Below are 57,305 nucleotides of genomic sequence, written 5' to 3'. Positions count from 1 at the left end.
ACATTGGGCAGGATGTGCCGCCAGAGAATGACCGGCGTCGAGCACCCGGCCACGCGGGCGAGCTTCACGAAGTCGCGTTCCCTGAGGCTCAGCACCTCGCCGCGGACGATGCGTGCGTACCAGGTCCAGTAGGACAAGACGATCACGATAATGACGGTCGTCATGCCGCCACTGAGTACCGCGGCGAGGACCATGGCCAGCGCCAGTGGCGGGATCGACATCTGGATATCGACCAGCCGCATGATCACCGCGTCCACGACACCGCCGAGATAGGCCGAGATCATGCCCATCATGGCGCCAAGTCCGCCCGAGAGGATGATGGCGTAGATCCCGACTTCCACCGTGACGCGCGCGCCCTCGATGATCCGGCTGAGGATGTCGCGGCCCAGATTGTCCGTGCCCAGCAGATGACCGGCGACGCTGCCGTCCTGCCAGATCGGCGGCTTCAGCGCCTTGCCGAGGTTGAGCGCCGTCGGGTCCCAGGGCGTGATGACGTCGGCGAAGACGGCGCAGAACACCAGCACCACCAGGGTGCCGCCGGCGATCCAGGGCATGCGGCTCGACCGGATCAGCCGGAAGCGGCGCATCAGGCTGGCAACCCCCGACGGGGCCAGCGGCTCGACCGTTTGACCGGAGGCGTTCGTGTTGTGGGCGCTCGGTGTCTCAGTCATGGCGTATCCTCGGATCGAGGACGCCGTAGCTGAGATCGACCAGCAGGTTCACGACGACGAAGAGGATGGCGGAGAAGAGGACACCGACCTGCACCAGCGGGAAGTCGCGGGCGAACAGGGCCTCGACCACCATCCGGCCCATACCGGGCCAGGCGAAGATGACCTCCACCACGAAGGCGCCGGAGAGCATGTTGGCGAAGTAGATGCCCATCATGGTCACCAGCGGTACGGCGGCATTCCGTAGCGCGTATCTCCATACCACGACGCGGTTCGGCACGCCGATGGCGCGGGCCATGCGGACATGATCGGAATCCAGCACGTCCAGCATGGTCGAGCGCAGCATTCGGGTCATCGCGGCGACCGGATACCAGCCGAGGGCGATGGCCGGCATGATCAGGCTGTCGAAGCCTTCGCGGCCGAAGGCGGGCAGCCAGCCGAGCTGGACGGAGACGAAGAGGATCAGCAGCAGGCCGACCCAGAAATTCGGCATCGCCTGTCCGAGCATCGCGAACAGCTTGGCGAAATTGTCGAACCAGGAGTCCCGGTAGACGGCCGACAGCACGCCGAAGGGAATGGAGAGCGCCAGGGCGAAGACGAGCCCGGCGATGGCCAGCTCAAGCGTCGCCGGCAGGCGGTCGAGGATCAGCGGCAGCGCGGGCTGTTCCCAGCGGTAGGAATTCCCGAAGTCCCCCTGCACCGCATTGCCGATGAAGATCAGGTATTGCTGCAGCAGGGGCAGATCGAGACCGAGCCTTTTCCTGAGATGCTCGACCATCTCGGGCGTGGCGTCGATCGGCAGGAGCAGCAGGGTCGGATCGTCCATCCGCGAGATGACGAAGATGATCGCGGAAGCGCCGACGATCGAGACGATACCCTGCAACAGACGCTTGATGACGTAGTTCAGCATGATGCCGACACTGACTCCCCGGAAGTCGGGTTTCGGTCCGCCGGCGCTGTGCTGCCGGCGGGCTCCGTCAGGAAAGGCGGCCGGGCCGGCCCCTTGTCGGACCGGCCCGGCCTGCGCAAACCGGTTACTGCTTCAGACCGATTTCCTGCAGCTTCCGCCAGAAGCCCATCCAGGGCCACGGATTGTAGGCAACCTTGGTTTCGCGCCAGGCGAAGGTGACCAGCGGCACATACGTCGTGATGCCGCCGGCGACTTCCTCGTACTTCTTCCGGCCGATCTTCTTCAGCAGCGCGATCCGCTCGGTCGGATCCATGATGGTCGCCTGTTCCTCGATCAGCTTGTCCATCTCGGGATCGCAATAGTGCGAATAGCTGCCCCAGCCCTTGCCTTCCTCGTAGCAGTGCATGTGGCCCGACCACGGCGTGCCCGGATCGGCGACGACGCCATGACCCCACATGTGGGTCAGGATGCCGTCGTTCTGCGGTTCGCGGCTGCGGCTGTTACGGGCCAGCCAGGGCGCGTACTCCTCGCCCACGACCTTGCAGCGGATGCCGATCTGGCCGAGATAGGCGTAGAAGGCCTCGCCATATTCCTTGATGTTCGGCTCGCGCGGCGTGATCAGGTTGTAGCAGTTGACGTCGAAGCCATCGGCATAGCCGGCCTCCACCATCAGTTCCTTCGCCTTCGCGGGATCGTACGGATACGGCTCCAGATCGGCGTCATAGGCGGATGAACCCGGCGTCGTCGTGGTGTAGCGCTGGGCCTGACCGAACAGCACGTTCTCGATGATGCCTTCCATGTCGACCGCCAGAGCTGCTGCCCGGCGGACGCGCACGTCCTTGAACGGGTTGTCGTTCCGGCCGGGCAGCTTGTCCATGTACTGCGGCAGGGTCATGAACAGGTTGTTGCCGGACGGCCGGGAGGCCGTGGCGATGCCGTCCATGTTCTTGACATCCTCGATCATCGCCGGCGGCACCGCATCGATCCAGTCCACGGCGCCGGTCTGCAGCGCCGCGACGCGGGTGATGTCTTCGGGAATGATCTTGATGGTCAGGTTCTTGACCCCGGGACGATGCTCCTGGTTCCAGTAGTCGTCATGCGCCTCGAGGACGAACTCCTCCTTCACCTTCCGGTCCACCAGCTTCCACGGGCCGGTACCGTCGGGACGCTTCTGGATCTCTTCCTCGGTGTGGCTGTTGTAGTAGGCCTCGGAGATGCCGTAGAGCCGCATCAGTCCGGCGCCGGGAATGAAGGTGCCGTCCGGCTCCTTGAAGATGATCTTGAAGTGATGGTCGTCGATCACGTCGATCCGGTCGACCTTGGCCTGATAGTGCGGCCACTTGCTGACATCCGGATTGGCCAGGCGCTTGTGGGCGAAGACCATGTCGCTGGCCTTCAACTCGCCGCCATGGTGAAACTTGACGCCCTTGCGCAGCCAGACCTCGATGACCGGCAGGCCGTCGACCTCGGTAAGCTCCCATTTTTCGGCCAGCCAGTTCTTCACCTCCAGGGTGGGATCGGGCTGCAGAAGCTGCTCGTTGATGTTGCCCAGAATGTACCAGTCGACGCCCGCTGCGGCGCGCGTGACATCCAGCATGGTGGATTCCGCGGCCTGGGCGATGGTGAGCGATCCTGTGGCCGGCTCCGCCGCCTGGGCCGTCGCACAGAAGGCCAGAGCCGCTGCACCGGCGATCGCGCCTGCACAATACTTCATGATGTCTTCTCCCCTTGCGCGGCCTACCTTCGGCGTCTTGGGGCGTCGATTGAAGTAGTGCCGCAAAAAATCGAGGCTCCTCCACCTCGCTACTCAAATGATGACGCTCTGTTCGGCGCTGTCAAACCCAAACTGCCGTCGGGTAAGGTATCTGATTTTTGCATGTTTCATATACGGCGGCATGGTCTAATCATTGCTGCGGGGAGGAAATTGACGTTTTGGACAAGCTGCTTGTAGCGAACCGCGGCGAGATCGCGGTGCGGGTGATTCGTGCCGCCACTGATCTTGGATTTCAGACGGTCGGCATCTTCCCGGAGGACGACCGGGACAGTCTGCATGTGACGATGGCGGAAGAGGCGGTGCAACTTCCCGGTGCAGGCGCTGCGGCCTATCTGGACATCGATGCAGTGATCAAGGCGGCCGCCGATACCGGCTGCGACGCCATCCATCCCGGCTACGGTTTCCTGTCCGAACGTCCAGATTTCGCCAAGGCCTGTGCAGCAGCCGGCCTGACCTTCGTCGGTCCGACGCCCGAACTGCTATCGCTCTTCGGCGACAAGGCGCGAGCCCGTGCGGCGGCGGTCGCGGCCGGCGTTCCGGTGCTGCGCGGTCTCGACCATTCGATTTCACTCGATGAAGCGCGGGAATTCCTCGTGTCGCTGGGCGAAGGCGGTGCGGTGATGCTGAAGGCTGTGGCCGGCGGTGGCGGCCGTGGATCGCGCGCTGTCACGTCGGCCGACCAGCTGGACGCCGCTTTCCGCAACTGCCAGTCCGAGGCCCGTTCGGCTTTCGGTGTCGAGGACCTCTATGTCGAGGAGTTCCTGCCCCGCGCCCGGCACGTCGAGGTGCAGATCCTGGGCGACAGCACCGGCACGGTCGCCCATCTGGGCGAGCGCGAATGCAGCGTGCAGCGGCGGTTCCAGAAGGTCGTCGAGGTTGCGCCGGCGCCGGGGCTGGACGCCGGGCTTCGCGGGAAGATCATCGAGGCCGCCGTCCGCTTCGCGACGGAGACCGGCTATGTCAGCCTGGGCACCTTCGAGTTTCTCGTGGACGCCCGCGCCGAACCGGCCGGTCAGCCCTTCGTCTTCATCGAGGCCAATGCCCGGCTGCAGGTCGAGCACACGGTGACCGAAGCCGTCACCGGCGTCGATCTGGTTCAGACCCAGCTACGGCTTGCCGGCGGGGCCAGTCTCGGCGAACTGGGGCTCGACGATCCAGCCGTGGCCGTGCCGCGTGGCCATGCAATCCAGGCGCGCGTCAACATGGAAACGCTGGAGGCAGATGGTTCTGTGCGTCCCGGCGGCGGCATCATTGCGGCCTACGAACCACCGGGCGGACCGGGCGTGCGCGTCGACGGCTTCGGCTATGCCGGCTACGAGACAAGCGGGCTCTACGATTCGTTGCTCGCCAAGGTGATCTGCCATGCGCCGGGTCCGCGGTTCGCGGATGCGGTGACCCGGGCCGGCCGCGCGCTGGACGAGTTCCGGCTGGAAGGTGTCGAAACCAATATCCCCTTCCTCAAGGCCGTGATCGAGCACGGGGATTTCGCCGCCGGTGCAGTGCACACGCGCTGGGTAGACGAGAACCTGCCTGCACTGGTCGAGACCGCTTCTGGTTTCCGTTCGCGCTTCCAGCGGGATGGCGCCGCAGCCGAAGCGGAAGACGATGCCGGCGGCTATGCCGGCGCACGCGTCGATGCCCGCGATCCGCTGGCGCTGTTCGCCCATGATGCCCGGACCAGGGCGGAGAAGGGTAACGCGCCGGCCGGTGGACCTGCGGCGCCCGCTGCGCCGGACGGCGCCGACGGCCTGAGGGCGCCGATCCAGGGCACCATCGTTTCCGTCGACGTCGCGGTCGGCGATACGGTCCGCAAGGGCCAGCAGGTCGCCGTGGTCGAGGCCATGAAGATGGAGCACGTGATCCGCGCCGAGCAGGGCGGACTGGTGCGCAAGGTCACCATGAAGGCCGGCGACGTCGTCCGTCAGGGCTATCCTGTCGTCTTCGTCGAGGCCGGGGCGGGCGACGACACCGGAGAGGTCGCCGCGGCCGAGGCAGTCGATCCGGATCACATCCGCGCCGACCTGCAGGAAGCCATCGACCGGCACGCGCTCACCCTGGACGAGAACCGGCCCGACGTGGTCGCCAAGCGCCACGGGCTGGGCTTCCGCATGCCGCGCGAGAACATCGCGCGCCTGTCCGACGCCGGATCGTTCCAGGAATACTGGCCGCTGGTCGTCGCTTTCCAACATCACCGCCACGACATGGACACGCTGCGCAAGCGCACGCCAGCCGATGGTGTCGTCGCCGGCACCTGTTCGATCAATGGCGACCTGTTCCCCGATGACCGCTCCCGCGCCGTCATCGTCTCCTATGATTACACCGTGCTCGCCGGCACCCAGGGGCGGCGCAACCACTACAAGCAGGACCGGATGTACGAACTGGCGGACCGCTTCCGCCTGCCGCTGATCCTGTTCTCCGAAGGCGGCGGCGGCCGGCCCGGCGACGACAACACCGGCCCGCGGGTCGCCATCGACACCACGACCTTCACCACCTTCTCCAAGCTGAGCGGGCTGGTTCCGATGGTGGGCATCAACAATGGCCGCTGCTTCGCCGGCAACACGGCGCTGCTGGCCTGCTGCGATGTCCTGATCGCCACCGAGGCGTCGACCATCGCGATGGGCGGTCCGGCGATGATCGAGGGTGGCGGGCTCGGCGTCTACACGCCCGAGGAAGTAGGACCGATGTCGTTCCAGGTGCCGAACGGCGTCGTCGACATCCTGGTCAAGGACGAGGACGAGGCGGTCGACACCGCCAAGAAATATCTCTCCTATTTCCAGGGCGCGGTGGACGAATGGGAAGCCCCCGACCAGCGCCCGCTGCGGCATGTCATTCCGGAGAACCGCGTCCGGCTCTACGACATGCGCGACGTGCTGCATGGTCTTGCGGACAAGGATTCTGTGCTGGAGATCCGCGAGAAGTTCGGCATCGGCGTCATCACCGCCTTCATCCGCATCGAAGGCCGGCCGATGGGCGTCATCGCCAACAACCCGCATCATCTGGCCGGCGCGATCGATTCCGACGGCGCGGACAAGGCGACACGCTTCATGCAGCTCTGCGACGCCTTCGACATCCCCGTTCTCAGCCTGGTCGACTGCCCCGGCATCATGGTCGGTCCGGATGTCGAGCGGGAGGCGCTGGTCCGCCACTCGGCGCGCATGTTCAATGTCGGCGCCAACATGACGACCCCGCTGTTCACCGTGATCGTCCGCAAGTGCTACGGCCTGGGCGCGCAGGCCATGTGCGGCGGCGGCACGCTTGTCGGGTTCATGACCGTCGCATGGCCCACCGCCGAGTTCGCCGGCATGAACATCGAAGGCTCGGTCAAGCTCGGCTACCGCAACGAACTGATGGCGATCGAGGACCCGGACGAACGCCTGCAGATGTTCCAGGAGCGCGTGGACAAGGCCTACGAGACCGCGCGCGCGGTCAATGCCGGGACGGGCGGCGGCATTGACGACGTGATCGATCCGGCGGAGACCCGGACCTGGATCGGCAACAGCCTGAGACGCCTGCCGCCGGTGCCGCCGCGGACGGGCAAGAAGTACCCCTATATCGATACCTGGTGAACGCCGGCCCCGAGCCGCACACCGGAGGGAGGAGCAGAGACATGGCCGATGGATCCAACGCCGACGGGAATGTGGGCAGCGTTACCGGCGCCTTCAGGGAGCGGCGCGAGAAGATCCGCACCGAGATGGGCGGCCTCGACAAGATCGACCGCTTGCACAACCGCGGTTCCTACACGGTCCGGGAGCGGATCGACCGCTTTCTCGATCCGGACAGTTTCGTCGAACTCGGCACCTTCGCGCGCTCGGAACGGCCGGAGGACGCGGGCCGCTCGCCGGGCGACGGCAAGATCGGCGGCTATGGCACCGTCGGCGGGCGCACCGTCTGGGTGGGTGGCGACGACCTGACCGTGCTGCGCGGTTCCAGTTCCGTCGTCGGCGGCAAGAAGAAGTCGCGCATGCTTCATCAGGCCATCGACCACGGCCACCCCTTCGTCTTCTTCGGCGAGACGGGCGGCGCGCGCATCCCGGACACGCTGGGATCGGAAGGCTTCCTGAAGGTGACGCCGAGTGTCGACGTGCACCGTCGGCACCGCGCGATCCCGATGGCCACGGCCATTCTGGGCAACTGCTTCGGCGGGGCGTCGTTCCACGGCGCGTTCTCGGATTTCGTGGTGCAGTTGCAGGGTTCCTGCATGGCCGTGACCAGCCCGCGCGTGGTCGAGATCGCCACATCCGAGAAGGTGAGCTTCGAGGATCTGGGCGGTGTGAAGGTGCACGAGAAGATCACCGGCATGATCGACGCCGCGGCCGAGACCGAGGACGAGGCGTTCGAGCTGATCCGGAAGTTCCTGTCCTACATGCCGTCGAACGCCTGGGAGCTGCCGCCGGAGACGGAATTCCAGGGTCTCGCCGAGATCGACGAGAGCATCTACGACCTGATCCCGATGCGCCGGACCCGCGCCTACGACATGCGCAAGGTGCTGCGTTACCTGTCCGATGACGACGACTTCCTGGAGCTGAAGCCGCGGTTCGCCGGCAGCATCCTTACCGCGCTGAGCCGGATGGGCGGGCGCACCGTCGGTTTCATCGCCTCGCAGCCGATGCACTATGCCGGTGCGCTGTCGCCGGCCGCCTGCGACAAGATCACGGCGTTCATCTGCCTCTGCGACGCCTTCAACATCCCGATCGTCTTCCTGCAGGACGTGCCGGGCTTCATGGTCGGCACCAAGGTCGAGCACGACAAGCTGCTCAGCCGGGCGATCATGCTGATCGAGGCGCTGTCGCTCTGCCGCGTGCCACGCATATCGCTGGTCTTCCGCAAGGCCTTCGGCCTGGCCTATTTCGCCCTCGGCGGCACCAACATGGGCTCCGACGTGGTCGCGGCCTGGCCCAGCGCGGAACTCTCCTTCATGGATCCCGATGTCGGCGTGAACGTCGTGCATGGCGGCCGCCTGGCTGAGGCCGAGGACACGGAAGCCGAACGCAAGGCCCTGATCGAGCAGTGGACGAAGGACACCGATCCCTATGGCGGCGCCGGCATCTTCGAACTCGACGAGATCATCGATCCGGCCGAGACGAAGCGGTGGCTGCAGTCGCAGATCCGGCGTCTGCGCGTGCAGCCGAAGCCCTGGGGCCAGCCGAACCCGCTCGCCTACTGGCCGACCTGCTACTGACAGAAGCGATTCAGTCTCGCCCGCTCCCGGCAGGTGACGGCGGTGGTCGGCGGGCGCCATCCAGGCGCCTTGTCGGCATCGAGTAGTGTGTGATTACCCGGAATCCGGCGACTGCAATCGAATTGTGTGTCGGTTGTCACACCGCCCGTCAGGCCCTTGATCCGGCAAGTATTTTCTAGCCCTGCGCGCTGGCTGTTTCCGCCTTGCCCGTATAGGATGCAGAGGCGGATCGGGCGTGAGTTGAGGCGTGACGGATCAGACCGAAAAGAAGGCAGGAACCGGCACCCCGGCCCCGCTGAGCGCGGGCCCGACCCCGATGTATGTCCCGACGGACCCGCTGTTCGGGGATCAGTGGCATCTGAATGGCACGTTCCCTACAAGCCGGTTCGTTGATATCCGGATTACCGATGTGTGGGACGAGTACCGCGGCAATGGTGTCGTGGTTGGTATCGTTGATGACGGGGTACAGTGGCGGCACCCAGACTTGATCGCCAATTATGACCAGTCTCTCGACTACAATTCCTACAGCGGCGATGAGGACGCAACGCCGAACGCAGGAGACGGCCACGGAACCGCCGTTGCGGGCATTATCGCAGCGGATGACAACAATATTGGCGGCACCGGGGTTGCGCCGGACGCTACCATTGCAGGGTTCCGGATCGACCTGGAGAACGGTCTGATCCATGAACGGATTCTGGATAGCCTCAACCTTCAGCACCTAGTCGATGTTTCCAACAATAGTTGGGGATATCTGTATCCATTTCTCGACAATCTCAACACTGATGAATTCGCTCCCTACAAAGAAGCGCTAGAAAATGGTATTGAAAATGGTCGCGATGGACTTGGTACAGTATGGGTGTTTGCCGCCGGAAACAGTGGTGAAATCAACGACAAGACGAGTAATCATGGACTGCAGGATTCTCGGTATACGATAGCGGTTGGCGCGGTTGAGGAGGATGGCAAAGCCAACAGTTATTCTACCCCTGGCAGTTCAGTCATCGTTAGTGTTCCGGTTAATGACAAAGAAAACGGTCTGCTTACCACGACCGATCTTTTAGGTTCAGACGGGTACAGTACCGGCGATTACATGAGCGATTTTGGGTTTACATCCGGTGCCGCAGCCGTTGTCAGTGGTGTTGTGGCGCTAATGCTGGAGGCCAACCCTGAGCTGGGCTACCGCGATGTTCAGCAGATTCTTGCCTATAGTGCTGATCCGACCTATCGCAATAATTTCGAGTACTCGGTCGCCCTTACCGGTAGCAATACTTGGAATGGCGGCAGGACCGCGCGGGGTAACGAGGTCGGTTTCGGTGTAGTCGATGCCCATGCTGCAGTGCGTCTGGCCGAGTCTTGGCGATTGCAGTCGACTTCGGCGAATGAAGGCGTCATTGAGCTGTTTTCAAGCGATGATTTCGCCGACATTCCATTGAAGAGCTGGGGAGATGTGACTCTTGCTGAAGCCAGCATCGACGTTGCGGACTTCCGAATTGAGTGGATTGAGCTGGAGCTGCAAGTCACACATTCTCGACCGTCTGAACTTCTTTTCTGGATAGAAAGAGATGGTCGGACTGCTGCGCTGTGGAATCAGGATTCCGATATCGAGGACTACTTTCCCACACTAAGGTTCAACGGCGACAAGTATACATTTAATAGTCTGGCTGGATTCGGCGATCTCGCGGCTGGCGAATGGTCTTTTCGCATTGAGGACAATCGCCAGGGGACGCTGGGTGATGTCGGGGATTGGAGCGTCAGGCTTTATGGCCGGCACACTGGCGGCGCGGACAACTATATCTATACGGATCGATTTGCTGAAATCGCGGCCATCGAACAAGAGGCAGACCGGACAACTCTTTTTGACAGCCATGGGCACGACCGAATCAACCTTGCCGCGACCAGCATCGCGTCAAACATAACGCTGATCAGCGATGTTGCCGGCCAGATCGCCGGCGGCGACTTCAGCGTAGCCTCTGGTACCGTGATTGAGGATGTGACGGGCGGCGATGGTGACGACACAATTCAGGGCAATCGTTCCGCCAATCTGATTGAAGGCGCACGTGGCTCAGACTTTTTGAGTGGGGGCGGAGGCGATGACAGCCTCTTCGGCGGTTCGGGTGCGGATACCCTTGTTGGTGGCAGCGATGCGGACTATCTCTCGGGTGGTGACGGATCGGACCGTTTTGTCTTTTCACAAGTGTCGGGTCGCGGGAATGTCATCGTTGATTTCGAAGCTGGTGACCGGCTGGATCTGTCTGGCCTGACCGCACACTTCACCGATGTAATCCAAACGAGCGCCACAGACGGGCTGGTCGTGTCTGTGGGTCATCATTTCAATGTGCTCCTTGCCGGGTACGTTGGCGGACAACTTCTTGAAGATGATCTCGATCTAGTCGCGGCTGCCGTGGTGATGCCAGACGCGGGAGAATTGCCCGACGACGGTGCGCCGTTGCCAGGCAGTACCGTTTCCGGACGATCCTCTTCCCTCGAGACAATTGCGGGCACCGACGGCGACGATGTGTTCCTGCCTGGAGAGGGTGACGATGTGATGTTCGGCGGTGATGGCGACGACCTGTTCCGCCATAGCCCATCTTCGAACTACCAAAATGGCAACGACACAATTTTTGGCGGCAATGGGGATGACATATTCGAGGGAGCCTACCGGGGATATACCGAGTTCCACGGTGACGCCGGAGACGACGAGACGTTCTTCGAGGCGCCCGCGGACGGCCCGAACTACATCATTATCGATGAGCAGTTTGGTGGAAGCGGATCAGACACGCTGCGAACCGGTGACATAGGCGTCACCGGTTCGCTTTTCGGCGGCGAAGGACATGATTGGCTGATCGGCGTCCCTGTTACCAGAGTTGTCGATGGCGGCGATGGCGATGACATCATTTTTGCCGACTTTGAACGTGACCGCACCCGGGGCCAGCTATCGCTGCAGGGCGGGGCCGGCGACGACGTGATTCTTGTCTCCCAGAACAGCGATACAGGGGATCGGATGATCCCGGTTTTGCTGTTGGGCGATGACGGCGATGACCTGTTGGTCGGCGGAGATGAAATCGGAAATATTGTGGGCGGAGATGGGAATGACACCATAATTGGTGGTGGCTCCAAAGATCTCGTTTCCGGTGGCGAAGGCGCAGACGTATTTTCCATGCGCGGCGCGGGAACCTTTACCTATGAGGAACGCCACAACGCTTTTGTAACTGAGGCAACGGTTGTTCGGGGATTCGATCCCGACGCTGATCGGATAGAAATAGGTGTGGCCGGCGCAACCTTCGAGCAGCTTCAGATTGATGCCGCATACGGAGGCTATGGGCCACTCGGGACGCTTGTTTACTTCGATGACACTCACATGATTGTGCTCGAAGGTGTCACGCCGGACGAAATTTCCGAAGATTTCTTCATCGATTTCCTTGAAATTCCAGGCGCGCCAGTTCAGGGCACGAGCGGCGACGATGTCTTTGGCGGCTCGGCAAGCTCCGATTTCGTTAGCGCTGGCGCGGGCGACGACCTCTTTTCTGGCGACCTCGGCGGCGATGACCGTCTGTTCGGCGGTCGTGGAAACGACACGCTCCTGGCTTCGGACGATGATGACAGGATCTATGGCGGTAGTGGCGATGACTCTCTTGATGGTGGAGACGGTTTCGATCTTCTGGAGGGTGGTTCCGGGAACGATATCTTGGTCGGAAGCGCTGGCGCTGATCGCCTCGATGGCGGTTCTGGCAATGACTCCTTGTTTGGCGGTGACGATAACGACACCCTGGTCAGCGGGGGCGGCGCGGATAGCTTGTTTGGGGGTGACGGCGCGGACTTTTTCATCGCTGGTGCCCACACGCGAACGATTGATGGTGGAGCAGGATACGACACTGCTGATTTTTCCTTCGCCAACACTGTTGTGGTGGACCGTGCTTCTCAAACGGTGATCGCGGACGGTCACATTGTTCAAATACGGGGTGTCGAGCAGCTTGCTGGCGTGACTGACGGCAGCACCGAAGCGACTTCAATCTTGTATGGCTTGGGTAACGGAACGCCTTTGGTCGGCGATACCACCTCCGAGTTGATTATCGGATCTGATGCAGCCGAGCGTCTAGACGGTGGAGGAGGCGACGATTCCATCTTCGGGGGCGACGGGACCGACTCGCTGTTTGGCGGATCGGGAGACGATTTGATATCCGGCGGCGCAGGCGGCGGCTTGCTCGACGGTGGCGACGGCCTCGACATGGCCGATTTCTCCTTTGCAACCGAAGCGGTGTTGTCCGACGACGGGCTGACGGTGATCGCCGACGGCGAGGTCTACCAGCTTGTTTCCATCGAGAACGTGATCGGTGTGACGCCGCCGATCAGCGACGCCGCCGACACGATCGCCGGCACCGCCGCCGCCGACACCATCGACGCGCTTGGCGGCGACGACTCGGTCGATGGTCTCGCCGGCGACGACAGCCTGCTGGGCAATGACGGCAACGACACGCTGAACGGCGGGGCAGGCGCGGACAGCCTGTATGGCGGGGCCGGCGACGATCTGCTGGATCCGGGCGCGGGCGGCGGGCTGGTCGACGGCGGCGAAGGCGTCGACACGGCCGATTTCTCCTTCGCCACCGATGCGGTCTTCCATGCCGACAGCAACACGGTCATCGCCGATGGCGCGACCTACCAGCTTGCCGGCATCGAAAGCCTCACCGGCGTGAGCTACGCGCCCAGCGCCCAGGACGATCCCCTCACCGGCACCGACGGCGCCGACACCATCTCCGCCCTAGCCGGCAACGACACCGTGGACGGCGGGGCCGGTACGGACCGGATCTATGGCGGCGCCGGCAACGATGTCATCGATGGCGGCTTCGGCTACGACACGCTCTACGGCGGCGCTGGCGACGACGCGCTCTCCGGCGGCGAGGGCGATGATGTGCTGGCTGGCGTGGCGGGCGACAACACGCTCGACGGCGGCGGCGGGAACGATCTGCTCGAAGGCAGCGAGGGCCGCGACAGCCTGCTCGGCGACGAGGGCGACGACACGCTATACGGCGGCCGCGGCGACGACACGCTGGATGGCGGCGCCGGCATCGACCTTGCGGATTATTCCTACGCCAGCCAGGGGATGACCGTCGCACTGGCGTCGCAGCATGCCGAGGCGGACGGGGACAATGACGTTCTCCTCGGCATCGAGCATGTCGTCGGCTCCCGCCATGACGACGACCTGTCCGGCGACGCGAACGCCAACCTGCTGTCCGGCGGCGACGGCAACGATCTGCTGCGCGGCTGGTCCGAAGCCCAGCCCGGGTCCAGTGGCGACGACACGCTGGACGGCGGCGCGGGCAGCGACACGGTCTCCTATGCCGGCTCGGACAGCGCGATCAGCCTGGACATGGCCACCGGCACGGTCGTCAACGGCCATGGCGACACGGATGTCCTGACCGGGGTCGAGGCCGTGTTCGGCTCCGGCTTCCGGGACACGATGGCGGGCAGCGCCGGGGCCGACAGCCTGGACGGCCGCTCCGGCGACGATCTGATTGCCGGACTCGCGGGCGCCGACACGCTGGATGGCGGCGACGCGGACGACACTGTCGACGGCGGGACCGGCAGTGACAGCCTCCTTGGCGGCGATGGCGAGGATTCCGTGCTGGGCGGCGCCGGCGACGACACGCTGGATGGCGGCGAGGGCGACGACACGCTGTCCGGCGGCGACGGCAATGACCTGCTGTCCGGCGGCTTCCTTTCCGCGGGCCGCAATGATGACGAACTCTTTGGCGGCGCGGGCGATGACACGCTGGCCGGCCACGGGGACGACGACACGCTGAGCGGCGGTTCGGGCAATGACCTGCTGTTCGGCGGCGCGGGCATCGATACGGCGGTGTTTGACGGGGCTGTGGGGAACTACGTCATCGCGGCGAATGGCGACGGCTCGCTGACGGTGACCGACACAGTGGGCGGCGAGGGCAGCGACACGGTCTCCGCCGATGTCGAGACCATCCGCTTCGGGGCCTGGACCGCCCGGGTCGACGGGCAGGCCGGCGGCGGCAATCATCTGCGCATCGGCGGCGATGGCGCCGAGACGCTGATCGGCGAGGCCGGCAATGACAGCCTGGCCGGCGGCGCGGGCGACGACTGGCTGGCCGGCGGCGACGGGCCGGACACGCTGGACGGCGGCGACGGCATCGACACGGCGGACTATTCGGGCGCGGCCGGGTCGGTCTTCATCAACATGTTCGGCGGCGACGGCGCCGACGGCGACAGGCTGATCGGCATCGAGAATGTCGACGGCTCGAACGCGGCCGACACGGTCTATGGCGGCCATGACGGCAACCGCCTGCGCGGCAATGACGGCTGGGACTTCATCCTGGGCCGTGGCGGGGCGGACGAGCTGCATGGCGATGGCGGGCGGGACTCGCTCTACGGCCAGGACGACAATGACGTGATCTATGGCGGCGCGGATGCCGACTACCTCCGCGGCGACGGCGGCGACGACCGCATCTGGGGCGGCGCGGTCGTCGACTTCATCTATGGCGGCGACGGCGCGGACGAACTGTTCGGCGGCGACGGCAACGACCGCATGCAGGGCGGCGAGGGCGCCGACACGCTGGATGGCGGCGTCCACAATGACATCATGGCCGGCGAGGGCGGCGCGGACACGCTGTTTGGCGGCTCGGGCAGCGACCGGATGGATGGCGGGGCTGGCAATGACCTGATCGACGGCGGCGACGACGGCGACATCATCCAGGGCCGCGACGGCGACGACACGGTCTCGGGCGGCGCGGGGCAGGACCAGATCTTCGGCGGCGCGGGCCACGACCTGCTGCAGGCGGGGACGGGCAACGACTATGTGCGCGGCGGCGCGGGCAACGATACGCTGCTGGGCGAGGCCGGCGGCAATGTCCTTAAGGGCGAGGACGGCGACGACGTCCTGACCGGCGCCGAGGGCATCGACATCCTGGAGGGAGGGACCGGGGCGGACAGCCTGTCGGCCTTGGCCGGGAACGACCGCCTGTATGGCCAGGACGGCAACGACACGCTGCTGGGCGGCGAGGGCATCGACCGGCTCGATGGCGGCGCGGATGCGGACAGCCTCGACGGCGGCGGCGGCCGCGACGATCTGCTGGGCGGCCTGGGCAACGACACGCTGACCGGCGGCGACGGCGCCGACCGTCTCTACGGGCAGGAAGACGACGACCGGCTGTTCGGCGGGCTCGGCGTCGACCGGTTGGACGGCGGCGAGGGCGACAACCTGCTCGACGGCGGCGCCGACAATGACGTGCTGATCGGGCGGTCGGGGGCCGACACGCTGTCGGGCGATGCGGGCGACGACCGGCTTTATGCCGATGCCGGCGCCGACAGCCTCTCGGGCGGGGACGGCCAGGACCTGCTGATGGCCGGCGCGGACAATGACAACGCCGATGGCGGCGCCGGCGCGGACAGCGTCTACGGCGATGCCGGCGACGACACGCTGGACGGCGGTTCCGGCAATGACCGGGTCGATGGCGGTTCCGGCAACGACCTGATCGCCGGCGGGGCGGACAACGACACGCTGATCGGCCGCGACGGCCTGGACACGATCGACGGCGGCGACGGCGATGACCGGGTCTATGCCGGCGAGGGCGCAGACAGCGCCTCGGGCGGTGCGGGCAACGACTGGATGGTCGGCGAGGCCGGTGACGACACGCTGGACGGTGGGGATGGCAATGACGGGCTGGAAGGACGCGCCGACGACGACCGTCTCGACGGCTGGGTCGGCAATGACAGCCTCTATGGCGGCGACGGCGCGGACACGCTGATCGGCCGGGACGGCGCCGACATGCTCTGGGGCGGCGATGGCGACGACGCACTCTATTGCGGTACCGACGATGACATCGCCTTCGGCGGCGCCGGCCGCGACCGCCTGGTCGGACAGGAGGGCAACGACCAGCTCTTCGGCGGCGCAGGCAACGACACGCTGGAAGGCCGCGACGGCAACGACACCCTGACCGGCGGCAGCGGTTCCGACCACTTCCGCTTCATCGGTGCGTTCGACACCGCCGGCCACGACGTCATCACCGACTTCACGGTGGGCGAGGACGCGCTCTGGCTGACCGACATCGCCATCCAGTCCATCGCCGATGCCGACGCCGACGGCGACGGCCGCACCGACGACACCATGATCACCTTCTCCACCGGCGCCACTGCCGCCCTCATCGGCGTGACAGGCGTCGACGAGGCCGATCTGTTCTAGAAAGAACACAAGGCCGGGGCATCAACCTTCGCAACACCGGTGTCCCGGAGCCGGAAGCACACCGCTCCGGCATTTGACTCAAGTCAAGATCATGGCGGTGGCAGCGCCGTACTCTCCTCTGATTAATCAAGAAAATATGCTGGAGGAACCGTCATGATATCGCTTGAAGACTGCATTGCGTTGAGCGGCCTGACCGAGGAAGAGATCCTGGCCATCGCCGAGCATGAGAAAGTGCCGGAGGAAGTTGCCGCAGGTCTCGCCCGTTACCTGGTCCAGAAACAGGGCGGGTTCGAGCACATCTGCACGATGATCATCGATGACATCCGGGCGGCGCAGCAACGGGCGGACAGGCCCCGGACGCGCGAACTGCTTCATGTGCTGCACCACTACCTGACCAGCCATCCCGACGCAAAACCGGCGGTGCATCCGTGGAGCATGGGCGGCTGAGTCCGGACGGCCGTTCGGGACGGGCTTGGCACCGCTGATGCGGGGCGTCCATGGGCGTCCATGCCGTGCAGATTTTGCGGAAAAGTGGCTGGGGGACTAGGATTCGAACCTAGATTGACGGAGTCAGAGTCCGCTGTCCTACCATTAGACGATCCCCCAACGGCGGAGCCGCTATCTAGGCAAGGTCGCCGCTGCTGTCAACATGGGCGCGCCCTCTTGTTGTGGCTTAACAAGCCCGCGCGGGACTTGCTATCGTCGGGTGTTCCGAACTCAACCGCCCGAGGAGTGTGCGCAGCGTGGCCGACGACCGTTTCAGACGCCGCAGCTACGCCGCCATCGACCTCGGCACCAACAACTGCCGATTGCTCGTCGCGCGCCCGGAAGGCAAGGGATTCCGGGTCGTTGACGCCTATTCCCGTATCGTCCGGCTGGGCGAGGGCGTTGCCGAGACCGGCAGGCTGGCCGAGCCGGCGATGACCCGTACTGTCGAGGCGCTGGCCGTCTGCGCCGACAAGATCGCCCGCAACCATTGCTGGGACGTCCGCTGCGTGGCGACGGCGGCCTGCCGCTCGGCCGAGAATGCGCCGGAATTCGTCGAGCGGGTGAAGCGGGCGACGGGGTTGAGGCTGGAAATCATCGACGCAGCGGAGGAGGCCGCTCTGGCGCTGGCCGGATGCCGGTCCCTGATGCAGGGGCAGGCAGAAACGACGCTGGTGTTCGACATCGGCGGCGGCAGTACCGAGATCGCGCTGGCCGAGTCCATGCCGATGGGCGAGCACCGGCTGTCGACCTATCAGTCCTTCCCCGTGGGGGTGGTGAACTTCGCCGAACGCTTCGGCGGCGTGCATGTCGACGATCAAGCCTACAGCGCCATGGTCCGGTCCGCGGAGGAGATGATGCGGCCCTTCCGGACGGCGCAGGAACAGCTGCTGCAGAGCGGATACCGCCTGCTCGGCACGTCGGGGACTGTCACCACGCTGGCCGGCGTCTATCTGGAACTGGTGCGCTACGACCGCCAGGCCGTGGACGGGTTGACCATGCCGGCGGACCGCATGACCGAGATTTCCGATCATCTGCGCCAGCTCAGCCTGAGCGAACGTGCGGCGCATCCGTGTGTCGGCGCGGGCCGGGCCGATCTGGTGGTCGGCGGCTGCGCCATCCTGCAGGCGATCCTGAACCTCTGGCCGGCCGAGGAGATCACCGTCGCCGACCGCGGTCTGCGCGAAGGCATCCTGCTGCAGTTGATGCAGAACGACGCGCAGCCGGCCGCGGCAATCCGGGCCTGACGGTCATGGCGCGGAAAACCGGTCCGGGCGGCGGCGCCCGGCAACTGCATCAGAAGGTGAAGACGGCGCGCGGGCGCAAGCTTTCCTCCAAGCGCTGGCTGGAACGGCAGCTCAACGACCCCTATGTCGCCGAGGCGAAGGCCCAGGGCTGGCGGTCCCGAGCCGCCTTCAAGCTGCTGCAGCTCGATGAACGATACGGACTTGTCAGCAAGGGGGACCGCGTTGTCGATCTGGGCGCGGCGCCGGGCGGCTGGTCGCAGGTGGCGCAGAAGGTCGTCGGCGATGACGGCTTCGTGCTGGCAGTGGATATCCTGGAAATGGAACCCATCGCCGGCGTCGAGGTCATGCAGCTCGACTTCACCGAAGAGGACGCCGACCGGAAGGTCATGGACGCGCTCGGCGGTCAGGCGGATACGGTGCTCTCCGACATGGCCCAGCCTGCGACCGGGCACCGGCAGACGGACCATCTGCGCATCATGGCGATGGCCGAACTGGCCTACGACTTTGCCCGCCAGGTGCTCCGGCCCGGCGGCCGTTTCGCCGTCAAGCTGCTGCAGGGCGGGGGACAGAACGAGTTCGTCGAACTGATGAAGCGCGACTTCGCCGACGTGAAATTCGCCAAGCCTGACGCCAGCCGGAAAGATTCGGCAGAGAGCTATCTGGTCGCGACCGGCTTTCGGGGTGGCGCAAGAGAGGACTAATCTCCATATTTCCTGTGTGAAAACAGGGAGGAGACGGCATGGGCGCGCCGCATGTCGAGGGGTTTCACGATCCCGACACCGATACCATCACCTATCTCGTCAGCGATCCGGCAACCGGCAAGGCGGTCATCATCGATCCGGTTCTGGGTATCGACCTCGTCGGCGCCACCTTTTCCGAAGCACCGGTCGAGCCGGTGCTGGCGGCGGTGGCGCGCGACGGCCTGGAGGTCGTGCGCATCCTCGAGACTCATCTCCATGCCGATCACGCCACGTCGGGCCTGCGACTGAAGCGGAAGCTGGGCGTTCCGCTGTGCATCGGCGCGGGCGTCCGCATGAACCTCCCGCTTTTTGCCGATCTCTACGGCGCTGACGATGTCGCGCTGGACGGCTCCCAGTTCGATATCCTGCTTTACGAAGGCGACAGCTTCGACATCGGCGAACTGACCTGCCGGGTGCTCTCGACGCCGGGCCACACGCCGGGCTGTTCGACCTACGTCATCGGCGACGCGGCCTTCGTTGGCGACTGCCTGTTCATGCCGGACTTCGGCTCTGCGCGCTGCGACTTCCCGGGCGGCGACCCGCGGGTGCTTTACCGCTCAGTGCGCAGGATCCTGGATCTGCCGCCGGCGACGCGGCTGTTCACCTGCCACGACTACCGGCCCGGCGGAAGGGAACTGGCTTTCGAGACCACGGTCGCGGAACAGCGCCGCGCCAACATCCACATGCGCGACGGGATCGGCGAGGATGAGTTCGTCGAGATGCGCGCCAGCCGCGACGCCGGTCTGAGCCTGCCGCGGTTGATCCTGCCGGCGGTGCAGGTCAACATCCGGGCCGGAGCGCTGCCGCCCGGGGAGGAAAACGGCCGGCGCTACATCCGGTTGCCGATCGGCAACTTCGCCGGCCTGGAGGAGGAGCATGAGCCAGACATCTGACTGCCTGGACCCGACCGATCTGATCGACAGCGATCATCCGGCGGTCGTCGCCTATGCCGAGCAGGCGGGCAAGGGTGAAACCGACCCGAAGCAGCGGGCGATCAACCTCTACTATGCCGTGCGCGACGATTTCCGCTACGACCCCTATGACGTGACCATGACGCCGGACCATTTCCGCGCCAGCGCCTGCCTGGACCGGGGTTACGGCTTCTGCATCACCAAGGCGGGCCTTCTTGCCGCCGTTGCACGCGCGTCGGGCATACCGGCCCGGCTGGGGTTCGCGGATGTGCGCAATCACCTGTCGACCGAGCGCATGCGCGAGAAGATGGGCACCGACCTGTTTTCCTATCACGGCTTCACGGAACTGAAGATCGACGGCAAGTGGGTGAAGGCGACGCCGGCCTTCAACATCGAACTCTGCGAGAAGTTCGGCGTGCTGCCGCTGGAGTTCGACGGCGAGACGGATTCGGTTTTTCATCCCTTCACCGCAGATGGCGCCAAGCACATGGAGTATGTGAAGGACCGCGGCAGCCGCGACGACATGCCGTTCGAGGAGATCTCGGACTGCTTCCGGACGCAGTATCCCTACATGTTCGACAATCAGATCGAGGGCGATTTCCATGCCGAGGCGGAGGCCGAGACCCGCGCCTGAATGACCCGGTTGGCGGGGGTTGGGAATCGACGTCGCATGCTCTATATGGCTGCAACCGAGGCCATAGGAATACCGCCGTGATCAAGATCCGCGAAGCCCTCACCTTCGACGACGTACTGCTGGCGCCCCGGGCTTCCTCCGTCCTGCCCGCCCAGGTCAGCACCGCCACCAGGGTGACGAAAGAGATTTCGCTGGGCATTCCCCTGCTCTCCGCCGCGATGGATACTGTCACCGAGTCCGACATGGCCATCGCCATGGCGCAGGTCGGCGGCATGGGCGTGATCCACAAGAACCTGTCGATTGACGAGCAGGCCGAGGAAGTCCGCAAGGTCAAGCGCTTCGAGAGCGGGATGGTCGTCAATCCGGTCACGATCTATCCGGACGAACCGCTCGCCAATGCGCTGGCGCTGATGGCCATGCGCAAGATTTCCGGCATTCCCGTCGTCGAGCGCCATTCGCGCAAGCTGGTCGGCATCCTGACCAACCGTGACGTCCGCTTCGCCACCGACACCCGTCAGCCCGTTTCCGAACTGATGACCAAGGAGAACCTGGCGACTATCCGGGAAGGACATGTCGATCAGCAGGAAGTGCGCCGGCTGCTGCACAAGCGCCGGATCGAGAAGATCCTGGTTGTCGATGACGACTACCGCTGCGTCGGTCTGGTGACCGTGAAGGACATCGAGAAGGCCGCAACCCATCCCTACGCTGCCAAGGACGAACAGGGCCGCCTCCGCGTGGCTGCCGCGACCGGCGTCGGAGACGACGGCTTCCGCCGCACCGAGGCGCTGCTGGATGCCGGCGTCGATCTGGTTGTCGTCGACACCGCACATGGCCATTCGGAGAAGGTTCTGGATGCGGTCTCCCGCATCAAGAAGCAGTCGAATTTCACCCAGGTCGTGGCCGGCAACATCGCCACTGCCGACGGCGCGCAGGCCCTGATCGATGCGGGCGCGGACGCGGTCAAGGTCGGCATCGGGCCGGGTTCGATCTGCACCACCCGCGTCGTCGCCGGCGTGGGCGTGCCGCAGCTGACCGCCATCATGGATGTCGTCGAGCGCTGCGAGAAGGTCGGCGTCCCGGCCATCGCCGATGGCGGTATCAAGTATTCCGGCGATCTGGCGAAGGCCATCGCGGCGGGCGCGTCCTGCGCCATGGTCGGCTCCCTGCTGGCCGGCACGGACGAGTCCCCGGGCGAGGTCTTTCTCTACCAGGGCCGATCCTACAAGTCGTATCGGGGCATGGGTTCGGTGGGCGCCATGGCCCGCGGCTCCGCCGACCGGTATTTCCAGGAGCAGGTCTCCTCTGAACTCAAGCTGGTGCCCGAAGGCATAGAGGGGCGGATCGGCTACAAGGGCCCGGCCGAGCCCGTGCTGCATCAGCTGGTCGGCGGTCTGAAGGCGGCCATGGGCTATACCGGCTGCCCGGACATCCCGTCCATGCGCAGCCAGTGCGAGTTCCTGCGCATCACCAATGCGGGTCTGCGCGAGAGCCATGTCCACGATGTCGAGATCAGCCGCGAAGCGCCGAACTATTCCGGCTGACCGGGCATGAGAAGCGGCGGGCGGCTCGCCGCCGCCATCGATCTGCTCGACCTGATCGACGGCGAGGGCCTGGCCGATCTGATCGTCCGTGACTACTTCAAGACGCGTCGATACGCCGGCTCCGGTGACCGCCGGGCCGTCGGCGATATCGTCTATGGCGTGTTCCGGCAACGTGGCGAGCTCGACTGGCGTCTCGCGGCCGTCGGCTTCGAGGCCGGCAACCGTTTTCGGGCGCTGTTGCATCAGATGCTCAGCGGCGCAGCCATCGACTGGACAGACCCGCACGCGCCCGAGCGGCCCGAAGATGTCGAGATGGAACTGCTGGCGTCGGCGACGGCAGCAGATATGACGGATGCGCCGCCGGCGGCGCGGCTGGGTTATCCAGTCTGGCTGGAGAGCGAGATCGAGGCGAGTTTCGGCTCCGGCAGGGACGCCGAACTGGCGGCTGCGCTGTCCGGGCGGGCGGGAACCGATCTTCGGGTCAACACGCTCAAGGCCGACCGGGACAGCGTTGTCCGGGAACTGAACACCGATGGCATTGGTGCGGCGGCGCATCCGCTCGCGCCCTGCGGCATCCGGCTCGACGAACCGGTCCGGCTGGAGCAGCACAGGCACTACGCCGAGGGACTGATCGAGATCCAGGACGGTGGCAGCCAGATCGCCGGCCATCTGCTGGGCGCTCGGCCCGGCGAGCGCATTGCCGATATCTGCGCCGGGGCGGGGGGCAAGACGCTTCTGCTGGCCGCCGACATGCGGAACGAAGGCGAAATCCTGGCATCCGACATCGACGGACGGCGGCTGAAGCGGTTGCAGGAACGCGCGGCCAGGGCCGGTATCGGCATTCTTCGGACCGAGGCGTTCGACGCCGCCGCGCCATTGCCCGACGGGTTGGCGGGCACGATGGACAGGGTATTGATCGACGCGCCGTGCAGCGGGACAGGTACCTGGCGTCGTCAGCCCGAGGCGCGTTGGCGGCTGACCGAGGACCGGCTGCGTGAACTCAACGCGGTTCAGACCGCACTTCTCGACCGGGCGTCGGAACTGCTCCGGCCGGGCGGAAGACTGCTCTACGTCACCTGTTCCTTCCTCCGCTCCGAGAACGAGACCGTGATCACGGACTTCCTGAACCGCAATCCCGACTATGTCGTAACACCTTGGCGTGAGGCCGCTGAGGCGGCGGGAATAAATCTGCCGCTCAGGTGTTCTGACGATGATCGCTTCCTGCGGCTCTCGCCGCTGGATCACGAAGTCGACAGCTTTTTTGTCGCTGCCGTGGAAAGGCGGTTCAGGTAGAATTCAGCCAGTCTCGGCAACGATGCTGGCACGATAACGGGAGACCCGAAATGATCCGATCCATCCGCGGCATGGCCGCCGTCTGCGCCGTCGCCTCGCTCGCTCTCGCCCCGGTTTCGGCCATGGCGATGGGTTCCAGCTCGTCCGACGACAGCTCGTCGAGCAAGCCCGCTGCGGCCGCCAAGCCCAGCAACTACAAGATGGGCGTCGCCGCGGTCGAGGCGCAGAACTGGAGCAAGGCGATCGAGCTGATGGCCGCCGCGATCGACGACAACCCGAAGAACGCCGACGCCTTCAACTATCTCGGCTACGCCAAGCGCAAGTCCGGCGACTATGACGGCGCCATTCGGGCCTACAACGTTGCGCTGGACCTCGATCCGGAACACAAGGGCGCGCACGAATATATCGGACAGGCCTATCTGGAGACCGGCAACATGGCCGAGGCCGAAAAGCATCTGAAGGCGCTCGATTCGATCTGCACCTTCGGCTGCGCCGAATATTCGTCCCTGAAGGATGCCGTGTCCAAGGCCAAGGGCACCTCCTGAGCCATTTTCCGCCGCTTTCGGGCGGCTGCTGGACAAGACCTGTGAGGCCCGCTAGACGAGGTTTTCCTCAGCTGGCGGGCCTTTCATGACAGACAGCATTCTCATCATCGATTTCGGGTCCCAGGTGACCCAGCTGATCGCGCGGCGGGTGCGCGAAGCGGGCGTCTATTGCGAGATCGTCCCCTTCGACAAATCCGAGCCTGCGATCGAGCGGCTGACGCCGAAGGGCATCATCCTGTCGGGTGGTCCGGCCAGCGTCACCTTCGACGAAACGCCCCGAGCACCGCAGGCGGTCTTCGCTTCCGGTCTGCCGGTCCTGGGCATCTGCTACGGCCAGCAGACCATGGCCTCACAGCTCGGCGGTACGGTCTCGCCCTCAGATCACAAGGAGTTCGGCCGGGCCGATCTGGAAGTTCTCGACGGCTGCGATCTGTTCGACGGCGTCTGGGCGGCCGGCAACAGCTACCGCGTCTGGATGAGCCATGGCGATTCCGTCTCCGAGCTGCCGCCCGGCTTCCGCATCGTCGGCCGTTCGGCGAACGCACCCTATGCAGCCATCGCCGACGATCACCACCACCGCTACGGCGTGCAGTTCCACCCGGAAGTGATGCACACGCCGGATGGCGCGATGCTGCTGAACAATTTCTGTCACCGGGTCTGCGGCTGCGTGGGCGACTGGACCATGTCGGCCTTCCGCGAACGCGAGATCGAGCTGATCCGGGAAAAGGTCGGCGATCAGCGTGTGATCTGCGGTCTCTCGGGCGGCGTGGACTCGGCGGTCACCGCCGTGCTGGTGCACGAGGCCATCGGCGAGCAGCTGACTTGCGTCTTCGTCGACACCGGACTGATGCGGCTGGGCGAGGCGGACGAGGTCGTGAACCTGTTCCGCGACCACTACAACATCCCGCTGGTGCATGTGGAGGCGGAGAGCCTGTTCATGGATGCGCTGTCCGGCGTCACCGACCCGGAAGCCAAGCGCAAGACCATCGGCAAGCTGTTCATCGACGTCTTCGAGGAAGAGGCGCGGAAGATCGGCGGCGCCGATTTCCTGGCTCAGGGCACGCTCTATCCGGACGTGATCGAGAGCGTTTCCTTCTCCGGCGGGCCGAGCGTCACGATCAAGTCGCACCACAATGTCGGCGGCCTGCCCGAGCGCATGAACATGCAACTCATCGAGCCGCTCCGGGAGCTGTTCAAGGACGAGGTCCGGCGACTCGGCCGCGAACTCGGGCTCCCGGAAGCCTTTGTCGGCCGCCATCCCTTCCCCGGGCCGGGGCTCGCCATCCGCATTCCGGGCGAGGTGACCAAGGAACGAGCGGACACGCTGCGCAAGGCCGACGCGATCTATCTCGACCAGATCCGCAAGGAAGGCCACTACGACGAGATCTGGCAGGCCTTCTCGGTGCTGCTGCCGGTCCGCACCGTCGGCGTGATGGGCGACGAGCGCACCTATGACAGCGTGCTGGCTTTGCGCGCGGTCACCTCGACCGACGGCATGACCGCCGACTACTACCCGTTCCCGCACGACTTCCTGTCGAAGACCGCAACGCGGATCATCAACGAGGTCCGGGGTGTGAACCGCGTGGTCTATGACGTGACGTCGAAGCCACCTGGGACGATTGAGTGGGAATAGGCCTCAGGCCATGCCGTCGCCGGAAGGCCGGTGTTCCTGCGACTTCCGGGGTGTGCCGTCTACGAACAGGAGATAGTAGACGCCGTACCAGCCGGTCAGCGCCGACGCGATACCGTGACTCCAGGATCGGTGTCGGACGGCCTTGGCAGTTCCGGCCACAAATCCGAACGCGCAGATGGCGATGATGGCAATCAGCAGGATGTGCCAGACAGACATGGCCGCGGCGAAGACCTATTCGGCCGCTAGGTCGGACCAGCCCTCAGAGGTGAGCTGCTCCAGCGGGCGGAAGCCGGCCTTGTAGGCCATCTTGCGGCTGTCCTCGATCCAATAGCCCAGATAGATGTTGTCGATCGCCTCGGCCCTGGCGTGCTCGACATGCCACTGCACGACGTAGACACCCAGGCTGCGGGCGGCCGAGGACGGCAGGAAGAAGCTGTAGACCAGCGAATAGCCGTCGGTCATGCGGTCGGTCAGGCAGACCGCCTGCAGCACGTTCGCGGCGTCACGGAATTCGACCAGGAAGCTCTCGACCGGCGTGTCCTCGATCATGGCGCGGTAGTCGCCGAAGCGCATGTCGGCCATGCCGCCCTCGGCGTGGCGCGAGGAGAGGTACTGGCGGAACAGGACATAATGCTCGCGGATCGCCACCGCCGGCACGATCCGGGCGGTCAGATCACCGTTGCGGCGCCAGTTCTTTCGCTGGGTGCGGTTCGGCTGGAAGCGGGCGGCGGGAATGCGCACTGGCACGCAGGCATTGCAGTTGTCGCAGGCGGGCCGATAGGCGAGGTCCTGGCTGCGGCGGAAGCCGGCGGTCGACAGCACACTGTGCAACTGGTCCGGTTCGTCGCCCGACAGCAGGGTGACGACCTTGCGCTCCATCCGGCCCGGCAGGTACGGACACGGCGTCGGCGGCGTGGCAAAGAAATGCCGCAGCGGAATCTGGACGCGCTTCATGGATAAAAAGGTAGTGCAGCCTTTCCTAACATGCAGCAAATGATTTCGGTTTGCGGTCACACCTCGTTGACAGCCTGCGCGCCGGGGCCTAGGTCCGACGCGCCATGACCGAGCAGCCCGTCCACTTCTTCGTTCACGTCCCGAAATGCGCCGGACGCAGCCTTGAACTGCATCTGGAACAGCATCTGGGCGAGCGGTTCCTCTATCTGCGCCGAAAGCGCGGGCTGAAGCGGCATCTGTCCGACACCATCTACCGCCTACCGCAGCGTTTCGACCCTGACGTCATCGACGCCGTGTCCGGCCATGCGCTGGGCCATTCGCTGGCGAAGCTGTTTCCGGGGCCGGCCGGTGCGCGAATCGGTGCTGCTGCGCGATCCGCTGAGCCAGCTTGTCAGCTTCTACAATTTCCGCATGAGCCGGTTCACCGTCGAGGGCTGGCCGCATGTCAGCTTCGAGCGCTTCTACCGGAGCCGGCACGTGAACCCGATGAGCACCTTCCTGCTGGTGAACTACCTCGAGATCCCGTGGACCCGGCTTGCCACCATGCCGCGCCGCGAGAAGTTCGAGCGGATCTCGGAGCGGTTCTCAGACTTCTGGTTCGTCGGCGACTACCGGCGCTGCGACGAGCTGATCACCAAGATCAGCGCCGAATACGGCATTCCCGACCAGGCCGCCCGCGCCAATGTGCTCGAGACCAGGCTGCTGACCGTCGACACGGTCCCCCAGGCGATGAAGGACCGCATCGCCGAGGAGTGTGCGCTCGATCAGGCCGTCTATGACGCCTGGGCGGGGCAGGGCGCGGTGGCGGAGAAGCCGAAGCTCACCGACATGCCCGGACGTGTGCTGCTGCATGAGGCGAAGCGGCAGGTCGAAAACGCCCGCATTACCGCGATGCGCAAGCGGCTCGGCCGCCTGCCGCGGCCGGTCGAGGAGGAGTAGCGGCCGTCTACAGGTCGTAGCGGACCATCGCCACCAGCGTGTAGGTCACCCACACGATCAGGATCAGCGGCACGCCGGCGCGGGCATAGTCCGAGAAGCGGTAGTGGCCGGGTCCCATCACCAGCAGGTTGGTCTGGTAGCCCATCGGCGTGGCGAATGAACAGTTCGCCCCGAACAGCGTCGCCAGCACGAAGACTTCCGGTTCGACGCCCAGCGACTGCGCCAGACCGATGCCGATGGGCGTGAACAGCACCGCCGTGGCGTTGTTCGACAACACGTTCGTCATTGCTGCGACCAGCAGGAAGAAGATCGACAGGATCGCGATCGGCGGCGCGCCGCTCATCAGCGACATCATGCTCTGGGCGATCCAGGTGGCGCCGCCGGTGCCGTGCAGCGCCGTACCCATGGCCAGCGCCGACCAGATCAGCATGGCCACCTTCAGGTCCAGCGAGCGGACCGCCTGCCGGACGTTGAGGCAGTTGGCGATCAGCATCGCCGCGGCGCCGAGCAGGGAGGCGACGACGATGGGGACCACGCCCGTGGCGCTCGCCGTCACGGTTGCCGCAAAGATGGCGCTGGAGCGCCAGGCAAGTTCGACCGCCGGCAGGTCGTGCGCCGACCACTCCATCAGGATGACGTCGCGGACGCCGCGAAGCCGGCGGACATCGCTGCGGTGTCCGAGCAGCAGCAGCACGTCGCCCGCCTCCAGGCGGATGTCCTGGATGCCCTGCCGGATCATGCGGCTGCGGCGCTGTATGCCGATCACCGTGCAGCCGGTGCGGCTGTGGAAGGCGATCTGTTCCAGATTGCGGCCGATCACGCGGCTGGCCGGCGCGATCACGACCTCTGCCAGGATGAAGTCGCGGTCCATCGCGTGATCGCTGCTCGCCGGCTGTTCGATGTCCTCGCTGGTGTGCAGGGCCTGGATCAGCGACGGCATGCGGCTGATGGCTTCCGTGATCGAGGCGCGGGTCGCGGCCACGACCAGCTTGTCGCCCGGCTGAAGCTTCACGTCGTCGAACGGCGGCAGTTCGGACTGGTCGCCGCGCTGGATCAGCCGGACGGTGATCCCGGGCAGGCTGGGGAAGAGGCCCAGCTTGGCGCGCTCGCCCACCAGCTGCGACCCCTGGCGCACGTCGATCTGGGCGATGAATTGCTTGCCGGCCGCGCCCTCGGTGAGGCTCTGCGCATAGGAGGCCCGGTCGGGCAGCAGGCGCGGCGCGACGAAGATGACATAGACCAGCCCGACGCCGGCCAGGATCGAACCGGTGATCGTGAAGTCGAAGAAGCCCAGCGGCGCTGCGCCTGCATTGGCCGCCGAGGCGGAGACCAGCAGGTTGGTCGACGAACCGATCAGGGTGGTCATGCCGCCCAGGATCGCGGCGTAACTCAGCGGGATCATCAGCCCGCTGGGGCTGCGCCGCAGACGGCTCGCAAGTGCGACCATGATCGGGATGAAGATCACCACGACCGGCGTGTTGTTCAGCAGGCCGCTGGTGACCGCGACGACGACCAGCCCGGCGAACACGGCGAGAAATGGGTGATAGCGCCGAAGCTTCGCCATCTGCCGGATCGGCGCGTCCAGCGCGCCCGTGCGTATCATTCCCTGACCGATGATCATCAGGGAAAGCACCGTGATCAGGGCGGGATCGGCGAGGCCGGCGAGCAGGCTGCGGAGCGTGATTTCCGGCAGGCCGGGCGTGGATTCATAAGGCAGCAGGTCGAACAGGGCCGCCAGCGAGGCGATGACGAGCAGGGAAACCAGCTCGATCGACAGCCGTTCGCTGACATAGGCGAACACCGCCAGTCCGACGACGGCGAGGACAAGCCACATATGCAGTGTCGGTTCGACCGGCGCCATGCTCAGGCGCTCCCCCTCTCAAGTGGCGATCGGACGGCGGCCGCAGGCCTAGTGGTCGGTGTCCTGCACCCACGGCAGCTGCATGAAGGCAATGCCTTCCTCGAGCAGCTCCTCGGACTCCTCCGGCGTGCTGCGCCCGTAGATGCCGCGCGGCGCCACTTCACCATAGTGGATCTTGCGCGCTTCCTCGGCAAAGGACTCGCCGACGTCATCGGCGTTCTTCTCGATGTGCCGCTTCAACTGACGCAGCATGCCCATGACCTGCATCGGGGTCAGTTCCTGCGTCGCCTGCGACCCGCGGTTGCCCTTGGCGGCGACATTGGGCGCCATGGGCGCCTTGGTGATGCGCGCGTCTTCGCAGAGCGGACAGGTAACGAGGCCCTGTTCGTTCTGGCGCTCGAAGTCGCCATTGGAGGCGAACCACCCCTCGAAGACGTGGTCCTGCCCGCATCTGAGATCGAAACTGATCATCTGTGTCTGTTGTCTGTCCAGCGTTGTCAGGCGTGTCGCCGATCGGTGATAAATGGTCGAGTTTCGGAAAAACAGCAAGGTGCCTGCGACGATGGCGTATCCGGATCCGTGGATACGGCGGTACATCGACCTATTGCCCCGTGACGGCCAGGTCCTTGATCTGGCGGCGGGAAACGGGCGGCACACGGCGCTGGCGCTCGATATGGGCCTGTCCGTGGTTGCTGGCCGACCGCGATGTCGGCGGTCTGGAATGGCTCGCCGGCCGGGATTGTCGATCGTCGAAGCCGATCTGGAAGACGGGCCGTGGCCCTTCGCCGGGCAGCAGTTCGGCGGCATCGTGGTATGCAACTACCTTTGGCGGCCGTTGTTCCCGCATGTGGCTGCCACGCTGGCGCCAGGCGGTGTGCTGATCTGGACGACCTTCGCGGCGGGCAACGAGGCGTTCGGCCGTCCGCGCAATCCGGATTTCCTTCTGCAGTCCAACGAGTTGCTGGAGGCCTTCGCGGGATCCATGGAGATCGTTGCGTTCCGGCAAGGCCATGTCGCGCGCCCGGGTCCCGCCGTCCGGCAGAGCATGGTGGCGCGGCGGCGCGACATGGACCGCGCCGGTGGCGGGTGATAGACAATCGATGACGTCTCCACCTTCCGGAACCCCGATGAACCCCTCCCGCTCCTCCGCCCTTCTCAGGCCTGTCGATCTGTCCGATCTGGAGCGCGGCAATCTGGGCATTCCCTTCGCGCACAGGCTGGAGGGCGCGCAGGCCGGACCGGAGGCGATGGTGACGGCGCTGGTGCATGGCAACGAACTGTGCGGCGCCCACGCGCTGAGGCGGTTCATGGACAGCGGCATCCGGCCCGAGCGGGGCGCGCTGACCGTGCTGTTCTGCAATGTCGACGCCTATCGCAGCTTCGATCCGGCCTATCCGGCGCGGGCGCGCTACGTGGACGAGGACTTCAACCGCATCTGGGATCCGCTGATCCTGGATGGCCCGCGCCGCTCCGCCGAACTGGAGCGCGCCCGGCAGGTCCGGCCGCTGATCGACGGCGCCGAACTGCTGCTCGACCTGCATTCGATGCAGACCGACTGCGAGCCGATCATGCTGTCCGGCACGCAGCCACGGGCGCAGGGCTTCGCCGCGAAAATGGGTTTCCCCCGCATCGTGGCGGCCGATCCGGGTCATGCCGCCGGACCGCGTATGCGCGACTATGGCGGTTTCGGCGACCGGGACAGCGACCGGATCGCCCTGCTGGCGGAATGCGGTCAGCATCTGGACCCTAAGGCGGCCGACGACGCCACCGAGATTCTGGCGCGGTTTCTTCTGGCGGCGGGCCTTGTCTCGCCTGCGGCGGCCGAGAAACTGTCACCGCTGCCCGAACGCGACGAACCCCGCCTGATCGAGGTCACCGACCGGGTCACCGTCCGCCAGGGACCGTTCCGCTTCGAAGGCGATCCGGAGAGCCTGGACGTGGTGCCGGCAGCGGGGACCCTGATCGGAATGGACGGCAGCCGGGAAATCCGGACGCCCTATGACGAATGCGTGCTGATCATGCCGTCGCGCCGGCTCACCTCGGGACAGACGGCCGTGCGGCTGGGACGCTACGTCGATTGAACGCCGAGGCGTTGAAGCAGATCGACTGGCGGGGTCACGCCGTCGCCATCGGCATCGGCGGCGTTGGCGGTGCGCTGTTCTTCTGGGCCAGCATGCCGCTGGCCTGGATGATGGGATCGATGATCTTCGTCACCGTGGCGGCGCTGGCCGGGGTCGGGCCGGTCATGAGCCGGAGGTTCCGTGCGGTGATGGTCACCATCCTCGGGGTCTTCCTCGGCAGCGCCTTCCGGCCCGAGGTGCTGGGCCAGTTGATGCAATGGGCGCAGGCGCTGATCGTACTCACGGCGTTCATCGTCGTCGGCAGCGCGCTCTGTTATTTCTACCTCCGGCGGATCGGCGGTTTCGACAAGGTGACGGCCTACTTCTCGTCGACCCCTGGCGGCCTCGGCGAGATGGTGCTGGCGAGCGAGGACATGGGCGGCGATCCGGTCCGCGTGTCGCTGATCCACACCATCCGCGTCATCACCATCATCATCGTCATTCCGTTCTGGTTCCGCCTTGTTGTCGGCGCCGACGTGCCCTCGATCATGCCGGACCGCCCCGGGCCGCCGGCCGAATGGACCGACTGGGCGCTGCTGGTCGCCTGCGCCGTCGTGGGCTGGCCGATGGCGAAGCTGATGCGGTTGCCGGCCGCCTCGCTGCTGGGTCCGATGATCCTCTCGGCGGCGGCGCATCTGTCCGGCATCACCCATGTGCAGCCGCCGCCCGTGCCGGTTGCCGCGGCCCAGCTGGTGCTGGGCGCGGCCATCGGCAGCCGCTTCGTCGGGGTTTCGCTGGGCCTCATTCTGCGGACGGCCCGCCTCGCACTGGGCTCGACGGCGCTTCTGCTGGTGCTGGCCGTAGCACTGACGTACCTTGTCAGCGACGCCATCGGGGTCTCGCATTCCGCCATGATCCTGGTGCTGTCGCCGGGCGGTCTGGCGGAAATGTCCCTGATTGCGCTGTCGCTCGGTATCGATACGGCGTTCGTGAGTTCGATGCACATGTTCCGTATCATGATCATCATCGTGGTCGGGCCGATGCTGTTCCGTGCCGTCCGGCGCCTGCGCCGCGAAACGGAATCTTAAGGCACGCCGGACAAGTGTGATCGAATGAGGAGCTCGGTCCAAACCATGCAGTCGCGCAAGAGCTATGTTCCCAAGGTCAAGGTGCAGACCCTGATCCTGATGAATGACGGCACCGAACTGGAAGGCAGCGTTTTCATACGCGCCACCCAGCGCGTGCTCGATCTGATGAACGAGCCGGGCATGTTCTTCCCGCTCGCCTGCTCGCGCACCGGCGAGATCACGCTGGTGAACAAGGCGAACATCAACAACATCAAGCCGCTGGAGTAGGCGCTCTCTCGGGCAGGGCGCGGCGCTCGACGCGTCTGTAGTAGAGCGCCATGCTGGCGCTCCGCGCCACGTTCAGGATGGTGATCGCCGCCCAGAGGCCGTGATTGCCCCAGACCGGCGCCAGCGTGTTGGCGGCAATCATGTAGACCGCCAGCGATGCGATCATCGCATTGCGCATCTCCGCCGTCTGCGTGGCGCCGATGAAGATGCCGTCCAGCTGAAAGCACCACACTGCGACGAGCGGATAGACGACCACCCAGATCAGATAGGTCTCGGCCGCAGCGCGTGTCTCAGGCTGGTCGGTCATTGCGGCGATGATCAGCGGCCCGGCCACCAGATAGGCAAGCGCGAAACCGACGGCCACGACGACGGCGAGTATGGTGGATGCGGTGACCGCAGCGCGCAGTTCGTCCAGCCTGCGCTTGCCGAGCGCCGAGCCGACCAGCGCCTCGGCGGCGAAGGCGAAGCCGTCCAGTCCATAGGCGAGCAGGTGGACCATCTGGAGCAGAACTGCATTTGCGGCCAGCGTCAGCGCGCCGAACTGCGCGCCCAGTCGGGCGAACCAGACGAAGGAGAAGATCAGGCAGGCGGTCCGGATCATGATGTCCAGATTGGCGGTGAAGAAGGCGGTCAGCCGCTTGCGGTCCATGATGCGCGCTGCCGCCCAGGTGGCGCTGTCCGGCCGAAGAATCCGCCAGGCCACGATCAGGCCGAGCACCGCCGCCGAGCACTCCCCGATCAGCGTCGCCCAGGCGACGCCGGGCACGCCCATGCCCAGGCCCATGACGAAGACGATGTCGAGAACGATGTTCACGCCGTTCAGCCAGATCTGCAGCACCAGCGCTGTCCGTGTGCGCTGCAGCCCGATCAGCCAGCCGAGGATGGCGTAGTTCACCAGCGTCGCCGGGGCAGCCCATATCCGGATCTGGAAATAGGCGGCGGCCATCGGCTCGACCGCCGGCGGCGGCTCCAGCAGCAATGCCGCATAGTGCCAGAGCGGCGCCTGCAGCATCGCCATCACCAGGCCCAGCGCCAGCCCGAGCAGCACGGCCCGTGACAGCACGGCCAGGATCTCCGGTTTGTCCTCCGCGCCGCTTGCCTGCGCCGCGAAGCCGCTTGTTCCCATGCGCAGGAAGCCGAACAGCCAGAAGATCGAGGTGAAGGCGATGGCGCCGATGGAGACGGCGGCGATGTATTCCGGGCCGGGCAGGCGTCCGACAACGGCGGTATCGACGATCCCCAGCAGAGGCGTGGTCACGTTGGACAGGATGATCGGCCAGGCCAGGTGCCAGACCCGGCCCAGCGGCGGCCGCCTGACTGCGCTCATCGCCGCGGCCGGCTGCCGGTCAGTCGGTCCTGAAGGCCATACCAGCTCAACAGCGGGCCGAGGAACCACGGCCAGCCCTGGTAGTAGAACGGTGACGGGAAATCCATGTCGTCGAAGGCGGTCCGGCCGGCGAGGTCCTCCATTGCCTTCTGCGCCAGCTTGTGGCCCAGCCAGTTCGACATCGCCACGCCGGAGCCGCCATAGCACATGGCGTAGCCGATCCGCCCGGCCATCCCGATCTTGGGGAAGGTGTCGAAGGAGAAGGCGACCTTGCCGCTCCAGCAATGGGTGATCCGCGCGCCGTCCAGCTCGGGGAATATCCGCCCCAGCCGACCGCCCAGATAGGCTGCCAGTTTCTGTGGCGAACCGACGCCGAGTCCGGGGCGGCTGCCCAGCAGGATGCGTCTGCCGTCGGGCGAGGGGCGGTAGTAGTTGAGCAGATGATAGCTGTCGCTGATCATCCGTCCGCCCGGGATCAACCGCTCGACCAGACCCGGGTCAAGTTCCTCGGTCGCCACGATGGCGCTGGTCACCGGGATCACCCGCGACCGGAAGTCCGGCAGTTCCGGCCCGGTATAGCCATTGGTGCAGACCAGCACCTTGCGGGCCTCGACGAAGCCCAGCCCGGTATCCATCACGAAACCGTCGTCGTTCTCCTCCAGCGACAGCACCGGCGTCCGGCCGGCGACCGTCGCGCCGGCGTTTCGTGCAGCGGCCAGCAGCCCGTCATGAAATTTCGCCGGATGCAGGCCGCCGGTGTCGTGGTGCAGCCGTCCGCCGCAATAAAGTGGCGTGTTCAGGAACTGGCTCTGTTCTTCCGGTCCGATCATGGTCGCCTGGACCTCGCGGTGGCCCTGTTCGGCTTCCAGCTTCTTCTTCATGGACTCGAAATGGCCGGGCGTCACCGCCGGGTAGTAGCGGCCCATGCGGCCGAAGTCGCAGTCGATGCCGTTGTCGATGATCAGCCGTTCGACGAAATCGACCGAGGCGGCGGCCTCCTCCATAAGGGCGATGGCCTGCGTCTCGCCGAACTCCTTTGCCAGGGCGGGGAAACCCGGTTTCAGGCGATCGCCGACCATGCCGCCATTGCGGCTGCTGGCCCCATCGCCGGGATCGGCGCTGTCGAGGACCAGCACCGACGCGCCCGACTGGGCCAGCGTCAGCGCCGCCGACAGACCGGTGTAGCCCGCGCCGATGATGGCGAATTCCACCTTGTCCGGCACCGCCGGCTCCGGCAGCGCATGCCGCTGGCGGGCCTGCCACCACCAGGGATCGGTGCTCAGGTCGTCGGCGACCTTCAGCCGGCCGGCTGCAATTCGGCTCAAGGTGACTTCAGTTCCGGTAGGAGGGATCGATCTGGTCGATCTTGCGCACAAGGGCTTCGTAGACCCGGTCTTCCATGCGCGCCTTGTTGCCCTCGAAATTCTGGGTCGCGTCGCCCGAACGCTCCACGATATCCTGGCCCAGCGCGATCAGCTTCTGGCCGGACTGTTGCGCGGCAAGCTGCACGTCGCACGCGCGCTGCAGCCGCCACAGCCGGATGAAGGCCGTGGCCACGCTGTCGCCCATGGTCAGCAGGCCGTGATTACGAAGGATGATGTGATTCTTCGATCCGATGCTGGCCACCAGACGGGGCTTCTCGTCATCGTCGCAGGTCACGCCCTCGAAGTCGTGGTAGGCGATGTCGTCGCCGACGATCGAGCCGTAGAAATTGTCCCGCGACAGCCCATCTTCCATGCAGGCGACGGCGATGCCGGACGTGGTGTGCGTGTGCATGACGCACTTCGCGTCCGCGCGGTTGGCATGGATCGCCGAGTGGATGACGAAGCCGGCCGGATTCACGGGCCAGTCGGACTCGCCGACAATGTTGCCGTCCAGATCGATCTTGACCAGGTTCGACGCCGTGACCTCGCTGTACCAGAGGCCGTAGGGATTGATCAGGAAATGGTCCCGCGTCCCCGGTACTTTCAGCGTTATGTGATTGAAGATGAGCTCGACCCAGCCGAGGTGATCGAAGATCCGGTAACAGGCTGCGAGCTCTACGCGGGCCTGGCATTCCTCATCGCTGATTGTCGAAGCCCGCGACCTGGGCATGCTTATCGGTGCGCTCATCGGTTGGCTTTCCTCATCACTTCCGGTCTCAACGGCATCCGCACGAAAGAATATCACTGCGGGGGCGTCCGATGTACCGGTTTCGAAGACCCCGGTGCCGCGCGATGCAGCCGCCGGTCATTGCTGAACTGCGGCGAATCGACAGTGTCGAATACATGGCGGTCGTTGACTTGTCCATTTGTGACGCTGCGGAAATTGTCAGCTCTAGAGACAATACATGGATGGCGGGAATTTTTTACTTTTATGGATAGAAAATTCTGTTAGGTTCCCGGCCAGTTGCCGGACACGATAGGTAATATTGTGTGACCGTCATCAATAGCTGCCAATCAGGAGTTGAAGACCATGAACACAAGCGCGTCAGAGAGCAGCTCGCCGACACAGCAGGATTTGCTGGAGATGACGGCTGAAGTGGCCGCCGCCTATGTCTCGAACAATGTTGTGCCGTCGGATGAATTGCCGGATCTGATCAGCCGTATTCATCAGGCGCTGGCGACGGCCGGCACTGCCGAGGAAGAGCCGGAGCCGGAGAAGCTGAAGCCCGCCGTCAGCGTCCGCCGCTCGATCACCCCGGATCATCTGGTGTGTCTGGAAGACGGCAAGAAGCTGAAGATGCTGAAGCGCTATCTGCGCACCAATTTCGACATGTCGCCGGAAGAGTATCGGGCGAAATGGAATCTGCCGGCTGACTATCCGATGGTCGCGCCGAACTACGCCAAGAAGCGCGCCGAGATGGCCAAGGCGATCGGCCTCGGTCGCGGCGGACGGCGGCGCAAGGGCGGCTGATCCGACCCAGTCGCTGCGAATACCGGCCCCGGGGCGCCCACCGCGCCCCGGGGTTTTCTTTTGCGCTGCCGGGACCATGATGAGGCCGGTACAGCAGGGAGGCGGCGCAGTGAGCTGGGACGAGCGTATCGAGGAAATTCACCGGCGGCGGGAGATGGCCCTGGCCCAGGGCGGCCCGGAGGCGATCGAGCGGCAGCACGGCAAGGGCAGGCTCGCGCTCCGCGAACGCATTCATGCCCTGCTGGACAAGAACAGCTTTGCCGAACTTGGCCGCGGCGCCGGAGTCGCCGAACGTGACGAGGATGGCAACCTCACCGGCCTGACGCCCGCGAACTTCATTCTCGGCTTCGGCCGGATCGGCGGCCGGACCTGTGTCGTCGGCGGCGAGGATTTCACCGTGCGCGGCGGTTCGCCGACGCCGGCTGGTTTGCGCAAGTCCGTCTACGCCGAGGAAGTCGCGCTGGAGTATCGTGTCCCGCTGGTGCGCCTGCACGAGGGCGGCGGCGGTTCGGTCACCGGTTCGGGGGGCAAGGGGTCGTCCGGACCTATCGGCGAATCTGTTGCGACCGGGCACCGCTTCAACTCCGTCGCCCGCACGCTGGGCACGGTTCCCGTCGCCACGGCGGCGCTGGGCCCCGTCGCCGGATTGCCGGCCGCGCGCCTTGTGGCCTCGCACTTCTCGGTCATGACGAGGGAAACCGCGCAGGTGCTGATCGCCGGTCCGGCCGTCGTCGAGCGGGCGCTGGGCGTGAAGATCACCAAGGAGGACCTCGGCGGACCGGCAGTGCATCTGAAGAGCGGTGCCGTCGACAATCTGGCCGAAGACGAAGAGGACGCACTGCGCCAGATCCGGCGGTTCCTGAGCTACCTGCCGCCCAATGTCGACAACCTGCCGCCGGTCGAGAGCTGCGACGATCCGGTCGACCGCTGCGAGGACAAGCTGGCCACGATCATCCCGACCGACCGCCGCAAGTCCTACGACCAGCGCAAGCTGATCGGCATGGTCGTGGACCGCGACAGCTTCTTCGAGACGGGCCGGCAATACGGACCCGGCCAGATCGTCGGCCTCGCGCGCATGAACGGCCATCCTGTCGGAATCTTCGGCAATGATTGCCGCTACTACGCCGGCGCGATGACGGCGGAAGGCGCACGCAAGGCGCGGCGGTTCATCGAGTTCTGCGAGACCTTCCACCTCCCGATCGTCGCCTTTGTCGATGAGCCCGGCTTCATGATCGGCCCGGACTCCGAGAGGGCCGGCACGATCCGGCCCGGCACGGCAGCGGTGCTTGCCGCCGCCAGTTGCCGGGTGCCGTGGTGCTCGGTGGTGGTGAAGAAGAGCTTCGGGGTCGCGGCAGCGGCGCATTATGGCAACCATGCCCATGTGCTGGCCTGGCCGTCAGCCGAATCCGGACCTCTGCCCGTCGAGGGCGGGGTTGCGGTCGCCTTCGGGCGCGAGATCGCGGCGGCGGACGACCCGGAAGCCATGCGGGCCGATCTGGAGGCGCGGATGGCGGAACGGCAGTCGCCATTCCCCAGAGCCGAGAGCTTCGCCTATCACGAACTTATCGATCCACGGGAAACGCGGCCGATGATCTGCCAGTGGCTGGAACTCAACGAACACCGCATCGCGGCTCTGCCCGGCCTCGGTCCGCGGACCTTCTACACAAGACCCTAGGGCAGGGGCGGCAGTGTCCGGAGGCGTTCGAGCACGGCAGCCGTCAGCGCATCGGGCGAGCCGCCTTCGGTGATGGCGTCCAGATAGGCCGTCACGTCCTTCTCGAGAATGCCGATGGTGTTGCTCGCGTCGTAGGTTTCGGCGGCCCAGTCGATGCGGTCCAGGTTCTGTCCGTACCAGGTGCCGCCGGAGCTGGTGTCCATGACCGCCCGAAGCCGTGCCGGATCAAGCCCCAGCGGGCCCGACTGATCGAGGACCGTCCGGACGGCGGCGACGCAGGTTGCGGCGACGAAGTTGTTCAGGACCTTTGCCGTCGCACCCGCGCCGAGCGGCCCGAGCCGGTGAATGACGCCGCCCATGGCCCGGAAGGCCGGCATCAGCCGGTCGATGGCGTCGTCCGGTCCGCCCAGCATGAAACTGAGCCGCCCGTCGCGCGCCGAATGCGGCGCGCCCGACATCGGCGCATCGATCATGGCGATTGCCGCCGGGACCTCTTCCCTCAGTTCCCGGATGAATCTCGGCGACAGCGTCGAGGAAATGATCAGGACCGGCGGCAGGTTGCCGATGGCGCGGATCGCGTCCCGGGTCTGGGCGGCATCGCGCACGACCGAGATCACGGCGTCGCAGCGCGAGAGTTCCGCAGGATCGGGGGTCATGTGCCGCGCAAATCCGCCGAATTCGGCGGCTGGCCGCACATCATGACCCACGATTTCGAAGCCCGCAGCGATCAGCCGCTCGGCCATCGGGCGGCCCATCGCCCCGCATCCTGTCACGCCAAGTCTCATCGGGCGACCTTGCCACGGCTGTTACAGTCCGGGCGACCGAAATTGCCGATGCTCCGTCGCACTGCTATCAGTCGCGCGTCACTACCGGGGCCGAAGAATGATCTTCTCGTCCGATCTGTTCATCTTCGCCTTCCTGCCGGCAGCGCTGCTCGGGCTGGTGGTCGCGCGCCGGCTCTTCGGGGCGCACCTCTACTGGATCGTCATCGCGTCGCTGTTCTTCTACGGCTACTGGAAGCCCGTCTACCTGCCGCTGATCGTCGGCTCGATCCTGATCAACTTCGCGCTCGGCCGCGCGATCGAGCGCAACCGGTCGAAACCGCTGATGGTCGTCGGCGTGACGATCAACCTGCTCGCGCTCGGCTGGTTCAAATACGCCAACTTCCTGGCGGAGAATGTCGAATGGGCAACCGGCGCCGAGATCGGTCTGCCGGAGATCGTCCTGCCGCTGGCGATCTCCTTCTTCACCTTCCAGCAGATCTCGTACCTTGTGGATGCGTATCGGGGCGAGACGCACCCGCACAGTTTCATCCAGTACGCGGCCTTCGTCTCCTTCTTCCCGCAGCTCATAGCCGGTCCGATACTGCAGCAGAAGCGGACCATGCAGGAATTCGCCGGACCTAAGGCGTTTCACGTCACGGCGGAAGGGCTCGGCTTCGGTCTGATGATCTTCATCGCGGGCATGGCGAAGAAGCTGCTGATCGCCGACCCGATGGGCACCATCGCCACGCCGCTGTTCGATCACGCGCTGGAGAACCCGCTGTCACTGGAACAGGCCTGGACGGCGGCGCTGGCCTACTCGTTCCAGCTCTATTTCGACTTCTCGGGTTACTCCGACATGGCCATCGGGCTCGCCATGATGGTCAGCATCCGGTTGCCGGTGAATTTCAACTCGCCGTATCGCGCCGTGAACATTGCCGACTTCTGGCGGCGCTGGCACATGACCCTGTCCGGGTTCCTGCGCGACTATCTCTACATCCCGCTGGGCGGGAACCGGCATGGCCCCTCACGCACCTATGTGAACCTGTTCATCGTGATGGTGCTGGGCGGTCTGTGGCACGGCGCGGGCTGGACCTTCATCATCTGGGGTGCGCTGCATGGTGGCTACCTGTTGCTGCACCGCTTCTTTGCGCACCGGATCAAGCCGCACCTGCCCGGCGCCGAGGCGCTGGCGCCGGTCTGGACGGTCATCAGCTGGGCGCTGACCATGGTGCTGGTGGTGATCGCCTGGGTCGTGTTCCGCGCCGACACGCTCGATGCGGCCATCAACGTCTGGACCGGCATGGCCGGCATGGGCGGCGAGGCGGGCGAGATCGCGCGGGACGCCTTCCTGACCGGCTGGCGCTGGCAGGCCTTCGCGGCGCTGACAGTGTTGTGCCTGATCCTGCCGAACCTGCCCCAGATTGCCGGTTACGTGGATGCAGGCGGTATCTGGCGGCAGACGGTGGCGGCGCTCTACCAGCCGCATATCATCGGGCTGATCGCCGCCATCGTCATCTTCGCCAGCTGCTTCGCGATGCTGCGGGCGAACTCCGCCGTGGTCTCCGAGTTCCTCTACTGGGACTTCTGAGCCGCCCGCTCAGTCAGCTGCTTCGGCCTCCTGCGCCGCTTCCAGCGCCTCGAGCGCCACGCGTCCGGCGGGCGTGATCCGCGCCTTTCCGCTGGCCAGAAGTTCCTTGCGCAGGGCGAAGGCGTTGCCGGTCTTTTCCGGCACCATGTCGGCCAACGCGGTGCGCTTGGTCGCCTCGGGCCAGTGGCCGGGCTGCGGATCGGCGCCTTCCAGGACGATGTCCGGCAGATCGTCGTCCACGACGGCCGGGTTCTCGACGACCTCCATCAGGTTCCAGGCGAACTCGAGCGGAATGTTGTTGTTGTCGAAGAAGTAGATCGACCAGAACACGCCGTGATCGATCGGTCCGGTGACCTCCAGTCCGGCCGCCTCGAGCCGGTCCTTCAGTTCGAACAGGTCTTCGCGCGCCGGCACGGTGAAGGCGAGATGGTCGAAGCCGAGCGGCTTCTCGGTCCGGCGGCCATGGAACTTCACCTCCATCTTCGAGGCGCCCTCGTAGTGGAAAAAGGCCACGAGATTGTCGCCGCATTCGAAGAAGTAATGGCGGAACCCGTCATGGCCGATGCCGAGCGTGAGCCGCATCCCGAGCAGGTCGCGATAGAAGCGGACGGTCCCGTCAAGGTCCGGCGTGATGAAGGCGATGTGATCGACGTTGGCGAAGGACATGGCGGTCTCCCGTAGAATTCGTTTCCAGCCAGATGACCATCGAGGCCGCATCCGGCAACGCCGCGTGCGGAAATGCACCGTTTCCAGTAAGAAACCGGCTTGCGGCAGCCGTTGGGGAAAGCGGTAGACTGGCGCCGGAACGGGGGAGGCGACATGGGACAGACGACGCGGCAGATCGTGCTGAAGCGCTTCATCGACGGCGCACCGTCGCCGAACGATTTCGAGATCGTGGAGCGGACGCTGCCGGACCTGCAGGAGGGCGAGTTCCTGGTCCGCAATATTCTGGTGTCGGTCGATCCCGGCACGCGGGCGCGGCTTTCCGGCAAGCCGAGCTACATTCCACCGCTCCGGCTCGGCGATCTGGTTGGCGCCTTCTCCATCGGCGAGATCGTCGAGAGCCGGCATCCGAAATTCGCCGCGGGCGATCTCGTCGCGCTGGCCGAAGGCTGGTCCGAGCATCTGATTTCGAAGGGCAGGGGTTTCATCCGGCGGATTACCGACCGCCGCCTGCCATTGTCTGCGTGGCTCGGCGTTCTGGGAGTCTCCGGCATGACCGCCTGGTTCGGCCTGCACCGTGTCGCCGGTATCCGCGAGGGCCAGACCGTCGTCGTCACCTCGGCGGCCGGTGCGGTGGGCTCGGCGGCAGGTCAGATCGCGCGGCTGAACGGCTGCCGGGTGATCGGAGTGGCCGGCGGACCGGACAAATGCGGCTGGCTGACCGGCGCGGCCCGCTTCGACGCGGCCATCGATTACAAGGCCGAGACCGATCTGGAAGCGGCGGTCCGAAGCGCTGCGCCGGACGGTGTCGATATCCTGTTCGACAATGTCGGCAACCACATGATCGACCGGGTGATCCCGTCGATGAACCCGAACGGCGTTATCGTCGTCTCAGGACAGGTCGCGGCCTACAACACCGATGATGCGCCGGGACTGATGAACACCCGCGCCTTCATCACCCACAGGCTGAAGATGCAGGGTCTGGTGGTCTTCGACGACCTGCCGCAATGGAGCGAGGCCGAGCGCCGGATGGCTGATCATGTCGCTGCCGGAGAGATTGCCTGGCGCGACGAGATCACAGACGGGCTGGAAAGCGTACCCGAGGCCTTCGCCGGGCTGTTCCGCGGCGAGAACCGGGGTCGGCGGTTGGCGCGGCTGGCCCCCGATCCCTTCGAAGCGGAGATGGCCTGATGCACAAGCGCGATCTGGATGAACTGGTGGAGTCGGTGGCGCTCCGCGGCGAGGAAATCGAGGGGGCCCGCCGCCTGCCCGAGGATATCGCCCAGGACATGGCCAAGCTGGGCCTGTTCAGGATGATGATCCCGAAGGCGCTGGATGGCCTGGAATGGGAGCCGTCGCGGTCGCTGGGCATGATGCGCCGCTTCGCCGAGGCGGATGCGGCCACCGGCTGGTGCCTGATGATCGGCGCGACGTCGGCCTACAAGTCCGGCTTTCTGGATCATGAAACGGGGCGCGAGATCTACGGCGATCCGCTGGGGATCTATGGCGGCGTCTTCGCGCCGATGGGGAAGGCGGTCCCGAAGGGCGGCGGCTACAGGCTGCGCGGACGCTGGGCCTGGGGCAGCGGCTCGATCAACTGCACCTGGCTTTCGGGCGGTGCGGTCATCATCGAGGACGGCGAGGTCCGCAAGCTGCCCAACGGCGCCCCGGATTCCCGCATGATGATCTTTCCGGCTTCCAGGGCGAAGCTGCTCGACACCTGGTATGTGCACGGCTTGTCCGGCACTGGTTCAGGCGATTTCGAGGTACATGACATCCAGGTGCCGGCAAGCCACGCGGTCTCCCTGATGAGCAGCAAGGCCACCCATGACGGCGCGCTCTACCGGTTCCCGACCTTCGGCCTGCTGGCCCTCGGCATTGCTGCGGTGGCGCTCGGCAACGGACGCGCTGCGATCCGGGATCTGGTTGCGCTGGCGGCGTCGAAGAAGCCGACCGGCGGCGGCCGGACGCTGGCCGAGCGCGGCTATGCCCAGGCTGAACTGGCCCAGGCGACGGCAAAGCTCCGCGGCGCGGAGGCCTTCTTCGAGGATGCCGTCGGCGCGGCATGGACAATGGCGAAGGCGGGAGATCCGCTTTCCGTCGAGGTGCGGGCCGATCTGCGCCTCGCGGCGACCCATGCAACGCGGACGGCTGCCGAGGTCGCACGTGCGATGAACGATCTGGCCGGCGGCGACAGCGTCTATCTGAAATCGCCTGTGCAGCGGCGCTTCCGCGACGCCCACGTGATGACGCAGCACATGATGGTCAATCCCGCGAGTTGGGAACTGACGGGACGCGTGGGCTTCGGCCTGCCGACCGACGCGACCTTCCTCTGAATTCGGCTCAGTTCGCCCGGGGGGCGGCTTCCAGCATCTGCACGACCTGCGGCCAGTCTTCCTCGCGCGCCCGGTCGAGTGCGGTCTTGCCTTCGCCGTCGGTGATGTCAGGGGAAGCGCCGCTGGCCAGCAGGGCGCGCACCACGTCGTCATGGCCGTTCCATGCCGCCCGCATCAGCGGGGTCAGCCCCGCATCGTCTCGCGTATCGGGGTCGGCGCCTTCGTTCAGCAGATCCTCGACGATCGCCTCGTAGCCGTTGATGGAGGCCCAGGTCAGCGGCGTCCGGCCTTCCAGGTCGATGGTGTCGATATCGACGCCCTTCTCGATCAACAGTTCGACGACCATCTCGCGGCCCCGCCAGGCGGCGGCGATGATGGCGTCACGGCCCGACGCATCGATGGCGTTCGGGTCTGCCCCCGAGCGCAACAGATTCTCCATGCGCTGGACGTTGCCCTTGTCCATTGCGACGCGGAGTTCCTCATCAAGCTGCTTCTGCCTCGTCGAGGTCAGCTTGTTCTCGGCGCGCTGCTTGTCGATAAAGCGGCGCCACTTGCCGGCTTCTTCCTCGGCAAGCTGGCGGTCCTCGGCGCTCATCTCCTTGTCGAGCGCATTGAGCGCCCGTTTGGCGACGATGTTGTTCTCGTCGGCAGCCGTCTTCAGCAGAATGTAGGCCCGTTTCTTGTCCTTCTCGACACCGTCGCCGGTCAGGTGCTTCTTCGCCAGTTCGATCTGGGCGGGCTGGTAGTTCCGGCGGGCCAGCTTCTCCAGGATTTCGGTTGCCTTCTTCTTGTCCTGCTCGGCGCCCTTGCCCTTGTCGAGCGCCTTGGCGAGGTTCATCTCGGCGCTTCTGATGCCTTCATCCGCGGCCTTCCGGAACCGCTCGAGCGACTGTTTCGCCCGTTCCCGGTCTTCCGGCGACAACCGGTCATCGGTCTTCTCGCGCCGCTGGGACTGTTTCAGGATATCGACGGCCGATTGCTTCGGCGGCGTCTCGACTTTCGTGACCGTCAGCTTCGAGCGTTTCGCGTCCGCAAGTTCAGGCGGTGTGGTCGACGTGTCGCTCTTCGGTCGCTCGACCCTCGGCACCCTGGCCGCGGCCTTGGCGACGGATAGCCGCTTCAGACGCTGCTCCAGCGCGGCGATCTGTTCGGCCACGTCGGCCGCCTGCTGTGGCTTCTTCTGGCTCTCCGCCACCCGTCGGCGAAGCTGGGCCTGAGCCTTGAGCGCCTCCAGCCGCCTGATCTCGGCGGCCAGCGCCTTCGGCGTTTCGGGCAGGGCTTCGTTTTCCGGCGCCAGCGGCGTGGCCTCGGGGCGCTCTTCCTTCGGTGTCAGCGGCGCGCTCTGTTCGTACACGACGGCGATGTCACCTGGCTGGTTCGGCTCCGGCGCCGGGCCGCTGTCCTCCGGCCGCTCGGCTCGCTTTGCGGCCTCGATCGCGGCCTGGCGGACATCCGGGACCGTGATCTTCGGGGCGTCGGCGGGCGGCGCCTCGACCGGTTTCGCCGGTTCGGGTTCGGCGACGACGGCAGTCTCGATCGGCGGCAGTTCCTCGAACAGATCGGACTTCTGCTCCTGATCCTGTTCGTCGCTGCCGTATACATCGTCGAAGATCTGGATCGTGATCGGGATCGCGAGCGTGTCGGGTTCGCGCCCGAACAGCTGGGGCGCGCCGACGATCAACCCTGCCAGCACGGCGCCATGAAAGGCCGACGCCACAGCCACGCCTCGATTGACGTTTTCGACAACAGTCAGAAATTTCGGAACAAGGCGACGCGCCATCTCGATCCGGCTGGGTTACAGGGCCTTCGGGACGGACCGAGTGTATCTCAAAGGTACAGGACCGTCCGCCAGATCATTGAAACAGCAAGAAACATGCCCCCGGAGGGGAATCGCTCATCCGCCGGTGACGCTCATGTGCCGGCCCACGGCGGGGGCGGAGCGGCGACGGTCGATGACGAAATCATGGCCCTTCGGCTTGCGCCCGATGGCCTCGTCGATGGCCCGGTCGAGTTCCATGCCCGACGGATCGGCGCGGAGCGGCGCACGCAGGTCGGCGGCATCCTCCTGACCGAGGCACATGTACAGGGTGCCGGTGCAGGTGAGTCGCACCCGGTTGCAGCTTTCGCAGAAATTGTGGGTCATCGGCGTGATGAAGCCTAGCCGGTGGCCGGTCTCGCGCACCACGGTGTAGCGGGCGGGGCCGCCGGTCTTGTAGTCGGTGTCGTCCAGCGTCCAGCGCTGACCCAGACGCGCGCGGACCAGCGAAAGGGGCAGGTACTGGTCGGTGCGGTCGCCGTCGATATCGCCGAGCGGCATGGTCTCGATCAGGCAGAGGTCGTATCCGCGCTGTCCGCACCACCCGACCATGTCGGAAATCTCTTCCTCGTTGACACCCTTCAGCGCAACGGCGTTGATCTTGACGTGAATGCCGGCGCGTTGCGCCGCATCCAGGCCGGCCATGACCTTGTCGAGCTTGCCCCAGCGGGTGATGCGCTCGAACTTGTCGGGGTCGATGGTATCCAGCGAGACGTTCACGCGCTTCACGCCGATGGCTGCCAGTTCGTCGGCGAACCGTGTCAGCTGGGAGCCATTGGTCGTCAGCGTCAGTTCGTCCAGCGCGCCGGTTTCCAGATGACGCCCAAGATTGCGGAACAGGCTCATCACGTCGCGCCGCACCAGAGGCTCGCCCCCGGTGATCCGGAGCTTGCGCACGCCCTTGCCGACGAAGGCCGTGCAGAGCTGGTCCAGTTCCTCAAGTGTCAGGATGTCCTTCTTGGGCAGGAAGGTCATGTTTTCCGCCATGCAGTAGACGCAGCGGAAATCGCAGCGGTCGGTGACCGATACGCGAAGATAGGAGATTTCCCGGCCGAAGGGGTCGATCAAGGTGACTGGCTCCTGCGCCTGCAACGTTGCTGCAATATTGCGCGCAGGCCGGGGGGTGTAAACCCGGGCGTCAGTCCGTCGCGGTCAACTGGTTGAGAGCCGAAAGGAAATCCGGATCCTGGCGCCAGCGGCGGACGACGGCGGCGGCGCTGTCGCGGTCGAGGCCCTTGTAGAAGTCCTCGAGATGCGTCCGCTCCTGCCGATGACCTGCCGTCAGGGCGCCGCGCGCCGCACGGGTAAGGTCGAAGATGTTCAGGAACGTCTTCAGGTCCATGTCCAGCATGCGGCACGAAATGGCCAGCGCCTCGCCGCCCGGTTCGTAGACCAGGCGCCGCATCAGTTCGACCCGAAGCTGGGTCAGCTTGGCCATGGCGAACTCGAACAGCCGCACTTCACCCTGCCGCAGCGCCTTCAACGCGAAGGCGATGTTGAGCTGGCCGGCGGCGTGCAGCTTGTCGACAAGCCGCTCGGACGGGTCGTTGGACTCGGTCTCGCCGGTGGATTCGCGCACGGCGTCGTTCATGGCGAAGACCACGTTGTCGTCCAGCTCGGCCGGATCGAAGCGGTAGTTCTCGACGATGTAGGTTCTCAGCGCTGCGGAGACCCAGGCATACATGCGCTTGGCCAGACCCTTCGGCAGGTCGGGGCGACGGAGCAGGGGCTTCTGATAGCGGTCGACGCGTTCGGACTCGGCGACCAGATGCTCCATCAGCGCATCCGACATGGTCGCGGTCTGGTTCTCCAGCAGGGCGACGACGACGTCCTCGTTGCCGGTCGCGACCAGCGCGTCGGAAACCTCCGGCGAAATGCCGGAGCGCATGGCGGTCGCCAGTTGATGCTGCAGGGTGCGGTGGCGCACGATCTCGATCAGGTCGACGTCGCGCAGGGCCTTGCAGTCCATCAGGATCGGGTAGGCGACCTCGATCTGGTCGTTGCCCAGCATTGCCGCGAGCTCAGGCGGCGCGTCCGGATTGGTTGCGAGACGTTCGGCGAGGCGGCGGCGGACAGTCATTTCCACGTCATGGCTCAGCCGGCGAAGGATATCGGTCATGATCGACCGTTCCTTCTCATTCAGTCCCGAGCCATCGGCCTCGAACAGGTTCCAGACATCCTCGTAAAGCTGCGCCCGGCCTTCGCGGCTCTTGCGGTGCGCAAGATCGAAGAGCGCCGACATGTCGGGTTTGCGTTCAGGTGCCTGATCGAACACGGGTCCGGATCCTGTAATCGTTGGTACGCCCAACCTACCGGGCACTGGTTAACGAACGGATAAGCAAGAAGAAATCCGGATCGTGACCGCTGTCACGCCACCGCGCCGCGCACGAAATCGAGCAATGCATTCAAAGGTAGCGGCTTCTCGAGAATGGCGAAGGCGCCCAGCGCCTCGCGTCCCGCGCGTCCGAGGTCCTCGCGGTAGCCGGACATCAGCACGACATGCGCCGCCGGGGCGTAGCTCTTGACCATGCCCGTGGCGGTGATGCCGTCCATGCCCGGCATCTGGATGTCCAGCAGGACCACCTTGGGCCGGTGCCGGCGAACGGCGTTGAGACCTGCAAAGGCGTTGCCTTCCGTCACCACGACATAGCCGTTGCGTTCCAGAAACGTGCTGACAATGCGGGCGCTGGCGGAGTCATCGTCGATGATGATCACGTCGGCCGTTCTGTGGAGTGCTTGATCGGTCATTCGGCACTTTCCGGCCGCTGTGAGGGGGTTGTTAAGAAAAGGATGCAACAGTTCGCCTTACCGAGTGATTAACCCGGAGAATTTCGGTCATGCCCGACAGCCATCAGTCCTTCGACGCCAGCCAGGAAGCGGCCCACCGCTACCGCTCCGTGACCCGCATGATCGAGCGGCTCCATCGGCTCTATCTGGATGTGATCCGGGCCGAACTGACGCGTCTCAGGGTCGATGACATCAGCGCGGTGCAGGCGTTGCTGCTGACCAATATCGGCGAGGCCGAGGTCAACGTGAAGACGCTGATGGAGCGCGGCTACTACCAGGGTTCCAACGCGACCTACAATCTGAAGAAGCTGGTCGAGGCCGGCTACATCGAGCAGTTCAAGTCCCAGAACGACCGTCGCGCCACAATCGTCCGGGTGACCGGGCGCGGCCGCGATCTGAGCGGCGTCATCCAGAAGCTGGAGGCCGAGTTCGCCGACGGTTTCGAGGGTGAATCGGGGGATCTCGGTGCGCTGCTGGAGCGGCTGTCCGACCTCGAGCATGCCTGGAGCCACCACATCCGGGTCTGCGCCCTGGGCTGATCTCCGAAACTAGTCCTTCAATCTGGATCCCACGACCCTGGCAGGCGCGCCCGCCGCCAGCGCGTAGGGCCGGATCGTGCCCTGCACGGTCGATCGGGCAGAGATCACCGCGCCGTTGCCGATCTTCGACCCCGGCGTGACCAGCACGTTCGACGCCAGCCAGACATCGGCGCCAATCAGTACCGGCTCGTGGCGATAGCCCTGCCGCATGATCGGTTCGGGGCTGTTGTATAGGTGCTCCGAGGCGATGATGGTGCAATGGCCTGCAGTGGCGGTGTCGCGGCCTATGGTGACATTTTCGCCGGCATTGACGATCGACGAGAAGGCGATCTGGGCACGGTCGCCCAGCCGGATCTCGGCGTCGTTGGCGGCGACGAGACGGGCCATGGTGTCGATGGCGCAGCCATGGCCGATGCGGATGCGGCCGTTCTCCCGGATCTTCAGGTCGGCCCAGGGCATGATGGTGACGCCGTCGCCGAAGCTCATGTTCTTCGGGTCGCCGTCGAGCCTCAGCAGGATCGGCCCCAGCACCCTGAGACCCCTGCCGTAGCGGATGCCGTGGCGGCGGAAGACCAGTCGGTAGTACCAGGTCCAGAAGCCGGCGGGCTTCGAGGACAGGGCGACCGGCCCGTCATGGCTCATCGGCACGTCTTCCGGACCGAAGTCGAAACCTTCTTCTGTTGTCGTCCCGGACTTCAGGGCCTCGACCGTGCGGGCGATGGCGGCGACGCTGTCCAGCGCGGACGGATCGGCCGCCGTGCTCTCGGGTATCGACAGGCCGAAGGCCTGTTCCAGCCCCAGGATCAGGTTGACGATGGCGAAGCTGTCGATGCGGCCTTCCCGGATCAGCGAGGCGTCGTCATCGACCGGCCCCCCGGCCAGCGACGAGACGAGATCGCGGATCCGGGTCAGCGTGCTGTCGGTTTCGACAATCGAGGCTTCGACCGGCCGGTGGACCGCGAACTCGGCCCGATACCGTTCGAGGTTCGCCGCACGTGCGATCTTCCCGGAGGTCGATTTGCGCAGCCAGCGGGCCGGGACGATGCGGACATCCCGCGGCGTGACTTCGGTCGCCTCGGCGATGCGGCGGCGGATTGCTGCCGCCATGGCGGGCCATGTGTTCCCGGACCGGTCGCTTTCGGCCAGAACGATCATCGCCTGTGTGCCGGCCTCGTCGTCGGTTTCGCCCAGCGCCACGGTGCGGCCCGGAATCACGCCGTCGATGCTTTCCGTCAGCGCCTCGATGTCGTGCGGGTAGATGTTCTTGCCGCCGATGATGATCAGGTCGCGCTTGCGGCCGGTCACGAACAGGTGGCCGTCCTGCAGGAACCCTAGATCGCCGGAGCGGTAGCGGCCCCCGACAACGGCTTTCGCCGTCGCGTCCGGGTTTCCGTCATATTCGGTGAACATAGAGGGTGAGACGATCTCGATCTCGCCGGTCTTGCCGTCGGGCAACGGCTTTCCATCATTGTCCAGAATCCGGACCTCGGTTTCCGGAAGCACCAGGCCTGAGGAAACCAGCGTCCGGCCGTCCTTCTCCACGGTCCTCAGCGGCTCAACGAAGCCCCCTGAGGTAACCGCGTAGGTGGCTTCGGCCATGGCGTAGGAGGCGGCGAGGCGGTCGGGCGTCATGCCCTGCGCCTTGAACCGGTCCAGAAAGGCGCGGTGCGCCGCATCGGTTACCGGTTCGGAGCAGTTGACGATGCTGCGCAGGCTTGAAAGGTCGTAGCCCGCCTCCGGCGCGTTCTTCGCCATGAAGGCGTAGGCGAAATTGGGCAGCCAGCCCAACGTGCCCCGGTGCCGGGTCACGGCCTCCAGCCACATGCCGGGACGGCGGACCCAGTCGAAGGGCGACATCGCGACCAGCCGGCAGCGCCGGATCAGCGGCAGGAAGAGGCAGGCGATCAGTCCCATGTCGTGATAGAGCGGCAGCCAGGAAACGATTGTGTCGTCGTCACCGGCGCCGATGGCCTCGCCATAGGCTGCGATCTGCCAGAGCAGGGCGCGGTGCGAGATCACGACGCCCTTCTTCAATCCGGTGGTGCCCGACGAGTATTGCAGGAATGCCGGGCTGTCCGGATCGACCCGGGGCCGCGGCCAGTTCGCCGAAGCGCCTTCGTCCGTGCCGGTGAGCAGGGCGCGGAAACCTTCCAGACCGCCGAGTACCGGCTTCAGCTTTCCGGCCAGCTCGGGATAGGCGATCAGCGCCTTTGCTCCGCTGCCGGCGAGCAACTGCCCGATGGTCTCGAAATAGACCTCTTCGGACAGCTTCGGAGACGGATGGGCAAACATCGACGGCACGGCGCCCAGCAGGATGGCGCCGGCATAGGCGGCGTAGAGGTCCAGCCCGTGTTCGCGTATCACGACAACGCGGTCGCCCGTGGCAATGCCGGCATCGTGCAGACTGGCCGCCCAGGCCTCCGCCCGCTCCATGAGTGCATCGTAGCTGTAATCGGTCTCGGATCCGTCCGCCTGGATCAGCGTCAGGAAGGTCCGGTCCCCGAGGCGCAGGCGGTTGGCGGCGAAGACGCCCTGGATCGTGTCCTCAGTCCAGGGGGCGTTCATCCAGCCACTCCAGCACGGTCTGGTTCTCGGCGGCGCAATAGAGTTCGAACGCGCACATCCGGTCGCGGTCAACGACCATGACATAGACCTGGCCGCGCGTACTGCGGACCAGCGCCGTCTTGAAGCCCTCGTTCTTCAGCCGGCCATTGACCGACGGCGTGGCGTAGAAGCCGAAATCCTTGGCCGCCACGTCCATGCGCTTGCCGGTCTTCGTGACCATGGTGACCTGCTCGTCGGGGCAGAGTTCCAGGTCGCCGCAATCGCTGATGGCGATACCGGGGGCGGGCTCGAAGATCCGCGGCGGGGATTTTTGGGAGAGCTTCACGCCGCAGCCTCCAGCGGCGCCTCCGGCCAGTCCCAGCCCTCGACCGGGAAGCCGTCGATGACCCAGCGGCCGTTGCGGCGGGTCCAGATGGTGTGGTCGCGGTACTTCTCTTCCAGCGCGGCGAAGTCGGCCAGCGGCAGGTCCATGAAGGCGCAGGCGGCCTCGATGTCGCCGGACGGACGCTGATCGCCCAGCCGGGCGATGGTCGCAAGTGCCTGGGGGCGGCTCATGCGGCCGTTACGGATCTCCAGCGACAGATTGTCGAACAGCCGGGTGAAGCCGAATTTCGGCCACTTGAACCAGTGGTGGACGGCGATGTGGTCGCAGTCGATGTCGGCATAGTCGTAAAGGCCGATCTTCGGGCCTTCGGCGCGCCGGCGGAAGCCCTTGGCCTCCGCGGTCTTCAAACTCGTCGCCGGATCCCAGGGCATGTAGTAGCCGAGGAAGATCGAGCGCACCTGCGCAGCTGCGAATTCGGCCTCGCTCGGCGGACAATAGGGCTCCAGTTCGCGCTCGGAGAGTTCCGGGCCGACCCAGTCCAGCGCCTCGCGGCCCTGCAGGATGCCGTGCCGCTTCAGCCAGGCGTGGTTGAGCAGGTTGAGGTCGCTGTCGCCCTTCTCCCCGCCATATTCCATGAAAGGGCTTTCGCCCCAGACGATCAGGGGTACGCCCATCTTCACCGCCAGCCGCATCGGGATGGCGAAGATGGCGAGATGCATCGGAACGGCGCTGGAACCGGTTTCAAGAAGCGTCTTCTTCATGAACCGCGCCTCGACCGACGGATCGATCGAGAAGTCGATGTGATCCACGCCGAGACGGACCAGCGCGTCCAGATTGGCCTGCCCCAGCGCGTTGCGGCCGGGCGACTTCCAGGTCACCGCCAGCACCTTCATGCCCAGCGCCCGGCAGCGGATGACCTGCCAGAAGCTGTCCTTGCCGCCGGAAACGGGGACGATGCAGTCCCAGGGCGCCTTCGCGGCGCGGGCGGTGCCGACGATCCGGTGGAGTTCGGTCTCGCGCGCGGCCCAGTCGATCTCGATCCGGTTGGCCGCATGGCCCTTGCAGGCATTGCAGACGCCGTCGGCGCCGATCTCGATGCCCGGACGGCTGTCGGGCAGGACGCAGGACTGGCAGAAACGGACGGTCATGCCGACTGCTCCATGAAAAGCTTGGCGGAGACGAAGGAGAACAGGAACTTGGAGAAGCTGTTGGGCAGCTCCGGCATCGACATGGCCTGTTCGATCTTCTCGCGGCGGACGAGGTCGAAGATCGGGCCGTCGTCCAGGATGCGTTCCCGGGTCTTCGGGTTGTCGAGGTCGAACAGGCTGCGGAAGGCGGCGTTGAAACCCTTCTTGTGCCGGTCGAGGCGCACCTTGTCGTTCAGTATGCCCTTGGCGGCCGCGCGCAGCGGCGCCTTGGCGTAGCCGTCGCGGATCAGATGTTCCGGCGGGATCGAGTAGGCGAAATCGCAGAGTGCGCGGTCGAGATAAGGGCTGCGGTTCTCGATGGAGTTCTTCATCGAGTTCAGATCGTCCTCGCGCAGGATGATCGGCACCGCCTCGTGGCAGAGTTCATTCAGCATCCGGTTGCGCATCAGGTCGTCGGACAGCGGTTCTTCTGTGAAGGGTTCGGCAAAGGGCTCGGTCAGATAGTCCGAAAAGACGTCTGCATTCAGATAGATGTGGCCACGGAACGCCGGGTCGCGGTCGTAGAGCAGCGGGTCCCGCAGATGCGGATTGCGCACGATCGGGCCCAGATGGGTGCGCCAGTCGTCGATGCGCTGCGCGCGGTCGGGATGGCCCTTCATAGCGTGCAGGTGCAGGTTGAAGTGGTCGTAATAGCCGCTGACCAGCTCGTCCGCGCCGGTGCCGGAAACGGCGACCTTGAAGCCGCGCTCGCGCATCGCTTCCGACAGCATCGCGTGGACGTAGTAGCTCGCGGTCGCCACCGGCTTGCCGTGGTAGCGGATCAGGGCGGCGAAGCGGTCGAGGTCGGACGACTGCTGCAGATGGATCTCGTGATGGACGCAGCCGAGGTCCTTCACGGTCGCGTGGATGTTGTCGCTCTCGTCGTAGCGTGGATCCGGATCGATGATCGAGAAGGCCGTGACATGAGCGCCGTGCTGCTTCGCCGCGAAGGATGCCAGCGCGGCGCTGTCGACGCCGCCGGACAGGCAGAAGGCGATGGGCACATCGGCGCGCAACCGCAGCCGCATGCTTTCGGAGAGATGATGCCAGATGCCGTCGACCGCCTCGCCGAAGCTCATGGACGAATCGGGACGGTATTCGGGGCGCCAGTATCGGCGGATGGTGACGTCGCCATTGCCGCCGATGACCAGATTGCAGCCCGGCGGCAGTTCGCGGACGTCCTCGTGGAACAGCGCCTCGGATTTGTACAGCGCCTTGTAGCCGTTCACGAGGTACCGGCGCACGGTGTCGGTATTGACGGCAGGGCGGCGGCCGGTCAGCGCCGACAGGGCGGCGATCTCGGAGGCGAACCAGACGCCATTGCCGCCGGCGCGCCAGAGCAGGGGCTTCTCGCCGAACGGGTCCCGGGAGATGAAGACGCGGTGCCGGTCCGCATCGTGGATCGCGAAGGCCCACATTCCTTCCAGATAGTCGACGCAGTCCTCGCCCCAGACGCGATACGCCTCCAGCAGGACTTCGGTATCGGACCGGGTGGTGAAGCTGATGCCTCGGCGCTCGAGCAGCCGGCGTACCTCGACGTGATTGTAGATCTCGCCGTTGAAGACCAGCGAAAGTCCGTCACGGCGGAACGGCTGGTTGGAGCGGCGGTCCAGATCGATGATCGCCAGCCGCGTATGCAGCAGCGTTACCGCGTTCGCGCCTTCACGGGCCTGATGGGTGCCGCTGGCGTCAGGGCCGCGTCTCCTCAGCGCCTCGAGCGCCGCGTCGATGCGGTCGGGCGTCGGCGGTGCGGCCCCGATATGTCCGGCGATGCCGCACATAGGGTCAGCCCAGCAGGTGCGGCTGGAAGCGGTCGCCGGTGTTCATGGCGGCGTTCAGCGTCCGTCCGACGATCTCGTTTTCCTGGCCCGGCGCGATGCCGTCGCCGGGACGCACCCAGATCAGGTCGTCCCGGGTGACGCGGTGGCCGGCGCCCAGCGGCGTCTTCGCCGCGATGGAGCGGCGGATCAGCGGGGCGTTGCCGCGTTCGCATGCCTCCATGCCGATCTCGCCCGAACCGCGCAGCACCTCGAACGCGCGGATGCGGCGGACCAGTTCGGCCATCTCGGCCGGGTCGGCGGAAAGCTGATGGTCGCGGAAGTCCGAGTGGTCGTGGGCGACGGTGAAGTGCTTCTCGATGATCTCGGCGCCCATCGCCACGGCCAGCACGGCGGCGTCGATGCCCTGGGTATGGTCGGAGTAGCCGACGGTGCAGCCCGGCAGCTCGGAGCGAAGGGTGCGCACGGCGCCGATATTGGCTTCCTCGGGCGGGGTCGGGTAGGCGGAGACGCAGTGCAGGACCGCCATCTCCGGATTGCCTTCCAGGCCACCCTGGCAGGAATGGATGTGGTTTACGGCGCTGCGGATCTCCGGCAGGCCGGCCAGGCCGGTCGACAGGATCACCGGCTTCCCGGAAAGCGCTGCGAAGTTGATCAGCGGCCAGAAATTGTTGTCGGAGCTGGCGATCTTGAAGGCATCGACCTCGCCGTCCAGGAACTCGGCGCTTTCCATGTCCAGCGGTGTGGAGATGAAGACCAGGCCGGCGGCGCGGGCGCGTTCGCCCAACTCGGCGAACTGGTCGTAGCTGAGCTCGAAGCTCTTCAGCCGCTGATAGCGGGCCTCGTCGTCCCGGCAGATGAACTGCTCGGTCCGGAAGGTCTGGTACTTCACGGCGTCCGCGCCCGAATCGGCTGCGAGATAGAGCATTTCCTTCGCCAGACCGAAATCGCCCTCGTGGTTGTTGCCGACTTCGGCGATGACGAAGGCGCGGTCTTGGGTGTCGTGGCTGGCGATCTTCATGGTGCTACCCGTGGAAGTGAAAGACGTAGGTGGCCGCCGTGAACTGGAACTTGTTGGTCACGTAGGCGTGCAGCGAACGCACGTTCGAGGCCTGCGTGCCGACCGTCAGGCGGTTGATGTTGGGAATGGTCGCTTCGGCGAAGCTGATCATGTCGCGGGCCAGGCCCTTGCCGCGGAAGCGGCTGTCCACGGCGACGAGATCGATGGTCATGTTATCGCCGTCGACGAGCAGTTGCAGGAAGCCGGCGATCTCGCCGTCGACTTCCGAGACGACCATGTGGTCGCCACGCTTGCCGTCGAAATAGTTGCCGGCCCAGGCGCGCTTGACGCTGTCCGCCGCGGCCTTCGGTACCATGGGGTCCATGTGGAAGCGCGAATAGGTGAAGCCGCTTTCGGCGATCCGCTCGACAGCCGCGCGGTCGGGATCGTCGGCGAAGCGGGCGGTCCGGCTGAAGGCCGCCGGCCAGCTTGCCCGTTCGAGCCGGATATTGGTCTCGATCAGGCGGAAGCCGGCATTCTGCAGCCGGTTGGCGGTTTCGATATCCGACGCGCCGACCTTGGCGTCGATGAAGCACGGCGAGGTCTGCGGCAGGGGGATCTGGTCCATCTCCGCGCCAGTGGGCGTCAGGTGCCAGACCGCCTTCCCGAGCAGCCCGCTCAGCCACTCGTCGGAGCGGTACGCCATGCCGGGGCCGGGGTTCATGCCCAGGCGCGCCTCGTCAGGTAGACGACCTCACCGGCATCCACGGCGCCGGTGTTCAGCAGTTCCCAGTTGGCCTTGTACCAGTTGATATAGTCGACGAAGCCTTTCTCCAGCGGGTACTGCGGCTCGTAGCCGATGAGCCGGCGCGCCTTGTCGACGTTCAGCGTGCCGCGTTCCGGCATCAGCGCGTCGCGCGGGTTGTGGCGCACATCGACGTTCGGGAAATGCTCGCGGATGATCTCGACCATCTGGTTCAGCGACCGCGCCGAACCGTAGGTCAGGTTGAAGATCTCGTTGGCCGCCTTTTCGGTGGCCAGCGCACCCATGACGCCGGCGATCAGGTCCTGGACGTACGTGAAGTCCAGGCAGTCGGAGCCGTCGCCGTTGATGGTCAGCTGGTTGCCGC

At 65.6% G+C, this 57,305-nt stretch carries 48 protein-coding genes, 1 tRNA gene and 2 pseudogenes (2 of these 51 running past the window's edge); 25 read left to right on the top strand and 26 right to left on the bottom strand.

Annotated elements, in window-relative coordinates; all coding sequences use genetic code 11:
• The 3 genes from ACMVY4_RS18765 to ACMVY4_RS18755 form a co-directional block, all read right to left on the bottom strand.
• Positions 1-671, bottom strand: partial view of an ABC transporter permease gene (locus tag ACMVY4_RS18765; RefSeq protein ID WP_416897489.1) — the 5' portion only. Its footprint begins 262 nt before the window's first position; only the first 671 of its 933 coding nucleotides appear in the window; the start codon lies at positions 669-671; the stop codon falls past the left edge of the window.
• Positions 664-1,578 (bottom strand): ABC transporter permease, encoded by a 915-nt coding sequence (locus ACMVY4_RS18760; RefSeq protein ID WP_416897488.1) that lies wholly within the window; start codon positions 1,576-1,578, stop codon positions 664-666. Before ACMVY4_RS18760 ends, ACMVY4_RS18765 begins: the two co-directional genes overlap by 8 nt.
• Before the next feature lie 124 nt (positions 1,579-1,702).
• Positions 1,703-3,292 (bottom strand): ABC transporter substrate-binding protein, encoded by a 1,590-nt coding sequence (locus tag ACMVY4_RS18755; protein WP_416897487.1) that lies wholly within the window; start codon positions 3,290-3,292, stop codon positions 1,703-1,705.
• Between the two features lie 218 nt (positions 3,293-3,510).
• On the opposite strand from ACMVY4_RS18755, the gene ACMVY4_RS18750 reads away from it, so the two are divergent.
• The 3 genes and pseudogenes from ACMVY4_RS18750 to ACMVY4_RS18740 form a co-directional block, all read left to right on the top strand.
• Positions 3,511-6,918, top strand: coding sequence for a carboxyl transferase domain-containing protein (locus tag ACMVY4_RS18750; protein ID WP_416897486.1), 3,408 nt, complete (start codon positions 3,511-3,513; stop codon positions 6,916-6,918).
• Positions 6,919-6,959: 41 nt separating this feature from the next.
• Positions 6,960-8,531, top strand: coding sequence for an acyl-CoA carboxylase subunit beta (locus ACMVY4_RS18745; protein ID WP_416897485.1), 1,572 nt, complete (start codon positions 6,960-6,962; stop codon positions 8,529-8,531).
• Between the two features lie 316 nt (positions 8,532-8,847).
• Positions 8,848-10,812: pseudogene (locus ACMVY4_RS18740) on the top strand (S8 family serine peptidase); the annotation flags it as partial.
• Positions 10,813-10,914: 102 nt separating this feature from the next.
• Here the strand turns inward: ACMVY4_RS18740 and ACMVY4_RS18735 are convergent.
• Positions 10,915-11,109, bottom strand: a complete 195-nt coding sequence (locus ACMVY4_RS18735; RefSeq protein WP_416900390.1) for a hypothetical protein — start codon at positions 11,107-11,109, stop codon at positions 10,915-10,917.
• Here ACMVY4_RS18735 and ACMVY4_RS18730 point away from each other — a divergent pair.
• From ACMVY4_RS18730 to ACMVY4_RS18720, 3 genes and pseudogenes are all read left to right on the top strand, one after another.
• Positions 11,044-12,693, top strand: a pseudogene (locus ACMVY4_RS18730) (calcium-binding protein); the annotation flags it as partial. The gene ACMVY4_RS18735 and the pseudogene ACMVY4_RS18730 overlap by 66 nt on opposite strands.
• Positions 12,694-12,726: 33 nt before the next feature.
• Positions 12,727-16,731 (top strand): calcium-binding protein, encoded by a 4,005-nt coding sequence (locus ACMVY4_RS18725; RefSeq protein WP_416900350.1) that lies wholly within the window; start codon positions 12,727-12,729, stop codon positions 16,729-16,731.
• A gap of 153 nt (positions 16,732-16,884) precedes the next feature.
• Positions 16,885-17,178 (top strand): hypothetical protein, encoded by a 294-nt coding sequence (locus tag ACMVY4_RS18720; RefSeq protein ID WP_416897484.1) that lies wholly within the window; start codon positions 16,885-16,887, stop codon positions 17,176-17,178.
• Between the two features lie 85 nt (positions 17,179-17,263).
• Here the strand turns inward: ACMVY4_RS18720 and ACMVY4_RS18715 are convergent.
• Positions 17,264-17,337: transfer RNA gene (locus tag ACMVY4_RS18715), tRNA-Gln, on the bottom strand.
• A gap of 137 nt (positions 17,338-17,474) precedes the next feature.
• On the opposite strand from ACMVY4_RS18715, the gene ACMVY4_RS18710 reads away from it, so the two are divergent.
• From ACMVY4_RS18710 to guaA, 8 genes are all read left to right on the top strand, one after another.
• The gene (locus ACMVY4_RS18710) at positions 17,475-18,464 is read left to right on the top strand and encodes a Ppx/GppA phosphatase family protein (protein WP_416897483.1); all 990 of its coding nucleotides are present in this window, start codon (positions 17,475-17,477) and stop codon (positions 18,462-18,464) included.
• 5 nt (positions 18,465-18,469) lie between these two features.
• Entirely contained in the window at positions 18,470-19,165 is a 696-nt protein-coding gene (locus ACMVY4_RS18705; protein ID WP_416897482.1) for an RlmE family RNA methyltransferase, read from the top strand.
• Positions 19,166-19,203: 38 nt separating this feature from the next.
• Positions 19,204-20,097, top strand: a complete 894-nt coding sequence (locus ACMVY4_RS18700; protein WP_416897481.1) for an MBL fold metallo-hydrolase — start codon at positions 19,204-19,206, stop codon at positions 20,095-20,097.
• Positions 20,081-20,749: a transglutaminase-like domain-containing protein gene (locus ACMVY4_RS18695; RefSeq protein WP_416897480.1), complete on the top strand. Its 669-nt coding sequence runs from the start codon at positions 20,081-20,083 to the stop codon at positions 20,747-20,749. The genes ACMVY4_RS18700 and ACMVY4_RS18695 overlap by 17 nt, the downstream gene beginning before the upstream one ends.
• Positions 20,750-20,829: 80 nt before the next feature.
• A complete protein-coding gene (gene guaB / locus ACMVY4_RS18690) occupies positions 20,830-22,290 on the top strand; it encodes an IMP dehydrogenase (protein ID WP_416900349.1) in 1,461 nt (486 codons plus the stop codon).
• Between the two features lie 6 nt (positions 22,291-22,296).
• Positions 22,297-23,583, top strand: a complete 1,287-nt coding sequence (locus tag ACMVY4_RS18685; RefSeq protein ID WP_416897479.1) for an RsmB/NOP family class I SAM-dependent RNA methyltransferase — start codon at positions 22,297-22,299, stop codon at positions 23,581-23,583.
• 50 nt (positions 23,584-23,633) lie between these two features.
• On the top strand, positions 23,634-24,128 hold the full coding sequence (locus ACMVY4_RS18680) for a tetratricopeptide repeat protein (protein ID WP_416897478.1): 495 nt from the start codon (positions 23,634-23,636) through the stop codon (positions 24,126-24,128).
• A gap of 85 nt (positions 24,129-24,213) precedes the next feature.
• On the top strand, positions 24,214-25,761 hold the full coding sequence (gene guaA, locus ACMVY4_RS18675; RefSeq protein ID WP_416897477.1) for a glutamine-hydrolyzing GMP synthase: 1,548 nt from the start codon (positions 24,214-24,216) through the stop codon (positions 25,759-25,761).
• Between the two features lie 3 nt (positions 25,762-25,764).
• On the opposite strand, the gene ACMVY4_RS18670 is transcribed toward guaA, so the two are convergent.
• From ACMVY4_RS18670 to ACMVY4_RS18660, 3 genes are read right to left on the bottom strand one after another with little or no spacing between them, the layout of a single operon-like run.
• Positions 25,765-25,977 (bottom strand): hypothetical protein, encoded by a 213-nt coding sequence (locus tag ACMVY4_RS18670; protein ID WP_416897476.1) that lies wholly within the window; start codon positions 25,975-25,977, stop codon positions 25,765-25,767.
• A gap of 15 nt (positions 25,978-25,992) precedes the next feature.
• On the bottom strand, positions 25,993-26,715 hold the full coding sequence (locus ACMVY4_RS18665; RefSeq protein WP_416897475.1) for an arginyltransferase: 723 nt from the start codon (positions 26,713-26,715) through the stop codon (positions 25,993-25,995).
• A gap of 56 nt (positions 26,716-26,771) precedes the next feature.
• A complete protein-coding gene (locus ACMVY4_RS18660) occupies positions 26,772-26,951 on the bottom strand; it encodes a hypothetical protein (protein WP_416897474.1) in 180 nt (59 codons plus the stop codon).
• A 112-nt stretch (positions 26,952-27,063) separates the two neighbouring features.
• Between ACMVY4_RS18660 and ACMVY4_RS18655 the strand changes: the two genes are divergently transcribed.
• Positions 27,064-27,654, top strand: coding sequence for a hypothetical protein (locus tag ACMVY4_RS18655; protein ID WP_416897473.1), 591 nt, complete (start codon positions 27,064-27,066; stop codon positions 27,652-27,654).
• A gap of 7 nt (positions 27,655-27,661) precedes the next feature.
• On the opposite strand, the gene ACMVY4_RS18650 is transcribed toward ACMVY4_RS18655, so the two are convergent.
• Positions 27,662-29,515 (bottom strand): SLC13 family permease, encoded by a 1,854-nt coding sequence (locus ACMVY4_RS18650; protein WP_416897472.1) that lies wholly within the window; start codon positions 29,513-29,515, stop codon positions 27,662-27,664.
• A 48-nt stretch (positions 29,516-29,563) separates the two neighbouring features.
• Positions 29,564-29,986: a DUF1178 family protein gene (locus tag ACMVY4_RS18645; RefSeq protein WP_416897471.1), complete on the bottom strand. Its 423-nt coding sequence runs from the start codon at positions 29,984-29,986 to the stop codon at positions 29,564-29,566.
• Positions 29,987-30,236: 250 nt separating this feature from the next.
• Between ACMVY4_RS18645 and ACMVY4_RS18640 the strand changes: the two genes are divergently transcribed.
• The 4 genes from ACMVY4_RS18640 to ACMVY4_RS18625 are packed head-to-tail and all read left to right on the top strand — an operon-like array spanning position 30,237 to position 32,930.
• The gene (locus ACMVY4_RS18640) at positions 30,237-30,605 is read left to right on the top strand and encodes a hypothetical protein (RefSeq protein WP_416897470.1); all 369 of its coding nucleotides are present in this window, start codon (positions 30,237-30,239) and stop codon (positions 30,603-30,605) included.
• A 37-nt stretch (positions 30,606-30,642) separates the two neighbouring features.
• Entirely contained in the window at positions 30,643-31,596 is a 954-nt protein-coding gene (locus ACMVY4_RS18635; protein ID WP_416897469.1) for a succinylglutamate desuccinylase/aspartoacylase domain-containing protein, read from the top strand.
• Positions 31,593-32,663 (top strand): AbrB family transcriptional regulator, encoded by a 1,071-nt coding sequence (locus tag ACMVY4_RS18630; RefSeq protein WP_416897468.1) that lies wholly within the window; start codon positions 31,593-31,595, stop codon positions 32,661-32,663. Before ACMVY4_RS18635 ends, ACMVY4_RS18630 begins: the two co-directional genes overlap by 4 nt.
• Before the next feature lie 45 nt (positions 32,664-32,708).
• Positions 32,709-32,930: a hypothetical protein gene (locus ACMVY4_RS18625; protein WP_416897467.1), complete on the top strand. Its 222-nt coding sequence runs from the start codon at positions 32,709-32,711 to the stop codon at positions 32,928-32,930.
• Here ACMVY4_RS18625 and ACMVY4_RS18620 read toward each other — a convergent pair.
• The 3 genes from ACMVY4_RS18620 to ACMVY4_RS18610 are packed head-to-tail and all read right to left on the bottom strand — an operon-like array spanning position 32,914 to position 36,369.
• Positions 32,914-34,257: an MATE family efflux transporter gene (locus tag ACMVY4_RS18620; protein ID WP_416897466.1), complete on the bottom strand. Its 1,344-nt coding sequence runs from the start codon at positions 34,255-34,257 to the stop codon at positions 32,914-32,916. The genes ACMVY4_RS18625 and ACMVY4_RS18620 overlap by 17 nt on opposite strands.
• The gene (locus tag ACMVY4_RS18615) at positions 34,254-35,582 is read right to left on the bottom strand and encodes an NAD(P)/FAD-dependent oxidoreductase (protein WP_416897465.1); all 1,329 of its coding nucleotides are present in this window, start codon (positions 35,580-35,582) and stop codon (positions 34,254-34,256) included. Before ACMVY4_RS18615 ends, ACMVY4_RS18620 begins: the two co-directional genes overlap by 4 nt.
• Before the next feature lie 7 nt (positions 35,583-35,589).
• Entirely contained in the window at positions 35,590-36,369 is a 780-nt protein-coding gene (locus ACMVY4_RS18610; protein WP_416897464.1) for a class II aldolase/adducin family protein, read from the bottom strand.
• A 342-nt stretch (positions 36,370-36,711) separates the two neighbouring features.
• Here ACMVY4_RS18610 and ACMVY4_RS18605 point away from each other — a divergent pair, with 342 nt between their 5' ends.
• Positions 36,712-37,152 (top strand): MucR family transcriptional regulator, encoded by a 441-nt coding sequence (locus ACMVY4_RS18605; protein WP_416897463.1) that lies wholly within the window; start codon positions 36,712-36,714, stop codon positions 37,150-37,152.
• A 109-nt stretch (positions 37,153-37,261) separates the two neighbouring features.
• Complete coding sequence (locus ACMVY4_RS18600) at positions 37,262-38,827, top strand: acyl-CoA carboxylase subunit beta (protein ID WP_416897462.1); 1,566 nt, start codon at positions 37,262-37,264, stop codon at positions 38,825-38,827.
• On the opposite strand, the gene ACMVY4_RS18595 is transcribed toward ACMVY4_RS18600, so the two are convergent.
• Positions 38,824-39,612 (bottom strand): NAD(P)-dependent oxidoreductase, encoded by a 789-nt coding sequence (locus ACMVY4_RS18595; RefSeq protein ID WP_416897461.1) that lies wholly within the window; start codon positions 39,610-39,612, stop codon positions 38,824-38,826. The two genes, ACMVY4_RS18600 and ACMVY4_RS18595, sit on opposite strands and share 4 nt — an antisense overlap.
• A 97-nt stretch (positions 39,613-39,709) precedes the next feature.
• Here ACMVY4_RS18595 and ACMVY4_RS18590 point away from each other — a divergent pair, with 97 nt between their 5' ends.
• The gene (locus ACMVY4_RS18590; RefSeq protein ID WP_416897460.1) at positions 39,710-41,179 is read left to right on the top strand and encodes an MBOAT family O-acyltransferase; all 1,470 of its coding nucleotides are present in this window, start codon (positions 39,710-39,712) and stop codon (positions 41,177-41,179) included.
• Between the two features lie 9 nt (positions 41,180-41,188).
• Here the strand turns inward: ACMVY4_RS18590 and ACMVY4_RS18585 are convergent, their stop codons facing one another.
• Complete coding sequence (locus ACMVY4_RS18585) at positions 41,189-41,845, bottom strand: VOC family protein (protein WP_416897459.1); 657 nt, start codon at positions 41,843-41,845, stop codon at positions 41,189-41,191.
• 153 nt (positions 41,846-41,998) lie between these two features.
• Here ACMVY4_RS18585 and ACMVY4_RS18580 point away from each other — a divergent pair, with 153 nt between their 5' ends.
• Both ACMVY4_RS18580 and ACMVY4_RS18575 read left to right on the top strand, forming a co-directional pair.
• Positions 41,999-43,033, top strand: a complete 1,035-nt coding sequence (locus ACMVY4_RS18580) for an NADP-dependent oxidoreductase (RefSeq protein ID WP_416897458.1) — start codon at positions 41,999-42,001, stop codon at positions 43,031-43,033.
• The gene (locus ACMVY4_RS18575) at positions 43,033-44,178 is read left to right on the top strand and encodes an acyl-CoA dehydrogenase family protein (RefSeq protein ID WP_416897457.1); all 1,146 of its coding nucleotides are present in this window, start codon (positions 43,033-43,035) and stop codon (positions 44,176-44,178) included. The genes ACMVY4_RS18580 and ACMVY4_RS18575 overlap by 1 nt, the downstream gene beginning before the upstream one ends.
• A gap of 7 nt (positions 44,179-44,185) precedes the next feature.
• On the opposite strand, the gene ACMVY4_RS18570 is transcribed toward ACMVY4_RS18575, so the two are convergent.
• The 4 genes from ACMVY4_RS18570 to ACMVY4_RS18555 all read right to left on the bottom strand — a co-directional run bounded on the left by ACMVY4_RS18570 (position 44,186) and on the right by ACMVY4_RS18555 (position 48,742).
• On the bottom strand, positions 44,186-45,895 hold the full coding sequence (locus ACMVY4_RS18570; protein WP_416897456.1) for an ankyrin repeat domain-containing protein: 1,710 nt from the start codon (positions 45,893-45,895) through the stop codon (positions 44,186-44,188).
• Between the two features lie 177 nt (positions 45,896-46,072).
• Positions 46,073-47,062, bottom strand: a complete 990-nt coding sequence (moaA, locus tag ACMVY4_RS18565) for a GTP 3',8-cyclase MoaA (protein WP_416897455.1) — start codon at positions 47,060-47,062, stop codon at positions 46,073-46,075.
• A 70-nt stretch (positions 47,063-47,132) separates the two neighbouring features.
• Positions 47,133-48,269 (bottom strand): DUF2336 domain-containing protein, encoded by a 1,137-nt coding sequence (locus ACMVY4_RS18560; RefSeq protein ID WP_416897454.1) that lies wholly within the window; start codon positions 48,267-48,269, stop codon positions 47,133-47,135.
• A 92-nt stretch (positions 48,270-48,361) separates the two neighbouring features.
• Positions 48,362-48,742, bottom strand: a complete 381-nt coding sequence (locus ACMVY4_RS18555) for a response regulator (protein WP_416897453.1) — start codon at positions 48,740-48,742, stop codon at positions 48,362-48,364.
• Positions 48,743-48,831: 89 nt separating this feature from the next.
• Here ACMVY4_RS18555 and ACMVY4_RS18550 point away from each other — a divergent pair, with 89 nt between their 5' ends.
• Positions 48,832-49,320, top strand: a complete 489-nt coding sequence (locus ACMVY4_RS18550; protein WP_416897452.1) for a MarR family winged helix-turn-helix transcriptional regulator — start codon at positions 48,832-48,834, stop codon at positions 49,318-49,320.
• A gap of 9 nt (positions 49,321-49,329) precedes the next feature.
• Here the strand turns inward: ACMVY4_RS18550 and ACMVY4_RS18545 are convergent, their stop codons facing one another.
• The 7 genes in view from ACMVY4_RS18545 to ACMVY4_RS18515 are tightly spaced (at most 4 nt apart) and all read right to left on the bottom strand, a layout consistent with a single transcriptional unit that may run on beyond the window.
• Positions 49,330-51,885, bottom strand: a complete 2,556-nt coding sequence (locus ACMVY4_RS18545) for an AMP-binding protein (protein WP_416897451.1) — start codon at positions 51,883-51,885, stop codon at positions 49,330-49,332.
• The gene (locus tag ACMVY4_RS18540; RefSeq protein WP_416897450.1) at positions 51,866-52,210 is read right to left on the bottom strand and encodes a hypothetical protein; all 345 of its coding nucleotides are present in this window, start codon (positions 52,208-52,210) and stop codon (positions 51,866-51,868) included. The genes ACMVY4_RS18545 and ACMVY4_RS18540 overlap by 20 nt, the downstream gene beginning before the upstream one ends.
• Positions 52,207-53,358 carry an N-acetyl sugar amidotransferase gene (locus ACMVY4_RS18535; protein ID WP_416897449.1) on the bottom strand — a complete coding sequence of 384 codons (1,152 nt, stop codon included), beginning with the start codon at positions 53,356-53,358 and terminating at the stop codon, positions 52,207-52,209. The genes ACMVY4_RS18540 and ACMVY4_RS18535 overlap by 4 nt, the downstream gene beginning before the upstream one ends.
• Positions 53,355-55,178, bottom strand: a complete 1,824-nt coding sequence (gene asnB / locus ACMVY4_RS18530) for an asparagine synthase (glutamine-hydrolyzing) (RefSeq protein WP_416897448.1) — start codon at positions 55,176-55,178, stop codon at positions 53,355-53,357. The genes ACMVY4_RS18535 and asnB overlap by 4 nt, the downstream gene beginning before the upstream one ends.
• 4 nt (positions 55,179-55,182) lie before the next feature.
• Positions 55,183-56,196 carry an N-acetylneuraminate synthase family protein gene (locus ACMVY4_RS18525; protein WP_416897447.1) on the bottom strand — a complete coding sequence of 338 codons (1,014 nt, stop codon included), beginning with the start codon at positions 56,194-56,196 and terminating at the stop codon, positions 55,183-55,185.
• 4 nt (positions 56,197-56,200) lie between these two features.
• Positions 56,201-56,899, bottom strand: a complete 699-nt coding sequence (locus tag ACMVY4_RS18520) for a GNAT family N-acetyltransferase (RefSeq protein WP_416897446.1) — start codon at positions 56,897-56,899, stop codon at positions 56,201-56,203.
• Positions 56,896-57,305: the 3' end of an NAD-dependent epimerase/dehydratase family protein gene (locus ACMVY4_RS18515; protein ID WP_416897445.1), read on the bottom strand. Its footprint extends 682 nt past the window's final position; 410 of the gene's 1,092 nt are visible here — the last part of the coding sequence; its start codon lies beyond the right edge, outside the window; its stop codon occupies positions 56,896-56,898. Before ACMVY4_RS18515 ends, ACMVY4_RS18520 begins: the two co-directional genes overlap by 4 nt.

Source organism: Minwuia sp. (assembly GCF_048007105.1).
GTDB lineage: Bacteria > Pseudomonadota > Alphaproteobacteria > Minwuiales > Minwuiaceae > Minwuia.
The sequence above is the reverse complement of the archived record's forward strand: the minus strand, read 5'-3'. Positions and strand labels throughout refer to the sequence as shown.

Excerpts from the sequence above, each read along its gene's own strand:
- ACMVY4_RS18685 (WP_416897479.1), top strand. The coding sequence starts at position 22,297 with ATGAGAAGCGGCGGGCGGCTCGCCGCCGCCATCGATCTGCTCGACCTG.
- ACMVY4_RS18635 (WP_416897469.1), top strand. The coding sequence starts at position 30,643 with ATGAACCCCTCCCGCTCCTCCGCCCTTCTCAGGCCTGTCGATCTGTCC.
- ACMVY4_RS18695 (WP_416897480.1), top strand. The coding sequence starts at position 20,081 with ATGAGCCAGACATCTGACTGCCTGGACCCGACCGATCTGATCGACAGC.
- ACMVY4_RS18595 (WP_416897461.1), bottom strand. The coding sequence starts at position 39,612 with ATGAGACTTGGCGTGACAGGATGCGGGGCGATGGGCCGCCCGATGGCC.
- ACMVY4_RS18535 (WP_416897449.1), bottom strand. The coding sequence starts at position 53,358 with ATGACCGTCCGTTTCTGCCAGTCCTGCGTCCTGCCCGACAGCCGTCCG.
- asnB (WP_416897448.1), bottom strand. The coding sequence starts at position 55,178 with ATGTGCGGCATCGCCGGACATATCGGGGCCGCACCGCCGACGCCCGAC.
- ACMVY4_RS18555 (WP_416897453.1), bottom strand. The coding sequence starts at position 48,742 with ATGACCGATCAAGCACTCCACAGAACGGCCGACGTGATCATCATCGAC.
- ACMVY4_RS18590 (WP_416897460.1), top strand. The coding sequence starts at position 39,710 with ATGATCTTCTCGTCCGATCTGTTCATCTTCGCCTTCCTGCCGGCAGCG.
- ACMVY4_RS18720 (WP_416897484.1), top strand. The coding sequence starts at position 16,885 with ATGATATCGCTTGAAGACTGCATTGCGTTGAGCGGCCTGACCGAGGAA.
- ACMVY4_RS18680 (WP_416897478.1), top strand. The coding sequence starts at position 23,634 with ATGATCCGATCCATCCGCGGCATGGCCGCCGTCTGCGCCGTCGCCTCG.
- ACMVY4_RS18705 (WP_416897482.1), top strand. The coding sequence starts at position 18,470 with ATGGCGCGGAAAACCGGTCCGGGCGGCGGCGCCCGGCAACTGCATCAG.
- ACMVY4_RS18640 (WP_416897470.1), top strand. The coding sequence starts at position 30,237 with ATGGCTCGCCGGCCGGGATTGTCGATCGTCGAAGCCGATCTGGAAGAC.
- ACMVY4_RS18760 (WP_416897488.1), bottom strand. The coding sequence starts at position 1,578 with ATGCTGAACTACGTCATCAAGCGTCTGTTGCAGGGTATCGTCTCGATC.
- ACMVY4_RS18520 (WP_416897446.1), bottom strand. The coding sequence starts at position 56,899 with ATGAACCCCGGCCCCGGCATGGCGTACCGCTCCGACGAGTGGCTGAGC.
- ACMVY4_RS18650 (WP_416897472.1), bottom strand. The coding sequence starts at position 29,515 with ATGGCGCCGGTCGAACCGACACTGCATATGTGGCTTGTCCTCGCCGTC.
- ACMVY4_RS18645 (WP_416897471.1), bottom strand. The coding sequence starts at position 29,986 with ATGATCAGTTTCGATCTCAGATGCGGGCAGGACCACGTCTTCGAGGGG.
- ACMVY4_RS18665 (WP_416897475.1), bottom strand. The coding sequence starts at position 26,715 with ATGAAGCGCGTCCAGATTCCGCTGCGGCATTTCTTTGCCACGCCGCCG.
- ACMVY4_RS18745 (WP_416897485.1), top strand. The coding sequence starts at position 6,960 with ATGGCCGATGGATCCAACGCCGACGGGAATGTGGGCAGCGTTACCGGC.
- ACMVY4_RS18610 (WP_416897464.1), bottom strand. The coding sequence starts at position 36,369 with ATGAGCGCACCGATAAGCATGCCCAGGTCGCGGGCTTCGACAATCAGC.
- ACMVY4_RS18755 (WP_416897487.1), bottom strand. The coding sequence starts at position 3,292 with ATGAAGTATTGTGCAGGCGCGATCGCCGGTGCAGCGGCTCTGGCCTTC.
- ACMVY4_RS18620 (WP_416897466.1), bottom strand. The coding sequence starts at position 34,257 with ATGAGCGCAGTCAGGCGGCCGCCGCTGGGCCGGGTCTGGCACCTGGCC.
- ACMVY4_RS18605 (WP_416897463.1), top strand. The coding sequence starts at position 36,712 with ATGAACACAAGCGCGTCAGAGAGCAGCTCGCCGACACAGCAGGATTTG.
- ACMVY4_RS18545 (WP_416897451.1), bottom strand. The coding sequence starts at position 51,885 with ATGAACGCCCCCTGGACTGAGGACACGATCCAGGGCGTCTTCGCCGCC.
- ACMVY4_RS18735 (WP_416900390.1), bottom strand. The coding sequence starts at position 11,109 with ATGGCGGAACAGGTCGTCGCCATCACCGCCGAACATCACATCGTCACC.
- ACMVY4_RS18585 (WP_416897459.1), bottom strand. The coding sequence starts at position 41,845 with ATGTCCTTCGCCAACGTCGATCACATCGCCTTCATCACGCCGGACCTT.
- ACMVY4_RS18700 (WP_416897481.1), top strand. The coding sequence starts at position 19,204 with ATGGGCGCGCCGCATGTCGAGGGGTTTCACGATCCCGACACCGATACC.
- ACMVY4_RS18660 (WP_416897474.1), bottom strand. The coding sequence starts at position 26,951 with ATGCCGCTTCAGCCCGCGCTTTCGGCGCAGATAGAGGAACCGCTCGCC.
- ACMVY4_RS18670 (WP_416897476.1), bottom strand. The coding sequence starts at position 25,977 with ATGTCTGTCTGGCACATCCTGCTGATTGCCATCATCGCCATCTGCGCG.
- ACMVY4_RS18625 (WP_416897467.1), top strand. The coding sequence starts at position 32,709 with ATGCAGTCGCGCAAGAGCTATGTTCCCAAGGTCAAGGTGCAGACCCTG.
- ACMVY4_RS18525 (WP_416897447.1), bottom strand. The coding sequence starts at position 56,196 with ATGAAGATCGCCAGCCACGACACCCAAGACCGCGCCTTCGTCATCGCC.
- ACMVY4_RS18575 (WP_416897457.1), top strand. The coding sequence starts at position 43,033 with ATGCACAAGCGCGATCTGGATGAACTGGTGGAGTCGGTGGCGCTCCGC.
- guaA (WP_416897477.1), top strand. The coding sequence starts at position 24,214 with ATGACAGACAGCATTCTCATCATCGATTTCGGGTCCCAGGTGACCCAG.
- ACMVY4_RS18550 (WP_416897452.1), top strand. The coding sequence starts at position 48,832 with ATGCCCGACAGCCATCAGTCCTTCGACGCCAGCCAGGAAGCGGCCCAC.
- ACMVY4_RS18580 (WP_416897458.1), top strand. The coding sequence starts at position 41,999 with ATGGGACAGACGACGCGGCAGATCGTGCTGAAGCGCTTCATCGACGGC.